The sequence below is a fragment of the Bradyrhizobium sp. LMTR 3 genome (assembly GCF_001693485.1).
GTDB lineage: Bacteria > Pseudomonadota > Alphaproteobacteria > Rhizobiales > Xanthobacteraceae > Bradyrhizobium.
Genome location: NZ_MAXC01000013.1, coordinates 1 through 57,671, shown reverse-complemented (window position 1 = coordinate 57,671; position 57,671 = coordinate 1). Strand labels below are relative to the sequence as shown.

Sequence of the window (57,671 nt, the reverse complement as noted above, 5' to 3'; positions counted from 1 at the left end):
CAGCGCGCGGTCGATACCGCGCGCATCGCCTCGGAGCGCGAGGTGCGGCAGCGCGACATCGAGCGCACGCGAACCGTCGAGGAAGCCGAGATCACGGCACGCGAAGCGATCGAAAAGGCGCGCATCCAGCAGGACCGTGCCGTCACCGACGCGCGGATCGCCAACGAGGAAGAAACCCGAAGGCGCGAGATCGAACGGACCCGCGCGGTGGAGGAAGCCGAAATAGCGGCGCGCGAGGCCACCGAGAAGGCCCGCATTGCCCAAACCACCATCGTCAACGTCGAACGTATCGCCTCCGACGAGCGTACCCGCTCGCTGGAAATCCAGCAGGTCCGCACCATCCAGGAAGCGGAGATCGAGGCGCAGAAGGCCGTGGAAGCCGCGCGGATCGCCCGCGAGCGCACCCTCGCGGCGGAGCGGATCGGCGCCGAGCACACCACGCGCAAGCTCGAAATCGAGCGCAACCAGGCACTGGAGGTCGCCGGGATCGCCGCACGAGAGGCGACCGAAGCTTCACGTATTGCCCAGGAAGAGCGCGTTCGCTCGCTCGAAATTGCGCGCAACCGCGCCATCGAGGAGGCCGATATCGCCTCGCGCGAAGCCATCGAGGCCGCGCGCATTGCCCAGGAGAAGGTGATCGCCGCCCAGCGTATCCGGGCGGAGAAGGAAACCAGGGGGCTCGAGATCGATCGCACCGAATCGATCGAAGCCGCCGAACTCAAGCGGCGTGACGCCATCGAGCGGCGCCGCGTCGAGGTCGAGCTGGCGCTCGAAGCCGAGCGTATCGCCTCGTCGAAGACCCGCGAGGTGCTCAACATCGACCAGAAGAAGGCGGTCGAGATCGCCGACGAGGAGCGCGTGATTGCGCTCGCCGCCAAGCGCTCCGAGCGCATCGACGCCGATCGCCAGGTCAAGCAGGCCGAGATCAACGCGCGCAAGGAAGTCGAGACGACGGACGTCTCGCGTGAACAGGCGCTGGAGGCCGCCCGGCTCGCTCGCCGGCGCGCGATCGAGCAGCTCGAAGTCGGCCGTGTCCAGGCGCTGCAGGAAGCCGAGATCGCTTCCCGCGAGGAAGTCGAGCGGGCGCGCATCGCCTCCGACCGCGGCCTCGACGAAGCCCGTATCGGCCGCGAGCGGGACTTGCGGAAACTCGAGGTCAATCGCGAAAAGGACGTCGAAACGGCGCTGATGGAAAAGGCCATCACCCTGTACCAGAAATCACTGGAGGAGTCCGCCGCCAAGGTGGCCGCCGAGGATGCGCGGGTGCGCGCGACCGAAGCGGCCGAGCGCGTCGTCACCGCCCGCGAAAGCGAGATCGCCAAACGACAAAAGACCGTCGAGGTGCTGCTGGCGGAGAAGCGGGCCGAGGAGACCCGTATCGCTGCCGACGCCGAACGCGTGCGCGCCGCGGTCGAAGCCGAGGCGCAGCGGTTGCTCAACGAAGCGGAGAACGTGCTCACCGACCAGGCGCGCTACTCGCTGTTCCGCCGCAAGCTGCTCGACCGGATCGAGGGCATCGTGCGCGAGAGCGTCAAGCCGATGGAGAAAATCGAGGGCATCCGCATCCTCCAGGTCGACGGCCTCAATGGCAACGGAGGCGGCGGAAATGGCGGCCGCAGCGCGACCGACGAAGTGATCGACTCGGCGCTGCGCTACCGGGTGCAGGCGCCGCTGATCGACTCGATCCTTTCTGACATCGGCGTCGAGGGCGGCAGCCTCGCCAGGATGCCCGGTCTAATCCGCGAGGCGCGCGACATGCAGGGTATCAAGGAAGCAACGCGCAAGGGCGGCCAGGGCAAACCTGACGCGCCTGCTTCGCCCCCCGCCGCGGGCGAGCCTCCCGCCGAACGTGGACCGCGCAAGAAGGGTTGAGAGCACGCCATGGCCCGGGTCTACGTTTCCACTGTCGTCAACGCCCGCAACGACCGCGTCTGGGCGCGCGTGCGCGACTTCAACGGGCTGCCGAACTGGCATCCCGCGATTGCGGAGAGCCGCATCGAGGGCGGCGAGCCCGCGGACAAGATCGGATGCGTGCGCGACTTTCGCCTGCGCAATGGCGATCGTATCCGCGAAAAGCTGCTCGGGCTCTCCGACTACGACATGTTCTGCACCTACTCCATCCTGGAGTCGCCGATGGGGGTGGAGAACTACGTCGCAACGCTGCGGCTGACGCCCGTGACCGACGGCGACCAGACTTTTCTGGAATGGACCGCCGAATTCGACTGCGCGCCCGAGCGTGAAAACGAGCTCGTCAGCAACATCGGCAGCGGCGTATTCCAGGGCGGTTTCGACGCGCTCAAGCGCGCTTTCGGAGGCTAGCTTGCCGCATATCGTCAAAAGCACGATCCTCGACGCGCCGACATCAGCGGTCTGGAACGTGCTGCGCGATTTCAACGGCCACGACCGCTGGCACCCTGAGGTCGCCACCAGCACGATCGAGCGCGCGCAGGCCGCCGACAAGATCGGCTGCGTACGTCGCTTCAAGCTGCAGGACGGCTCGGAGCTGCGCGAACAACTGCTCGCCCTGTCCGACCTCGAACAGACCTTCAGCTATTGCCTGCTCGATACGCCGATCCCGATGTTCAACTATGTCGCCCATGTCCGCCTGCTGCCCGTCACCGACGGTGACCGCACGTTTTGGCATTGGGAATCCAGGTTCACCACGCGGCCTGCCGATGCCGAGCGGCTGACGCAGATGGTTGCGGAACAGATCTATCAAGCCGGCTTCGACGCCATTCGACGGCACCTGAAGGAGGCTGCATGAAAGCAGAGGCGAAGCCATGCCCGTCACGGTGAAAACATTCGCGAATTTTGGCGAGGCGGCGTCGGCATTGTCGTCCGACCGCAGCGCGCGCTATCTCGGCGGCGGCACGCTCGTCATGCGCGCCCTCAACGAGGGCGATGTCTCGATCTCAACCGTCGTGCGCGCGACCGACCTGGCGCTGACCCGCATCGACGTCGCAAGCTCGCGCGTCACGATCGGCGCCGGCGTCACCTTTGCGAGAATTCTGGCCGAGCGCGAACTCGCCTTTCTGCACGCGCCGGCTCGTTCGATCGGCGGGCCGGCCGTGCGCAACATGGGCACGGTGGGCGGCAATCTGTTCGCGCCCAGCCCCTACGGCGACTTCACCGTCGCCCTGCTGGCGCTCGATGCGACAGTTTCCGTCCAGGGCGGTCTTGGCGCCCGCGACATGCCTATCGAAGAATTCCTGCAATCGCGCGAACGGCAGAGCGGCGCGCTCGTGTTGGCCGTCTCGTGCCAGCGGCCGGCAAGCACTGACGCCTTCCGCTATCGCAAGATCGCCCGCATCAAGCCGAAGGGCGGCTCGGTGATCACGCTGGCGGCGCACCTGCCTTCGAGCGGCGGCCGCATTTCAGGTGCGCGCATCGCGCTCGGCTCGATGGCCGCGACGCAAATTCGCGCCAGGGCCGCTGAGCGCGCCCTGGAGGGACGCGCGCTTGACGATGCGGCAATCAACGCTGCTGCGGCGGTAGCCGCCGAAGGCGTGTCACCGACAGATAATGCCCTTGGCAGCGCCTGGTATCGCCGCGAGATCGTCGGCGTTCATCTTCGCCGCCTGTTGTCCGGCCTGGAGTAAGCCTTCATGACCAAGACCGCCTTGCAATTTCGTCACAATGGCCGCGACGTCGCGCTATTCGTCGATGGCGGCGTCAATCTGCTGGTCGCGCTGCGCGAGTTGATCGGCGACATGACGCCAAAGTTCGGCTGCGGCCAGGGCGGCTGCGGCGCCTGCAGCGTGCTGATCGACGGCGAGCTGCATCTTTCCTGCCTGACGCTTGCAGAAACCGTGAACGGTCGCGCCGTCGAAACGCTCGACGGGCTGAAAAACGGTCCCAACCTGCATCCGTTGCAGCGCGCTTTCATGGAGCAGTTCGCGGCCCAGTGCGGCTACTGCACGCCGGGCATGCTGATGGCGGCGAAAGCGCTGCTCGATCGCAATCCGTCGCCGAGCCGCGCCGAGGTCATCGAGGCGATCTCCGGCAATATCTGCCGCTGCACCGGCTACGAGCCGATCATCAACGCCGTGCTCGCCGCCGCATCGGGCGGGCGTGCCCGCGCCTAAAGGACGCCGCTATGCTGGAACTGCGCAAGGACATCTTCGCCGACGAGCGTGACGATAATCTGAAAGAGATCGGGAAAGGCACGCAGCGCCAGGACATGCTCGGCCATGTCACGGGCACTTCGACCTATTTCGACGACCATAAGCTGCAGGGTATGCTCCATCTGAAGGTACTGCGCAGCCCACACGCGCATGCCCGCCTGCGCCGCATCGATACGATGGAAGCGGAACGATCGCCCGGCGTGCGGCGCATCATTCGCGGGGCCGACGTGCCGCGTAATCTCAACACCCTGCTCAGCCTGATCAATTTCGGCAAGGACGACGAGCCGTCGCTCGCGGTCGACAAGGTGCGCTACAAGGGCGAGCCGATCGTCGCCATCGTCGCCGACAGCCCGCGTGAAGCCTTTGAGGCGATGGCGAAACTGCGCGTCGACTACGAGCCGCTGCCGGCGGTGTTCGACGTCGAGGAAGCCCTGAAACCCAGCGCGCCCGTCGTCAACGAGACGTACCCCAAGAACACATTCGTCTACCATGACGTCTACGATCATCAGAAGCTGCGCTTCGGCGACGTCGAGCGCGGCTTTGCCGAGGCCGACCATGTGCTCGAGCAGCGCTATCAGATGTCGCCGATCGAGCATGCGCCGACCGAGACCAACGGCTCGATCGCAGCCCCCGATACCAACGGCCGCTATGTCGTCTATACCTCGACGCAGGCGCTGTTCTTCTCGCTCGATACCTGCGCCAAAATCCTCGACGTACCCTCCAACACCTTCCACTTCATCGGCGGGACCGTCGGCGGCGGATTCGGCGGCAAGGTGGATACGCTGACCGAGCCGCTCGCCATTCTCGGCGCAATGCTGACTGGGCGCCCGGTGCGCTATCAGCTCGGCCGCGAAGAGGAGATGCAGTTCGGCTCGCCGCGCGGCGCCGAGCGCATCTACATCAAGGACGGCGTGATGCGCGACGGTCGTATCGTCGCGCGGAAGATCCGCGCCTATTTCGACAGCGGTGCCTATACAAGGCTTTCAAGCTACGCCGTCGTCAAATGCGTCGCCCACCTGCCCGGCCCTTACACGATCCCGAACGTCCATGGCGACGTGTATTGCGTATTCACCAACCGGACGCCTGCTACCGCCATGCGCGGGTTCGGCGTCACGGCGATGGACTTTGCGCTCGAATGCCAGATGGACAAGCTCGCGCATCTCGTCGGCATCGACCCGATGGAGTTCCGCATCCTCAACGCCTATCGCGACGGCGACATGAAGGCGCACCGGCGCGAGGCCAAGAACACCGCATTGATCGAATGCGTCCAGGTCGCCGCCGAAAAAGCCAAGTGGCCGCTTCGCGAGGAGATGAAGCGGATGTCCTCGCGCAAGGATGGCGGCGGCAGCCGGGCGGCAATATCGCCGACGCCGCTCGAACCTGTGCCGCAACGCGCCGCGGTGTCACAACAGCGGACCACCTATGATCGCGCGCCCGCTGCAATTGTTCAGCCACCGCCTCCCGCGCCGACGCCGCCGCCTTCCCCGAGACCGCAGGCGCCGTCACACGGCGCCACCCGCTTCTCCTCCGTCTTCGGCACCAGGAGACGTTGACCATGGCAAAGCATCGCGGACGCGGCATCGCTTCGATCAACTATCCCATCGGCATGAACCTCGGTGGCGACCCCAGCCAGGCGCTTGTTCATTCCAACCCCAGCGGCAAGTTCACGGTGTCGCTGTCATCGATCGACCTTGGCCAGGGCATGAAATCGGTGACGCGGCAGATCTGCGCCGAGACGCTCGGCGTGCCGGTCGAGGACGTCTATGTCGATACCGCCGATTCCGACACCGGACCCCACTGCATGGGCTCGTTCGCCTCGCGCGGCACGCATCGGGTCGGTAATGCGGTGATGGCGGCGGCGAAAGAGGCGCGCGGCGTCATGATGGAAGCAGCCGCCGAGGAGCTGGAAGTCAACGCCGCCGATCTCGAGACCGACGGGCGCGGCAACATCCACGTCAAGGGCGCGCCGCATCGCTCGATCTCCACCAAGGATGTCGCGATCGCCGCGCAGTTCAAGCAAGGCAAGACGATCTCGGGCCGCGGCATCTTTCTGGTTCCGCTATCCGAGGTGAACCCCGAAACCGGCGAAATGTCGCCTGCGACTTGCTATGCGCATGCCTGCCTGGTCGCCGAGGTCGAGGTCGACGACGAGACCGGCGAGGTCGCGATGGTACGCATGGACAGCGCGTATGAGCTCGGCCGCGCGCTCAATCCGCGGCTGGTGGAGCAGCAGCTCGTGGGCGGCGCATGGATGGGGATCAGCCATGCGCTCTTTGAAACGCCTGAACCCTATTATCCCGACCCGGCGCATGGTCCGCGCGATTTCGTCGAGTATCTGATGCCCGGCCCCGGCGACATCTGCCCGCACGATATCGCGGTGCTGGAACGCCCTGCGGCTGACGGCCCGTTCGGCGCCAAGGGCCCCGGCGAGATGTGCGCAAACCCGGTGCTGCCCGCGGTCGCCAACGCCATCTTCAACGCGGTCGGCGTGCGGATGGATGAATTACCGATCACGCCGGAAAAAGTCTTGCGGGCCATCAAGGCACAGGGCGGCGCACGGCCGCAAGCGAGGCGCTGAGGTCAGGCATGACGGTCCGCGGCAACATCGTCGGCATCGACAGCCCGGAGGCGCTGGAACGTGCCTTGCGCACGGCGTACTACCTCGCCGACGAGGGCCTGGCGACGGCGGCCTATCTTGCGCTTGCGCTCGGCAAGCCGTTGCTGCTCGAGGGCGCGCCGGGTGTCGGCAAGACCGAAGCCGCAAAAGCCATCGCCGCCGTGCTCGGCCGCCGCCTGATCCGGCTACAATGCTACGAGGGCATCGACGCATCAGCCGCGCTCTACGAGTGGAACTACCCGCGCCAGATGCTCGCGATCCGCCAGGCCGGCGAGGAAAGCATCGACATCTATGGCGAGACGTTTCTGATCGAACGGCCGATGCTGGCCGCCTTGCGCGCGCCCCACTCCACCGTGCTGCTGATCGATGAAATCGACCGCGCCGACCAGGAGTTCGAGGCGTTTCTGCTCGAATTCCTCTCCGACTTCCAGATTTCGATTCCCGAGCGCGGCACGGTTCGCGCCACCGAACGCCCCGTCGTCGTGCTGACCTCGAACCGCACCCGCGACCTGCACGAGGCGTTGCGCCGCCGCTGCGTCTATCACTGGATCGATTATCCCACCGCCGAGCGCGAGGCGCGTATCGTCATGATGCGGGCGTCGAGCGTCGCCGAAGCGACCGCGCGCGCGGTCGTCGCCGCCGTCGGCCGGTTGCGACGCGAACCGCTGAGCAAGGCGCCAGGTATTGCCGAAGCTGTGGACTGGGCCGAAGCCGCCACGTTGCTGCACGCGCGCGGCGCCCGCTGGCCGGACGCGTTCAAACGCTCGATCGGGGTTGCATTGAAGGACGAGGAGGATCTCACCTTCATCTCCGGCCGGCTCGACGCCCTCATTGCGGAGGCTGCCGCGTGAGCGACGAACCTCAATTGCCGCGCGCTGCCGGCGTCTTCGTGTCCTTTGTCGCTCTATTGCGCGCCAACGGTTTTGCCGTGGCGCCGGAACAGACCACGGCATTCCTCGCTGCGATCGAGTTGTTAGGTCCACGCAGTCTCGAAGTCATCCGCCAGGCTGGATTGGCAACGCTCGCGCCGCCACCCGAGCGGCGCGCGACCTACGATCGGCTGTTTGACATCCATTTCCTCGGCAGCGAAGCGATCGATCGTGCCGGCGCGGAAGACGAGGAAATGGTTCGCCTGCAGGAGGAAGGCCGCGGCGAGGACGAAACGCTGCTCGCCGACGAAGCTAACGAGTCAGGGCTTGCCGCGGCCCGCGCCGAGGCGCTGGTCGAACGCCGCTTCGCGCCGGGCGCGACCGGCGATGTCTTGCGAAAACTGTCGCGCGAGGCGCCTGCTCGCCTGCCGCGGCGGCGCGGCCACCGGCGCAAGCGCACCCGGCGCGGCCCCTGGGCCGATCTGCGGCGAACCTTGCGCGAGAGCGTGCGCAACGATGGCGAAGTGCTGCGGCTCGGCCGGCTGAAGCGGCGCGCCCGGCCGCGCAAGATTTTGCTGCTGATCGACGTCTCCGGCTCGATGAAGGGGCGTACCGACGACAACATGAAGCTCGCGCACGCCCTGGTGCACGCCATCCCTCACGTCGAGGTATTCACCTTCGGCACCCGCCTCACCCGCGTCACCCGCGCGCTGCGTCTCAAGCGCCGCGAGCAGGCGCTGTTCGCCGCCGCGCATCTGGTCAGCGATTGGGACGGCGGCACCCGCATCGGTGACGCGCTGCAGGCGTTCCTGGCGGTGCCCCGGTTCGGCAGCTATGCGCGCGGCGCCGCCGTCGTCATCCTCTCCGACGGCCTCGAACGTGGCGATCCCTCCGCCCTGCGCGACGCGGTGGCAAAGCTATCGCGGCGCGCCTGGCGCCTGAGCTGGCTGACGCCGCTGGCGTCAAGCCCCGGCTTTCAGCCGCAGACCGAAGCGCTGATCGCAATCCGCCGTTTCGTGGATGATCTGGTCGATGGCGGATCGACCGCCGCGATCGTTTCGCATGTACTCTCGCTTGGACAAAGGAAGGCCGCGTGACCGATATCGTCGATGCCCATCACCACATCTGGCGTCAGGCCGACTTGCCCTGGCTCGTCGGCCCGATGCAGCCGCGCATCTTCGGCCCCTACGAGCCGATCCGGCGCGACTATCCGATCGAGGAATATCTCGCCGACCTCGCAGGTTCCGGCGTAACGCGTTCGGTCTATGTGCAGACCAATTGGGCCAATGATCGTTTCGAGGATGAGACCGCCTGGGTGCAAGAGACCGCCAAGGACCATGGCTGGCCGCACGCCATCGTCTCCTACGCCGATTTCAACGTCGACGATGTCCGCCCGCAACTCGACCGTTTGGCCCGCTATCCCCTTGTGCGGGGCGTGCGCATGCAACTGCACTGGCACGACAACGCGCTCTATCGCTTTGCGGCGCGGCCAGACCTCTGCGCCGATCCAAAGATCCGGCGCAACATCGCGCATCTCGCCCACTATGGCTTCAGCTTCGATCTGCAGGTGTTCGCGCCGCAGATGGCCGATGCCGCGGGCCTCGCCGAAGCGTGCCCCGATGTCACTTTTATCCTGCAGCACGCCGGCATGCTGGAAGACCTCTCGCCAAAGGGCCGATCCGCGTGGCGCGCCGGGATGACCCGGCTCGCGGCCTGCCCGAACGTCGTCTCAAAACTTTCCGGGCTCGGCACCTTCATCCATCGCAACGACCCGTCGCATATCGCCGAAGTCCTCACGGAGACGGTCGCAATCTTCGGTGCCGAGCGCTGCCTGTTCGGCTCCAATTTTCCGATCGAGAAGCTTTGGACCAGTTATCGCGAACTGATCGACGCCTTTCTCGCCGCAACAGCCGCGCTTGCCGCGGATCAGCGCGATGCAATTTTGCGAACCACCGCCACACGCGTCTACCGGCTTGACCGATGACGGCGCACGTGGATCCGCCGATGAAAAGAATGTGGGAGGGAACATATGCCGCTTGAAATCAAAATCCTCGACTATGGGGATATCGAACTGGAGTCGAGCTTTCTGGTGCTCGGCCGCGATTGCGGCCGGACCCGTCGCGTCCTGACGCTCGGCTTCCTGATCGTCGGCGGTCCCTATCCGGTCGTGGTCGATACCGGCTACCGCTCCAACCAGATCATGGAGACGCTGGGCATGCGCGGCCTCCAGTTCCACGAGAACATGATCGAAAACCAGCTCGCGCGCCACGGCGTGCGCATGGGCGACGTCCGCTTCGTCTGCCACACCCATCTGCATATCGATCACGCCGGCAAGGACGATCTGTTCCCGATGAACACCACCGTCGTGCTCAACCGCAAGGAGCTGGAATATTCCGTTTCGGGGCTGATGCATCCGCAATATCCGGCGCCCGACATCAAGCATCTGATCGACCGCCTGCACACCAAGAGCGCGCTGCGCTTCCTCGACCTCGAGGTGACTGGGCCGATCGAACTGATGCCGGGCGTCTATTGCGATGCCGCCAACGCCCACACCGAAGGCTCGATGAACATCCACGTTCATACCGCCGACGGCATCGCCACCATTTGCGGCGACGTGATCTACGACTTCAACGACCAGATCGTCACGCCCTTCCACGAGATTCACGATTGGGAACCGCGCACGACGGGTAATCACGGCACCAGCAAGCGGGCCGAGAAGGCGGCCATCAAAAAGCTCCTGAGCAACTCGCGCTACCTGCTCCCGGTCCACGACCGGCCGGCCAAGATCGAAGGCGGCATGGTGGTTGGCCGGCTGCATGACCAGGTGCCAGGCCCTGTGGTGCAGAGCCTGCCGCAACGCAATTGGTTTCCGGCCTGAGCGCTGAAAGGACGGACCGATGACGCACGTCACGCTGCGCCCGGAATTCGAAACGTTGATCGACCCCTATGCGCCGGTCGGCCAGGTCGGCACCGGCTTCGAATTCACGGAAGGGCCGATCTGGCATCCGGTCCATCAGTATTTGCTGTTTTCGGATATGCCGGCCGACGTGCGCCGGCGGTGGGACGCGAAGCGCGGTGTCGTCGAGGTCAAGCGCCCCTCGAACAAATGCAACGGCATGACGTATGACGCCGAGCTCAATTTGATCGTTTGCGAGCACGCCACCTCGTCATTGATCCGCGAGCGCCCCAACGGAAGGCGCGAGGTGATTGCCTCGCATTTCGAGAATCAGGAGCTCAACAGTCCCAACGACGTCTGCGTGCATTCGAGCGGCGCGATCTATTTCAGCGATCCCTGGTATGGCCGCATGCCGGTCTACGGCGTCGAGCGGCCGCGCCAGCTCGGCTTTCAAGGCGTTTTTCGCGTGCCGCCCGGCGGTGGCCCACCGAAACTCGTGGTCGATCGGCACATGTTCGATCAGCCGAACGGGCTTTGCTTCTCGCCCGACGAGCGCCTGCTCTACGTCAACGACACCACGCAGGCGCTGATCCGCGCCTTCGACGTCGAAGCCGATGGCTCGCTCGCGAACGCGCGCGTCTTCGCCAGCGGCATCCGTTCCGAGCTCGAACCCGGCCTGCCCGACGGCATGAAGTGCGACCAGCGCGGCAACGTCTGGGTCACAGCGCCCGGCGGTGTCTGGGTCTATTCGCCATCAGGCGAGTTGCTCGGCAAGGTGCGCGTTCCCGAACTCGTCGCCAATCTCGCCTGGGGCGGACCCGAGTTTCGCACGCTCTATCTGACCGCCACGCATTCGGTCTATGCGATTCCGGTCAAGGCCGGACCGCGCCACGAGCCTTATATGAGCAGCCGGGCTTCAACCGGTCCCGACAGCGCTTCCGCCGCGCCTGCGTCACCACAACTTACCGGCGGCGACATGCAGCTCGATCCGCGCCGCTGCGCCATGATCGTTCAGGATCTGCAGAACGACGTGATCATGGAAGGCGGCGCGTTCGCCGATTCCGGCTCGCCCGTCCATGCGCGCCAGCAGCGGGTGGTCGACAATGTCCGCCGCCTTGCGGATGTCGCGCGGGCGCGCGGCGTCGTCATCATCCATGTCTGGTTCATCGTCGAACCCGGCGCTCCCGGCGTCACGCTCAACGCTCCCTTGTTCGAAGGGCTGGTCGATAGCGGCGCGATGGTGCGCGGAAGCTGGGGCGCGGCGCCGGTTCCCGGGCTCGAGCCGCGCGCTGGCGATTTCGTGGTCGAGAAGATGCGCATGAGCGCCTGGGAAGGCACGCGGCTGGAGACCATCCTGAAGGCGACCGGCCGCGACATGATCATCAATACCGGCGCCTGGACCAACATGTCGATCGAGCACACCGCCCGTACCGGCGCCGACAAAGGCTACTTCATGATCGTGCCGGAAGACTGCTGCTCGACCATGAACGCCGACTGGCACAACGCCTCCATCAATTTTGCCATGCAGAACGTCGCCGTCGTCACCAACGCGGACGCGGTCATCCGGGGACTGGGATGACCAGGGCCCGGCCATGCCAAAACTCTTTCACCTGAGCTGCTCGCCGCGTGCGGACTCGGAATCTTCCGCCGGCGCGCGCGTCTTTATCGACCGCTTCCGCCAAGCACGTCCCGACTGGGACATCGACGTGATGAACCTGTGGCGGGATCACCTGCCGGAATTCGAGGGCTACGTGCTGGAGGCAAAATATGCCCGCATCAATGGGCGGGCCTTCACCGATTCACAGCGTGACGCCTTTGCGGTCACTGAGCGCATCGCCATCCGCTTTGCACTCGCCGACCGCGTGCTGATCTCGACGCCGATGTGGAATTTTGGCATTCCGTATAAGCTGAAGCAATGGATCGACGTAATCACGCAGCCCGGGCTTACGTTCCGGTTCGATCCCGCGCAGGGATATCTGCCCTTGGTGGCAGACAGACCGACGGTGGTGATCCTGGCAAGCGGCAGCGACTTCGTCACCGGCATGAATCGCGGCCGCATCGACATGGCGACGCCCTATTTGCGTGAGGCGCTGCGGTTCATCGGCGTCAGCGATGTGCGTTTCGTGCCGATCGGACCAACGACGGGGCCGCTCGACCCGATCCGGGCGGCTCGCGAAGGCGCGCATCGGCGGCTGGCCGAGATGGCCGCGCGATTCTGACTCGCAAGGTTGGCGGAACCGGAACATTTGCGGCAATATAGCGCTTGCCGGACCGCGTCGAAGGAGACATCCGTTGAAGTGCTACGAACTACAGGGACCGAGCGGGTTAGATGGACTTGCCCTTGTCGACAAGCCTGTGCCGGAGCCCGGCGACGGCCAGGTGCTGGTTCGGCTCAGGGCCGCAACGCTGAACTATCGCGATCTCATCACCGTCAAGGGCGGTTACGGCTCGCGTCAGAAATTTCCACTCGTGCCGGCTTCGGATGGCGCGGGCGTGGTCGAGCGGGTCGGTCCGGGCGTGCGGGGATTCGCAGCCGGCGACCGCGTCATCGGCAGCTTCTTCGAAAGCTGGATCGGCGGCGAACCGAGCGAAGCAAAAATGCGCTCAGCCCTCGGCGGCGCGGTGGACGGCGTCCTTAGCGAGCATCGGATCTTTCCGAAGCACGCGCTGGTCCGAACGCCGGAGCACCTCAGCGACATCGAGGCCGCCGCGCTTCCCTGCGCCGGGCTCACGGCCTGGAGCGCGATCGTCAAGCTCGGTGGCGTGAAGCCCGGTCAAACCGTTCTGACGCAGGGGACCGGCGGCGTATCCCTGTTCGCAATTCAGTTCGCTAAAATGTGCGGCGCGCGCGTCATCGCGACCTCATCCAGCGCCGCGAAGATCGAACGCCTCAAGCAACTCGGCGCAGACTTTACGCTGAACTACAAGACGACGCCCGATTGGGGGAAGAAAGCCCGCGAGTGGAGCGGTAAGGGCGTCGACCTCGTCGTGGAGGTCGGCGGGGTCGGCACGCTGAACGAATCGATCCGGGCGACCAGGATCGGCGGCACGATCGCGTTTATCGGCGTGCTCGCCGGGCCGCCACCGTCCGACCTGCGGCTCCCCTTGATGGTCATGCAGCAGCAACGGCTGCAGGGCGTCACCGTCGGATCGGTCGAGGATCTCCAGGCGATGGTGGATGCAATCACCACCAACGGCATGAAGCCGATGATCGACAGAACGTTCCGTTTCGATCAGGCCAAGGACGCTTTTGCGCACATGGAGAGCGGCGCGCATTTCGGCAAAGTGGCGATCGAGATCGGATGAGCGCATAAGATCCTGCCAAATCTGCGGCCAATTTCGCTAGAGCGATGAAATTAAGTTTGATTGCGACCACGGAGAAGGTGTGCTCCCTCTCCCGCTTGCGGGGGAGGGCTGGGGTGGGGGTGCCTCCGCGGGCGACAGTGCCTGAATGGAGAGAGCCCCCACCCGGCGCTTCGCCAAAGCCGAGGCTTTGCCTCGGCGTCTCAGAGGACGGCCACCGAAGGTGGCCTACGCCTCCCCCGCAAGCGGGAGAGGTGAAGCGTGTCTGCGGCCAAATCGATCTAACCAAAAAGCATCATGCTTTAGCGTCGCGGCCGGCCGCCCGGATCGCCGTTGTCTGATAAAATCTGAGCTGCGCCGCCGATGCCACGTCGGAAGGCCTCGTCGAACGTCACGCCGCGGATTTGCCAGCGGTGCGTCCGGCCTTGCCAGTCCATTCGCCAACGCGTGCCCCACCCAAGCTCGCGATCATTCCAGATCAGATGTCCGACCAACGCGAGTTCCTCACCCTGCTCGATCGCGAGCGGCGCCAGAGTCGACGCTGGCACAGTCTCGAGCTTCGCACCTTCGAGGCCCGATTTCGCCAACGCAGCCACGCTGGGCAGCGCGATGTTCATACCGCGCCTGTCGGCGGCTGCGAGCAACGCGTCGCGCTGCAAATCGGACTGAGCTCCATCCGCCGTGACGATAAAGTTCCTCGTGCCGTTCTCCATCTCGACAAAGACGGCCAGGCGCGGGCGATATGAAAGCCACGGCTTGAGACCAAGCGCCTTGAGAATGTCGTCGATTTTCTTTTCCTCGAAGTCGACCGTCAGATCGTAGGGCCGATCACGGGTGCCCTGCTCGTCACGAATGGGCTTACCCAAAAACTGGTCGCGATAATTGAATGCCCTGACGAAACTTTTCGCGTTCGATTTGTACGCCGCCAATCGACGGTCGCCTGCGAGTTTCTGTGCGCCGGATACCTTGATCAGGACGTCCTCCAGACAGGAGGCAAAGCCGCTGATGCGGTTGGCCTCGTCCTGTCCCGTGACGACGGTCTGCGCCCGATACAGATCAGCGCCCGCCGCCGCCATCGCGCTCGCGCACCAAACCAAGGCTACAAGGAGTATCCTGACGATGGTGGCTGCGCCTGGCCATATCAAAACAGGCTGGCGTCTCGCCATAGGCAGATCAACCACGATGAGGCTTCCGCGATTCCTCAAGCTCTTGTCCTGGAACATTGGCAAATGCGAGGGCCAGAAATATCGTAAGAATGCCCTTCCCGCTGGCGGGCCCTCAACCCTAGCATTATGTATCTTTGCGCCGAAAAACATACGCGCGGGTCCATGACAGGGTTCCGACTGCAAGATTTTGCCGGGTTTTGAGGTCATTTCAGGATCATAGGCGTCGCGCGGTGCTGATTGCCCGGCAATTGGCGGCGCGACGCATACAACTCTTGCTAGTTCCAAGAATTGCTTCTATCGCCATTAGGCTTTAGATTTCCGCAATTCGCTCGTCGAAAAACGGGCGCCGCCTGGCGCCGCGAGAGCTGAACGTGATCTACAACCGAACCGGGGTCGCCGCCTCACGAAAAAGCTGAGGGCTCGACCGCTGCTATGGCGAGACATGTAGATCGGCTGTAAGAGAGACCGCCCGCGCGAGAACGATGTCGCCCGCGCGGAAGCTGCAGCGAGCAGCCGGATGGAAATGAACGATGCGCGAAGACAAGAGCAAATTGCTGAGATCGCTGACCATCGATCGCAGCGCCAGCAAGATGGAACGACCGAAGAGCCGCTGGCTGCCGATCTCGGCGGCCGTTGCCGCCTGCGTCGTCGTCGCATTTGCCGCCTTTGCCGCCTTCGAATTGCGTAGGCAGGACCAGCCCAAAGAGACCACATCGCAAACCGCACCGCAGCCTGCCTCACAGCCACAAGCGCAACAGCAGCCTCAGCAGCCCGCAACGAACGGCAAGTCGGCCGGCAGCCTGGCGGCCTCCGGCTATGTGGTGGCGCGCCGCAAGGCAACCGTTGCGGCCGAGATCACCGGCAAGGTGGTCGAGGTCTTCACCGACGAAGGCAGGACGGTAACCGAAGGGCAAGTCGTCGCGCGGCTCGACAGCGTGCTGGCTGAAAGGGACTATGAACTGGCGCGCTCGCGTGTCGAGACCGCCGATGCCGCCGTCGCCGCGATCACCGCCGATCTTGAGGATGCGAGCCGGATCATGTCGCGGGTACAGACATTGTCGCAGAAGAACTTTGCCACCGAGGCCGATCTGACCAAGGCGCAAGCGCGCGTCGGCGTGCTCAGCGCGCAATTGCGCCAGGCGCAGTCGCAACTCGAGACCGCCAAGATCGACGCCAAGCGCAGCGGCTCGATGCTCGACAAGCACCAAATCCGCGCACCGTTCGCCGGGGTCGTCATCGACCGCAGCGCGCAACCCGGCGAGATGATTTCGCCGATGTCGGTCGGCGGCTTCACCCGCACCGGCATCTGCACCATCGTCGACATGGATTCGATCGAAATTGAGGTCGACGTCAACGAGGCCTTCATCGGCCGCGTCACCCCCGGCGGTCCCGTGAACGCGGTGCTGGATGCCTATCCGGACTGGACCATTCCCGCCTCCGTCATCGCGATCGTGCCGACGGCAAACCGCGAAAAGGCCACGGTGAAGGTCCGCATTCGCTTCGAAAAGAAGGACCCGCGCATCCTGCCCGACATGGCAGTGAAGGTGAATTTTATGCGCGAGGCCAAGGCAAACGACAAGACCAACGGCGCCGCCGAAGCCGCCGCCAACTAGCGCCAGCAGGATTTCCGACAGGAGACAAACGTGACAGCCGAACACCCGATGGTTCGCCTTACCGGCGTAAGCAAGCGCTTCACCAAGGGCAAGGAGACGATCTCGATTTTCGACCATCTCGATCTTGCGATTCCCCGCGGCGATTTCATCGCCATGATGGGACCATCGGGTTCGGGCAAGACGACGCTGCTCAACCTGCTGGGCGGCATCGATCGCGTCGACGCGGGCGAGATTGCGGTGGCGGACCATCGCATCGACGGCCTCTCCGAGGGCGAGTTGGCGGCCTGGCGGGCCGCCAACATCGGCTTCATTTTCCAGTTCTATAATCTGATGCCGATGCTGACGGCGGCGCAGAACGTGGAATTGCCGCTGTTGCTCACCAAGTTGCGCAGCAAAGAGCGCGCCGAGCGTGTTCACACCGCGCTTTCCGTGGTCGGGCTTGCCGATCGCGTCAAGCACCGTCCGCGCGAAATGTCGGGCGGCCAGCAGCAGCGCGTGGCGATTGCGCGCGCCATCGTCTCGGACCCGAACCTGTTGCTGTGCGACGAACCGACCGGCGATCTCGACCGTCAATCCGCCGACGAAATCCTATCGATCCTCCAACTGCTCAATGGCGAGCTCGGCAAGACCATCGTGATGGTCACCCACGATCCCGCGGCGGCGAACTATGCCAAGCGCGTGCTGCATCTCGACAAGGGCCGCTTCGTCGAACGGGAGCTTGCCGCGTGAACGACTTCGACTTGGTCCGGAAAAACCTGTTTCGCCGCAAATTGCGTGCGAGCCTGATGATCGTGTCGATCCTGATCGCCTTCATGATCTTCGGCGTGCTCGCCGGATTTTACCGTGCTTTCACCGCCGGCGAGGATGCCGCCGCCGCTGATCGGATGATCACGGTCAACAAGATCAACTTCACCCAGCCGATGCCGATCGCCTACTTCAACCGCGTAAAAGCGGTGGAGGGGGTGCGGCAGGTGACCTTCGCCAACTGGTTCGGCGGTTACTATCAGGATCCCAAGAACTTCATCATGGCGCTCGCGATCGAGCCGAACACCTATTTCGACGTCTATCGCAGCGAAATCGAGGTTCCGCCCGAGCAGCTTCAGGCCTTCATACGCGACCGCGGCAGCGCGGTGGTCGGTGAAACGCTGGCGCAGAAGTGGGGCTGGAAGATCGGCGATCGGATTCCTCTCAATAGCAACATCTTCAGCCAGAAGAGCGGTGGTCACACCTGGGATCTCACCATTGTCGGCATCGTCAAGGGCAAGGCCCAGCACGTCGATACCAACTTCCTCCTGTTCCAGTATCCCTATTTCGACGAGACCCGCAGTTTCGGAAAAGACACCATCGGCTGGATGATTCTCCAGACCACCTCCCCCGGAAATAACGATCGCGTGGCCAAGGCCATCGACGCGATGTTCGCCAATTCCACGGCCGAGACCTCGACCGACACTGAAAAGGCCTTCGGCAAGGCCTTTGCGGCGCAGTTCGGCAACATCGCGCTGATCGTGTTGCTGGTGGTCGGCGCCGCCTTCGTCACCATCCTGATGATCGTCGGCAACACGATGGCGCTGTCGATCCGGGAGCGCACCCGCGAGATCGGCGTACTGAAGACGCTCGGATTTTCAGGGCCGCGAATCCTAACGATGGTGCTCGGCGAATCCGTATTGCTGGCGCTGCTCGGCGGAATTCCCGGACTGGCGATCGCGGCGCTGATCGCCATGGCGCTGCGCAACAGCGTAGCCAACGTCGTGCCCGGTTTTGCCGTATCGCCGACCATAGCTCTGCAGGGGCTGGCGCTGATGATCGCGCTGGGGCTGATCACCGGGATCATCCCGGCGCTCAACGCCATGCGGCTCAAAATTGCAACCGCGCTCGGACGGGGATAGGCATGCGTTCGCTTTGGCTTCAAGTGGCGGCAGTCACCGCCATCAATCTCAAGAGCATCTCGCAGCGCCGCTGGCTCTCGCTCTCGACGGTGATCGCGATCGCACTGGTAGTGATCGTGTTGCTTGCATTCCTGGCAATGGCCAACGGCTTCCAGCGCACCATTGCGGGATCCGGCGCCGACGACATTGCCATCGTGCTGCGGGCCGGCTCGCAGGCCGAGATCAACAGCACCGTGAGCCGCGATCAGGTGCGGCTGATCGAGGATGGACCCGGAATTGCGCGCGGCAGCGACGGCAAGCCGCTGATCTCGCCGGAACTCTATCTTGTGGTCGACGGCATCAAACGCACCACCAAGACCAAGGCCAATCTGCCGCTGCGCGGGATCGGCGAACAGGGCTCCGAGTTGCGCAAGGACGTTCGCATCACCGCAGGCCGCATGTTCAATCGCGGCAGCAACGAGGTGGTGGTCGGCAAGGCATTGCTGCGGGAATTCGAAGGGCTGGACCTCGGCTCCACGGTATCGTTCGGCGCCACGCGCTGGACCGTCGTCGGCGTGTTCGAGGCCGGCGGCAGCGTGTTCGAATCCGAGATCTGGGCCGATCTTTCCGTGGTCCAGAGCCTGTTCAACCGCAACAACATAGTCCAGACCGTGCGCGCGCGGCTCACCGGACCGGCCGCACTGAATGAGCTCAAAAGCTACAGCGACAACGATCCGCGGCTGAAGCTCGACGTCAAATCCGAAGCGAGTTACTTTGCCGAACAGGCCTCGCAAACGTCCGACCTGATTCAGAAACTCGGCTGGCCGCTGGCGATCGCGATGGCGCTCGGAGCTGTCGCCGGAGCGCTCAACACCATGTATTCGTCGGTCGCCGCGCGCGCGACGGAAATCGCAACGCTGCGCGCCATCGGCTTCGGCGGCTTCCCGGCCTTTGTCGGAACGTTGGCCGAATCCCTGTTGCTCGCCGTCATCGGCGGACTGTTAGGGGCCGCCGCCACCTATCTGATTTTCGACGGCGTCACGGCCTCGACGCTTGGCGGCAACTTCACGCAGGTGGTGTTCGACTTCAAGCTGAGCCCGTGGCTGATTGCCGAAGGCGTGATGCTCGCGCTGATCGTGGGCCTGATCGGCGGGCTGTTTCCAGCGCTACGCGCCGCGCGATTGCCGATCGTCGAAGGCCTGTACGCGAACTGAGCGGCCTACTCTCCCTTGAGTCCGGCGGCGCGGATCACCTCGCCCCATTTGCGGGTCTCATCGTCGATGAACTTGCCGAATTCGGCGGCCGTGCCGGCGCGAGCTTCCAGCCCCTGGGCCAGCAGCTTCTGCTTCACCTCGGGGTCGGCGAGCGCGCGATTGATCTCTTGCTGCAGGCGGTCGACGATCGGCTGCGGCGTCCCTGCCGGTGCCATGAAGCCGTACCATCCGGAAGCGACCACGTTGGGATAGCCCTGCTCGCGCAAGGTTGGAGCTGCAGGATAGATCGCGCTGCGCTCGGCAGAAGCCACGCCCAGCACGCGAAAATCGCCGCTCCGGATGTGCGGTAACGCCGTGCTGATCGCAGTCAACGTGGCGTCGACACGGCCGGCGAGCAGCTCCGTATACGCCATCGCATCGCCGCGGTACTGCACGTTGAGACCCTTGACGCCGGCGTCTCTCAACAGCAACTCGGCCGCCAGATGCGGTTGAGAACCAGCGCCCGGCAAGGCGAAGGTCAGGCCGTCGGACTGCGACTTGCCGTAGGCGATCAGCTCCTGCAGGTTCTTGAAGGCAGCCTTGGCGTTGACGATCAGGAACAACGGCGCCATGACGGTCATCGCCACCGGCTGCAGATCCTTGCGCTCGTATTTCAGTTTTCCGAACAGCGCTTCGGCAGTCGCATAGGGCGCGGCGGCATAGAGGAAGGTGTATCCGTCCGGTGCGGCGCGCGCTACCAACTCGTTGGCAATGCGCGTGCCCGCGCCCGGCTTGTTCTCGACAATGAACTGCTGGCCCAGGCTGCGCCCGATCTGCTCGGCCAGAATACGCAGTGAGATGTCGTTGGCCCCGCCGGCCCCGTAGGGCGACACCAGCCGCACCAGCCGCGATGGCCAATCGCCCTCGGCGAACGCAGGCAAGCCCGGCCCTGCGGCGAAGGCGGCGGCGATGGTCCCCAGCAGAGTTCGGCGTGTGACTGTCATGAATGCCCCTTGGGCTTAAAAGGGCCGCCTGCAATAGCGGCGCAGCCCGGCGTGTCCGTCCCATTTTGATCGAGCCGCTTTGGCGCGATCGCATTGCTGGATCGCCGGGCCCTTCTTGATCGAGGCCATAACGATAGATACCCGCCTTCTATCGAACAATGTGTATTTTTTGACCGATTGATAAGCTTGGCCTATGAATTCAGGAACGGCGACGCTGGGAGGCGCGACATGGCGATGGATGTGACCTTGCGGCAGTTGCGCGCTTACGTGGCCGTGCTGGAGGCCGCGAGCTTCTCGGAAGCCGCCAAGGCCATGCACTTGTCGCAGGCGGCGCTCTCAGGATTGATCAAGGAGCTCGAGAGCCGCGTCGGCGTCCGCCTCCTGGACCGCACCACCCGCAAGGTGTCTGCGTCCGCGGTCGGCGAGACCTTCGCGCCGATGGCGCGGCGCGTGCTCTCGAACCTGGACGAGGCGCTCGAAAATCTCACGAACCTCAAGGAGCTCCGCCGCGGGCTGGTGCGTGTAGCTGCCCCCGAAACACTATCCTGCACGCTGCTGCCGGAGCTGATCGCCGAATACAACAACAGCCATCCCGGCGTAGACGTCCGCTTCGACGACGTGCCGATCCAGGAGGTGCTGGCCGGCCTGCACAACGGCTCTACCGACATCGGCTTCGGGCCGGCCGGCGTCGTTCCGGATCAATCGGTGGAAGTACACGTGATTTGCGCCGACCCGCTCTGGGTGGCGTTGCGCAGCGATGACCCGCTGACAAAAGGCAAGTCGGTCAGTTGGAAGGATCTCCGCGACCGGCCGCTGCTCAACTACATGCCGAACATTGCCGTCAATGTATTGAGCAATGTGCCGCCGCGGCATCACCCCAGGGAATTGGTACCGGTGCACCGGGTGAATACCGCGCTATCGATGCTGCGGGTGAGGCAGGGCGCCGTGATCTGCCCCTCGATGGCGGCGCCGCTGGTGCGCGGCTTCGGACTGACGTTCCTGCCGCTGCTGCAGCCGGCCGTCAAATGGAAGATCGCGATGTTCGTACGACACAGCGCATCGCTCTCGCCAGCCGTGGAGAGTTTTCGCGACTTCACGCTGGATTTCAGCCCGAGCTGGGCGGCCGTCGGAATCGAGCGCCGCCGCGCGGACGGGCGGCAGAAGACCACCTAGCAAAGGGCGGCGTCCAACAATTCGGCACGCTGGCGCGGCGTCTCGGTTTACGCAAAACGCGACGAGCTTCAGGCCAGGAACTCCACCGCGCCGGTTTCGAGATTGTACATGGCCCCGGCAATGTCGATGCTGTCTTTGGCTTCCAGCTCGGCAAGCACGGGACTGCCTTTCCGAATGTTTGCGACTGTCATCTCGACGTTCGTTCGCGCGACGGCGTTGACGAAGTCGTAGTTCTTCGCGGATCGCTCGCCTCCGTATTTCGTCGCTTCGACTGCCGGCTTGATCTTGCCGAGCAATCCCGTCAGGTTGCCCAGCTCGGCATTGTCGATCGCGCCCTTGATCGCACCGCACGCGGTGTGACCCATGACGAGCACGACCTTCGCGCCGGCCAGTTTGCAGGCAAACTCGAGGCTGCCGAGAATATCTGCGTTTTCGACGTTGCCGGCCACGCGGCAGTTGAAGATGTCGCCGATGCCGAGATCCATGATCACCTCGGCCGGTGCACGGGAGTCGATACAGGTCAGCAAAGCCGCGGCAGGATATTGTCCCGAGGCGCTTGCCTTCTGTTCACGAAGGTAGTTGCGCTCCTTCCTCTCGCCTCTGCGAAAGCGCTGGTTTCCATTCTTCATGGCCTGGATAATTTGATCGGGCGTCATTTTATCCCGCTGCGCCTTGGTCAGCGCGTCGGCATAGGCCGGAGCCACAAAGCCGCCAGCACCGGCTAGACCCAGAGCGCTTGCGCCACCTGCCAACTTGAGAAAATTCCGGCGATCCAAGCAGTTGCAGTCCCGAGGATGTCCGAACTTCCGGCGCATATGCCATCTCCCACGCGCAAACGCTTCGACGCAATAGCCTACCGCAATTCGAGCAATCGGTTGCAGCGATATCCTCCGTTGCGAAACACCGATCAGCTTTGCTCCATTACCCAGTTCAACTGGAGAATCTCCGCCGGCTCGAACGTAAACTTCCTCTCAGCGAGCCACGTGGCAGCGAGGTGGTCGGCGCAAACACCACCCATCGCAGCGGCCCCCATACGAACCAGGGTTGTGGGGGATTAGAGCTGAGCGACTGGCCGTGTTGTCAGCCGAAAACCAGTCGGCTTTACCTAGAACCGCAGCTCCAACCTCCCGTTTGGTGAGCTCTCAGTGTCCGCTCAACACCAGCGTTTTCACCGGAAGCAGCAAGGCCTGTATGCGCAAGAGCATCGCGTGCACAAGTCCCACCGCATCTACGGCGTGCAGTGTGAACCGCTTGAATGCGCCCGTCTCGTTCGAAGCAATCCGGTCATGGTTGCTGGTATAGGCGTTGACGATGCAACTGCTTCCAGGCGTGACGCCGTCGAGCCCGCCTTGATAGATGGGCTCCAGAAACGTTGTGATAGTGCCCGGGGCCCTCACCTGCTGCGCGTCCAACAGTTGCTCGCCGCCCCTGAACTGCCCCGCCGCGATATAATCTTGCACGCCCGTTACCACCATCGGAATAATCGTCCAGGGCTTTGAAATGCACGTGGCCTCGGCGACCATCCCGATCTTCATGACCTGCGCTTCGATTTGTCCAAACCCCGCTTGAAGGCCCCGTTGTCCCGCACCCTCTGGAATGAGAATGCCGGCAGGCCGCATCATCGGATTGACGATGTCTCCCACGCGCAGCGTGAACTGCTCCACGCGCCCCGCGACACCCGCACGGATGTAGGTCTTGTTCAGTTCCACCTGCGCTTCGGCCAGCGCCGCCTCCGCGCTCGCCTTCTGCGCGGGTAGCAGAGCACTCACGTTGGTCATCGCCGATTGTTTCGAAGCCGTTGCGGCATCAACCGCGCTTTGACGGCCCGCGAGCAGCACCTCCAGCTTTTCGATGTCGCGCTGGGGAACAATGCCAGGATTGCGCTTCTGGAGTTCGCGCTTGACGTCCAGTTCATCCGATGCCTGCTGATAGGCGCTCTTCGCCTCCTGGATCTGTGCGTCCGCCTTGAGAATATCCGCCTGAGCCGCCAGCAAAGCGGCATCGACCTCGGCGATCCTCCGCCGCGCCGTCTCCATTGCGGCTTCCTGCCTTGAGCTGTCGAGCTTGAAGATCACTTCACCCTTCTTGACGGGAGCGCTGAATTCAGCGTGAACTTCCGACACCCGGCCGATTGTCTCCGGAACGATCGGGACGGTCCTGAAGAACAGGGTCGCCGTAGAGGTGGACGGGTGAAAGTAGAAAATGACCGTAATCAGCCCCACCGTCAGCAGAAGGCAGGTGACGATTCCCCACCTCAGTTCGAACCACACCGAATAGAATGTGATCTCCTTACCGAGGCGCTTTCCCTGCCTGTAGCGGCGATAAAGATAATCAGGAACGATAGTCACCAAAGAGCAGAGAAGGAGCTCAAGCATGGCTGCGCACCTCGCTCTTGGCAGCACGGGGTTTCGTCGTGTCCGATCCTGCAGCAGCATCCGCGTGAGTGCGGCTTTCGTCGGCGACCTCGGGTGCTTCGCCGCCGGATGGAGCGCCCGCGATTTTCTCGACCGATCCCGCGATGCTGCGCAGCGGCGTGCCGAAATCGGGCAGATCCACCATCGCAAGCAACAGCCCGATCACCCAAAAGAGGTGGTTATGCGTAAAGAGCGCCAGCAAGCCGAGCACAGCCACGATCTCGAACTGCAGCTTTTGCGACTTGTGCGCCATTCGCTCCGGCAACGAATGTAAGCGCAGATAGAAATTGCCGACCATCAGGACAGCGCCGATCAGAATGATGCCGACCACCACCATCAGGATGTCGGTATCACCCGGAGCGGTGATGAAGCCCGGCAGATGATGGGGCGCACTTGGATGAATTGACCCGCTCACGCCATTCTCCCCCTCGGGTTCGACGACAGCGCCAATCTTAATAGTGCAACTCATTATATCGCAACATGTCGAAGTCCAACACAGCGTTTTGACGGTGGCAAGCAGAAACGCGCAGCGCGGCTTCATTCAGCCATCGCCGTCGGAACATCCGATTGCATATGTCCTGATGACAAACTGAACACGCGGCAGTAGCCTCCTCCAAACTATAAAACATACGGGAGGAGTGGCATGCCAGACGCAGCGGTCGCAGCACGTTCTTCTGAAGCGACGAACAGCGGAACGACACAACAGGTCGATGTCGCGGTCGTCGGCGCCGGGTTTGCCGGCCTCTATCTCCTGCATCGCTTGCGCAAGGCCGGCTTCTCGGCGGTCGTGATCGAGGAGGCCGGCGACGTTGGAGGCACCTGGTACTGGAACCGCTATCCCGGCGCGCGCTGCGACATCCAGACCATCGACTACAGCTACACCTTCGATCCCGAGCTGGAGAGCGCGTGGCAATGGTCGGAGAAATACGCAACGCAACCCGAGATCCTGCGCTATCTCGGTTTCGTCGCCGATCGATATGAGTTGCGGCGCGATATCCGCTTCGGCACCAAGGTTACGGCAGCGAATTGGGATGAGGCGGCCGAACGCTGGCGGCTCACGACGGACAATGGCGCAAGCGTATCCTGCCGCTATTACATCATGGCGACCGGCTGCCTCTCTGCGCCCAAGCCGCCGGAGATCGACGGCGTCAAGGATTTTAACGGCGAGGTCTATTTCACCGGCCGCTGGCCGCACGAAGAGGTCAAACTCGCCGGCAAGCGCATCGCCGTCATCGGCACGGGATCATCGGGCATCCAGTCGATCCCGCTGCTCGCCGAGCAGGCCGCGCATCTCACCGTTTTCCAGCGCACACCGAATTTCGCGCTTCCCGCCCACAACGGTCCGGCGCCGGCGGACCGCCTCGCACTGCTGCAGGGCGACCGCGTCGGCTATCGCGAGCAGGCGCGGTGGTCGCTCGCGGGCGTCCCCTATCCGCAACAGATGGCGGTGAGCTGGCAGTTGAGCGATGCCGAGCGCCGCGAGCGCTTCGAACAGGCCTGGGCCGCCGGCGATCTCGTCCACATCCTGACCCAGCTCTGGGCCGACCAGGGCGTCGACGTCGACGGCAATACGCTGCTCGCCGACCTGATCCGCGAGAAAATCCGCGAGATCGTCAAGGCCCCCGAGACGGCCGACGCATTGACCCCGCGCGACCATCCGTTCGGCGCCAAGCGTCCCTGCCTCGATACCAACTACTACGCTACGTTCAACCGCGCCAACGTCACGCTGGTGAATTTGCGGCAGGAGCCGATTACGCAGATCACTGCCTCCGGCATCACGACCGACAAGCGCACGTTCGACGTGGACGTGATCGTGTTCGCCACTGGCTTTGACGCCATGACCGGCGCCATCAGGGCGGTTCATCCGATCACCGGCCGCGATGGCAAGTCGCTGTCCGATGTCTGGGCCAACGGTCCGCAGACCTATCTCGGGCTCACCGTCTCAGGCTTCCCCAATCTGTTCCTGGTCACGGGCCCGGGCAGCCCGTCGGTGCTGTCGAACATGGCGGTCTCGATCGAGCAGCATGTCGACTGGGTGGTCGACCGGCTGGCGGCGCTGCGCGAGGCCGGCTTCACGACCATCGACGCGACCGAGACGGCACAGGCCGGCTGGGCGCAGCACATGGCCGACTGTTCGACGCTGACGCTGCATCGGCTCGCCAACACCTGGTACACGGGCGCCAACGTTCCCGGCAAGGCGCAGGGCGTGATGCCCTATACCGGCGGCGTCGGCCCCTATCGCAGCATCTGCAACGAGGTCGTCGCCCGCGGCATGCTCGGCTTCAGGCTGACCGGCCCGAACGTTTCGGAGCAATGCAATGACGGCCAGGTCGTACGCCTGCAGCCGGACGTGCGGCTGGTGCTGGGCATGCTGGCGGAGATGAACCTGCCGGCGATCGAGTCGCTCGGCGCCCAGGGCGCGCGCGATTTCCTCACCGAGTTCAACAAGGGACGTCCTGCCGGACGGCCGGTCGGCGAGGTCGGCGACGGCGTGCTGCACGGCGCCGACGGCCTGCTGCCCTACCGTCTCTATCGACCGGCCACGCCCGGACCGCATCCGATCGTGGTCTATTTCCACGGCGGCGGCTGGGTGTTGGGCGATGAGCAATCCGACGATCCGTTCTGCCGCGACATCTGCCGCCGCAGCGGGATGATCGTCGTCAGCGTCGGCTATCGCCATGCGCCCGAGCATCGCTTTCCCGCCGCGGTCGAGGATGGCTATGCGGCAACGCGCTGGATCGCCGAGCATGCAGTCGAACTCGGCGGCAGAGCGGGACCGGTGCTGGTCGCGGGCTGGAGCGCCGGCGCCAATATCGCCGCCGTCACCTGCCAGCTCGCACGCGACCGCGGCGGACCGGAGATCGCAGGCCAGCTCCTGGTGTGCCCGGCCACCGATTGCAGGTTCGACCGTCCATCCTATACCGAGAATGCGATCGGCTATTTCCTGACGCGCGCGCTGATGTTCTGGTTCTGGGATATCTATTGTTCGCCGGCCGACCGCATCGACCCGCGCGCCTCGCCGCTGCGCGGCAATCTGGCCAACCTGCCGCCGGCGTTCGTGGCGACCTGCGAGTTCGATCCGCTGCGTGACGAGGGTATCGAATATGCCGAGGCGATGGCCGCCGCAGGCGTGCCGGTCGAGCAACTGCGGGCGCGTGGCCACATCCACTCGTCCCTGATGATGGTGGATGTGGTGATCACCGGCGTCAGCGGACGTGCCAGGATGGCCGAAGCGTTGCGCGGTTTTGCGGGGTTGCCGCGAAAGCTGGAAGAGAGCGGCGAAAGCGCTTCGCCAATCGCGGTCAACGCGGCCGCGGGGTAGGCGCGCAGGGCAGCGGCCGCTCGGCTTCATCCGAGCGGCCAAAACTTGAGCCGCTTACGACAGGCATTTGCGCGGCCCTGACGCTTTGCGCCGCTTTGGCACTCCGCGGCCATTTCCTGCAATCGCCCTGACGTTCCCCGCAAGGTTCATGCATCAGATTTTCTAAGTCAATCGTTCAGTTTATCTCGGTTGCGCTCGCCTCGCCGGCAGCAATATCTCGCTGGAGGTCGGGAAACGAAAGGACCCTGCGATGAACGTGCTCGACGATTACATGGTCGATCCCCGCCTGTCGCTGTTGGACAAAACGCGGATCCAGGCGCAGGTGCTGGTGCCGATGCTGCGGGCGCTACGCGCGGAACTGGGGCAGGAAAAGGCTGACGCGATTGCGAAACGAGCCTTGCGCGACTGGTCGAAGGCGCTGTTCGCCGCCATCGGCGAGAGTGTCGAGGGCAGCGCGCGGCGCAAATGGGCGACCATGCATACCGCGCTTGCCGAAGTTACCGAGCGGGAAGTAACGGTCGAGATGCGCCGCCATGACGAGGCGGCGCTGGAATTCGACGTCACGCATTGCCGGTTCGCGGAATTCTTCCGCGCGCTCGGCGAGCCGGAGCTCGGCGCGCTACTGGTCTGCGCCACCGATTTCGATATCGTTGCCGCCGGCGGCAGCGAGGTCAGCCTCAAGCGCGAGCAGACCCTGATGCAGGGCGCGCCGAGCTGCACGTTCCGCTACGCATTCGCACCGCGATCATAGTCTTCGCTGCGTTCGTCCCAGACTTACTCCGCGGCGGCCGATGCCCTCGTCGCAGCCTGCCCCTTCGCATCGAATACGATCCCCTCATACCCCTTTTCGGCAACTTCGGTGATCGCAGCGACGTATTTCGGCGTGCCGCCGTTATAAACGAGATACCGCGTCTTGCCGTGCTCATGGCCGGGGATGTTGGAATTGTAGCCGGTGAACCATGACTTGGCTTTGCGCATCAGCATGATGGCGTACATCTTGGTCACGTGCGCGGTCCAGCGCGCCTGCGCTTCGGCCGTTGGTTCGGCCCGCGTGTAGCCGCGATCCCAGATGTAGCCGAGCAGGCTCATGCACCAGCCGACGCCGTTCTCGATGCCGCGCGGAAAATTCGTCGAGGCTGAGCCGCTTTGCGGGCCGGTCGGCATCAGCAAGTTCGGAAAGCCATGCGCCATCATGCCGAGAAAGGTCGAGGGTCCGTCGCGCCATTGGTCGGCAAGCTTCACCCCGCCGACGCCAGTGATGTCGATCGCATCGAATGCGCCGGTGATGGCATCGAAACCGGTGGAGTACACGATGATATCGAGTTCGTAATCGCGCGCGCTGGTGCGCAGGCCCGTTTCGGTGACCCGCAGAATCGGCGTCTCGCTGATGTCGACGAGATGCACGTTGCCGCGATTGTAAGCCTCGAGATAATTGGTCTCCAGCGGCACCCGCTGCACGCCAAAACCGTGATCTTTCGGAATCAGCTTTTCCGCGGTCACCGGGTCCTTCACGCGCCTTCGGATGCGATCGGCGATGTAGGCGGAAAACTCGGCATTGGCGGCCTCGTCGGTAAAAATCTCGCGAAAATTGCTGAGCCAGATCCCGAAGCCGGGCTCGTCATAGAGCTTGTCCCACAGCGCGATCCGCTCCTCGCGGGTGGCTTCATAGAAACCGCGCCGGTCAGGCTCGTGCTCGAAGCCGCCGGGCGTGCGCTTGCAGGCAGCAAAGATTTCATCGTAGCGCGAACGGATGTCGGCCATTTCCTCGTCCGAGATCGGGCCGTTGTTGAGCGGCGCGCTCCAGTTCGGACGCCGCTGAAACACCGTGAGTTCACCGACCTTGTCGACGATCTCGCCGATCACCTGGATCGCGGTGGCGCCGGTACCGATGATGCCGACCTTCTTGCCGGAGAGTTCAACCGGCTCGTGCGGCCAATAGAAGGTATGGAACGAACGCCCCTTGAACGTCTCCATGCCTTCAAGCCGCGGCAGCGTCGGCACCGAGAGTAACCCGACCGCAAGAATGAGGAATCGGCAGCTCAGTTCACGCCCATCGTCGAGCCGGAGCCGCCACAGATGACAGCGCTCGTCGAACGCCGCCGCTTCCACCTTGCGGTTGAACCGCATGTATTTGCGCAGATCGAACTTGTCGGCGACATAGTTGAGGTAGCGAAGATTCTCCGGCTGGCTCGAAAACCGCTCCTGCCAGTGCCACTCGTCGAGCAGCTCTTTCGAGAAGGAATAACCGTAGGTGTAGCTCTCGGAATCGAAGCGCGCGCCGGGATAGCGGTTCCAGTACCAGGTTCCGCCGAGATCGGGGGCGGCATCGAGGACGAGGGCATCCACGTCGAGATCGGCCAGCCGCTTGATCTGGTAAATGCCCGACACGCCCGCGCCGACGACAACGACCTCGTAGTGCGACTTGATCTCCCCAGTCATGCCCGCCCTCTCCATTAATTATTTCTGCGTCGATCGTCTCCGCGCGGCGGCTCTTATGATGCCAACCATCCGCGTCCTGCACTTGCGTCAGGATGCCGGATTGTGCGGCAAAATCAGCCTGAAACATTGTTTGAAAATAGACGCGGCAGGCCGCCGCCGCGAGGTGATCGCCTCAAGCGCCGGGAGCGCCGCCGATCTGCGCATGCAACTGCGCGACATACGGATCCTCGATCTCCAACGCCTGCAACTGCGTCGCCAGTTGCGCGAGGTATTCGCGGTTGGTGCCGAGAACGCCCTTCCCGCTCGCGATCATCGCGGCGGTCTCGGCGAGCGACAGTTCGCCGACATAACTCGGGTGCAAGCGGTTGGAGGTGAAGGCGAGTGCGGTGATTGGTCCCTGCGGCGTCGTCATCGGCACCATCGCCGGCGCATAGCCGCCGCGCAGCATTTCGCGGCGCCACAGGATCGCGGTCTCGGCATGGACGGAATCGGCCGCAATGCGGAACGCCAGCCCGCGGCAACATCCCAATTGCGGCTCAAGCGAGAGCATCAGCGCCGGATGGTCGTGCGATCCCCGGCCGAGATTGATCTTCAGCGTGAAGCGGCGCTGATAATTTTCGACGTCGGCGAGCCGGACTTCGGCGAAGTGAAAACCGGGGTCCCACATCAGCGAACCGTAGGAGTAGATCCAGAGGTCGTCGCCGTCAGGGTGATCGCCGAGCACCGCAAGCCGCGACGCCTCGATCGCTTCGTCCGACAGCCGCCAGCCTGCCGGCCATCCCGCGGCCCGCGCCCGCCGCTCCCAGATCGAAAACATCTCCGGCGTCAGGCGCAGCAGCGATTTTTCCGGGTGCGTTACCCGGGCCCGCAGCTCCGGCAGATGAATGAATGCATCGGCGGTCAAGCCAGTATGCTCCTTTGTGGATACGGTCATCGTTCGCAATGTGCCATTGTCGGACGCAAGACGCCAACACGAAGGCGGGCGAAGCGAACTTCCAGCATGTTATTCTGTCATGGCTGGCCTGAGATTTTTAGGGTGTAATGACGTCAACGAGGTCTTCCGCCCGCCGGCAATCACACACGTACAAGTATCAAAGGCAATCCGATGCGCGACCAGTTCTCCAATACCCAGGCGATACGCAAGCCGGCCGTCACTTCCAGAGGCGGCATCGTCGCCGCGCAATCAAGCAGGGCGGCGCAAGTGGGGGCCGAGGTGCTGGCTGCGGGCGGCGACTGCGTCGATGCCGTGATCGCGACGACGTTTGCGCTTGGCGTTCTGGAGCCCTGGATGAGCGGGGTCGGCGGCGGCGGGGCGATGGTGCTCTACCGGGCGCGCGAACACCGCTATGAGGTGATCGACTACGGCATGCGGGCGCCGCTGAGCCTGCGGGTGGAAGATTATCCGCTGACCGGCGGTGGCGCGGCTTCCGACATCTTTCCCTGGCCGCGGGTAAAGGACGACCGCAACATTCACGGCCCCGGCTCGATCGCCGTGCCCGGCGTGGTCGCCGGCATGGAGGAGGCACACCGCCGCCACGCCAAACTGTCGTGGAAGGAGTTGCTGGCGCCCAGCATCTCGCTCGCCGGCGAAGGGCTTGCGGTCGACTGGTGGACCACGGTGATGATTTCGAGCGCGGCAGCAGACTTGCGGCGTTACCCCGCGAGCGCCGCCGCCTATCTGCAGGACGGCCTGCCGCCCAACCCGCAATGGGGCATCAGGTCCAAGGTCCGCATGCCGCAGGACCGCCTCAAGGCCACGATGGCGCAACTCGCCGACGCCGGCCCGCGCGACTTCTACGAGGGCGATCTGGCACAGAGCCTCGCCGCCGACATTCGGGCCGCCGGCGGCGCGCTGTCGGTCGAGGACCTCAAGCCATTTCGCAGCGTTGTGCGCGAACCGCTGGCGATCCCCTATCGCGGCGGCAAGGTGTTCGCGACGCCCGAACTCACCGCCGGGCCGACGTTGGCGCGCACGCTTCGTCTGCTGCAGGAAGATCTCGCGCCTGCGCGCGGCGGACCGGACGCTGCGGCCTACATCGCCTATGCATCGGCGCTGCAAAAGGCGTATCGCGAAAGGTTGAAGGACATGGGGGATGAAGACGGCAGGCGCGCGCTCGGCGCCGAAGCGCTGGCGCCGGCCTGCACCACGCATTTCTCCGCCGTTGACCGCGATGGCAACATGGCCGCGGTAACGCAAACCTTGCTGTCCACCTTCGGCTCCAAATTCGTGACGAACCAGACCGGCATCACCATGAACAACGGCATCATGTGGTTCGACCCGACCCCGGGCACGCCGAATTCGCTGGCGCCGGGCAAGCGGTGCCTCACCAACTACACGCCCGTGCTGGCGCAGGCGGCGGACGGAAGGCGCGTCGCGGTCGGCGCTTCGGGCGGCCGGCGCATTCTGCCGGCGGTAAGCCAGCTTCTGTCCTTCGTGATGGATTACGGCATGGATCTCGATACCGCAATCCATCAGCCGCGCATCGACGCCAGCGAAGGCGCGATCGTGATCGGCGACGTCCGCCTGCCGCAGGCCGCGCGCGAAGCGCTGGGCTTACGTTTCGATTACGAGGAGGCGCGCCTCCAGAACCTGCCGATGAAGTTCGCCTGCCCCAGCGCGGTGCTGCGCGACGGCGAAACCAACAGCGGCGCCACCGAGCCGTTCCACGCCTGGAGCGAGGCGGTGGCGGAGGGGTGAGGCGGCCCCCTCACCAAGGAGCGATGCTGCAAAAGTGAGTTGCCGCCAAAAGAGAAAGTGCGGCAATCAGATGCCGCACCTTCCGTTACCCGTATCGACATCCTGATGTGGCGGCCTCTTGCGAGGCCGGACCCACGCGCCTACCGCGTCTGCGGCTCGATCGTCACTGTGCAATCGCCGCCTTGCATGGCGACAACGATCTGTCCATCGGATGCACCCAACGCAATCGGGTTCGTCGACCCTGCGCCGCCCGGCGCACGAACGGTGACGCTGATCGAATCTTGCGGTGCGGTCGAACCAACTGTTGTGGGCGACACTTCGGTAACATTGCCCGCGGTATCCCGGCGCATGATACGGCAAGGCGCGCCGCCGGCCTGTGCCATCGCGTCGGCGCCACGTCCACTACCGGCGGCCTCACCGGCCGCTGCGCGAATGCGCGACGCGTCGCGCGGGATCTGGCTTACGATCCGTTGCGTGCCGGGTTCAACGATTACAATTTCCTCTTCGGTGGTGAAGTAATCATAGCCGCGATACGCCGGCTCGATCGAGACAATCGCCGCAGGTAGCCGCTGTACCCGCACGTGCCGAGGAATGCGCTCGCCCACCCGGATCGAAACGTTGAGATTGCGCTGTGGCGGCGCCAGGCGCTCGCGGGTCAGCCTCTCGGAGATGCGCACTTGCTTGTCGGTCGAGAGTTGCTGGCGATCTTGCATCTGACCGGTCTGGGTCTGTGTCCGCGTGGTGTCAGTCGCGGTCGCCGGCCGGCCCGTCTCCTTGTCCTGCTCAGCCGCATCCTTCGAGGTTCTGTCCCGTTGATCGCGGCTCGGCTCCTTCTGCGTGGTGGTTGCGCCCTCGCGCTCCTTCTGGGATGTCGTTGTTCCGCTCTTGGTCCTCTCGGACTCGGCGGTGCCCTTGGTTCTGTCTTTGGCACTGTCCTTAGCAGTATCCTTGGCGCTCTCCTTGGCATCGCGACCGCGGTCGGCCTCCCGATCGCCCGGACGGGCGCCCTTGGTTTGCTCCGTGGCCCTCTTCGCGTCATCGCCGCGGCCACGTTTGCTGTCTTCGCTCGCAGCCGTTGGACGCTCGGACGGTGCTGCCTTGCCTCTTTCCTCGGTTTGCCGGGAACCGGCTCCCCTTTCCTCACGTCCCGCAGCGCCTTGCGTTCTTTGTTCCGCGCCCCTCCCGCGTTCCTGCGCCCGTTCGCCGCGTTCTTGCGATGCAGCACCCTTGCCGGAGTCGCTTGGCCGCATCTGTTTCTGCTCTTCGCCGCCGCCTCTTGCTCCAGGCCCCTGGCCGTAGGAAACCGCCGGTGCCAGCATCAGGCAGATTATTCCAGTCGACAACAATAGCTGCTTGCGCATCTTGACCTCCTCGAAACGGGCCCTGCGCAAGCGAACGTTCGCCGGCCATGGAAGGTTCCGTCCAGGGCGAGCCGATGTCTCGGTTTGGCGGTATGAGGGCTGCGCGACCGCGGCGTCACATTCCCAGCCGGTCCCTGACCCGGCCGGCCAGCACCGCAGCCGTGACGCCGAGCGGCCAGAACGCGTGCATCGCCATCGGCTTGATGCCTGAGATCGGCATATCGATCACGGTATCTCTGCCGCCGGCGAGACAGCGCGCGAGCTGTGCGCCCATCGCGGTCGAGAGCGCGACGCCGCGGCCGTTGCAGCCGAGCGAGATCAGAAGATTCTCCGCCGGCTCATGCACATGCGGATAATGATCGGGCGTGATCGCGAGCCGACTATTCCAGCCGTGCGTCCAGGTCACGCCCTTCAGCCGCGGCCACAGCCGCTCGGCATAGCGAATGAGATAGGCGACATCGCTAGCCTTGCTGATCCAGCGCATCGGCCCGCGTCCGCCCATCAGCAAACGATTATGCGCATCGATCCGGTAATACACCGTGATGTGGCCGCTCTCGTACAACACCGATCGCGTCGGCATGATCTCGCGTGCGACCTCCTCGGATAGAGGCGCCGTGGCCGCAATCGATGAAAACACCGGCACGATGGTGCGGCGGAGGCCCGGCCACAGATCGTCCGTGAATCCGTTGGTTGCCAGCAGGACTTTTTCGGCGCGCACGATCCCGCGCGGCGTCTCAACGCGCCAATGCGCGCCTTCACGCGACAAGGAGAGTGCCGGCGTCTCGCCATGGATGGCTGCGCCGGCCGCGATCGCGGCGCGCGCCAACCCGCGCGCATAGCTCAGGGGATGCAGGTCGCCACCGCGATCGTCCAGCATGGCGCAGAGATAGCGGTCGGTGCCGGTGATCTCCCGCAACTGCTCGCGATTCAGCAGCGTCACCGGCATGCCGCGCCGGATGCATTGCCTTGCCGTGTTTTCGATTCCCCTGGCGCTCGCCTCGTTATAGGCCGCGCGCAGCGTGCCGTTCTGCCTTGCTTCGCAGGGAATCTGGTAACGGCGGATCAGGTCGAACGTATAGTTGGTGGTGCCGTAGGAAAACGCGATCATGCGGCCGCCGAGCTCGGCGCCAAAATCGACCTCGATCTGATCGGGGTCGTGCTTGAGACCCGGATTGACCTGGCCGCCATTGTTGCCCGAAGCGCCCCAGCCCGGCTGTTGCGCTTCCAGCACGATCGCATTCACGCCCTGCTCGGCCAGATGCAGTGCGGTGGACAGCCCGGTGAAACCGCCGCCGATGATCGCGACCGCAACGTCCTTGTCTCCATCAAGCGGCGGCGTCGGTGCCGGCGCGACCGCTGTATCGGCGTAGAGACTTGGCGGCAGCGGTCGTCGGATGGGCGCATTCATGCTTGATAACTCAGAGCGGATGCAGCACGCGCCGCAAAAAATCCTGCGTGCGGGCATGCTGCGGTTGATTGAGCACGGACTTCGCCGGCCCCTGCTCGACGATCACGCCGCCGTCGATGAACAGTACGCGGTCGGCGACATCTCCGGCAAATCCCATCTCGTGGGTGACGACGACCATGGTCATGCCGTCGTCGGCGAGCTTGCGCATCACCGACAGCACGTCACCGACCAGTTCCGGATCGAGCGCCGAAGTCGGCTCGTCGAACAGGATCGCCTTCGGCTGCATCGCAAGTGCGCGGGCAATCGCGACGCGCTGCTGCTGACCGCCGGAGAGTTGCGGCGGATAGCTGTCGGCCTTCTCGGCGAGCCCTACCTGCGCCAGCAGCGCGCGGCCGCGCTCCAGCGCCTCGGCGCGCGGCTCCTTCTTCACATAGAGCGGCCCTTCGATGACGTTTTCCAGCGCGGTACGGTGCGGAAACAGGTTAAAGCGCTGGAACACCATCGAGACTTGCGTCCGGATCGCTACGATCGAGGGCGCGGTGCGATCGACCCGCGCGCCTTCGACGAAGATGTCGCCGCTTTCATAGCTCTCCAGCCCGTTGATGCAGCGCAGGATGGTGGATTTGCCGGAGCCTGAGGGACCGACGATGCAAACCACCTCGCCCTTCTCGACGGACGCCGTGATGCCCTTGAGCACCTCGACCTTGCCAAAACTCTTGTGAACGTTGGTGAGTTCGATCATTTGTGGCCCGCGCGCTTCTCGAAGTGACGGACCAACAGAATGAGCGGAATGCTCATGGTGAGATACATCAGCGCCACAAGCGTGAACACGCTGGTGTTCTTGAACGTCGAGGACGCGATCAGCTTACCCTGCAGCGCGAGTTCGGCGACCGTGATGGTGGAAGCTTGCGAAGAATCCTTCAGCATCATGATCATGATGTTACCGTAGGGCGGCAACACGATCTTGATCGCTTGCGGCAACACCACGCGGCGCATGGTCTGCCACCAGCCCATGCCGATCGCCTGCGCCGCCTCGATCTGCCCCTTGTCGATCGCCTCGATGCCGGCGCGGAAATTCTCCGCCTGGTAGGCCGAATAGGCGATGCCTAGCCCTAAGATCGCCGCCTGCAGCGCCGTCAGCGTGAGGCCGAGTTCGGGCATCACGAAATAGAGATAGAACAGCAGCACGATGATCGGGATGCCTCGGATCACGTTGATCAGCCCGGCGCTAAACCCCGTGAAGATGCCGATGCCGGATACCCGCATCAAGGCCCAGACCAAGCCGAGCGCGGTCGACAGCAAAAGCGAGCCGATGGTGACGATGACCGTCAACGCCACGCCGCTCATCAGGATCGGCAGGAACTCGGTCGCGTCGCGCCAGAACGCCTGCATCAGGCACCCTGCGCCTTGAGGCCCCATTTATCGAGGATCTTTTCGACCGTGCCGTTCGCCTTCAGCTTCGCCAGCGAGGCGTTGATCTTGGCGAGCAGCTCGGTATCGCCCTTGCGCACGCCGATGCCCACGGCGCCGACGGTCGCGGGCTTGTAGCTCTCGACGATGCGCGCCTCGGGGAAGCCGCCTTGCTTGAGATTATAGGCGAGGATCGGATAATCGGCGAAGCCGGCCTTGAGACGGCCTGCGTTCACGTCGCGCAGAATATCCGGAATGGTGTCGTAGGCCTTCACTTCGCTGAACAATCCCGACTTCTTCAGCGCGTCGACGAACGCCGTGCCGACCTGCGCGCCGACCACCTCGCCTTTCAGATCGTCGTGCTTGGTGTAGGTCTTCGTATCGCTCTTCGGCACCAGGAGGCCTTCGCCATAGCTGTAAAACGGCTCGGAGAAGTCGATCACTTCCTTGCGCGCGGGCGTAACGAACATCGCCGCCGAGATGATGTCGATCTTGTTCGAGGTAAGCGAAGCAATCAGGGTCGAGAACTGCATCGGCTCGATCTGAACCTGGAAGCCGGCGTCCTTGCCGATCTCGGTGATGAGATCGACCATGATGCCCTGAATGCTGTTGGTCTTGGTGTCGAGGAAGGTGAAGGGCACGCCGGTCGGCGTCGAGCCCACCTTCAGCACCTTTTGCGCGGATGCCGGCATCGCGGCTGTGAGAACCAAGGCCGCCACCGCGGCCTGAACGAGACGCTTCAGAGCCATCGCACCACCTCCTGAAACTGCACGCCGCCCGGGCCCGCCCGCCTTAGACCAAAGAGTTGCGGGCAATGCCGTTCAGGCCTATTTTCACCAATATGAAATTGTGGTCACACTTCTCCGGGGTTTGCAAGCGATTTTCATGCACATGAAGGAAGCGGTCTGACGTGAGCGGCGGCAAGCGAATAAAGAAACCGGCATTCAAGGCCAAAGCAAGGGCCAAGAAAAAGGCCGCCGGAAAGGCAACGGTCCGGCCGAAGGCGAAGACCGCCGTCAGGCCGGCCGAGCCGGCGATGGACCTTGCGGTCGGCCGCCGCATCCGCGACCTGCGCCGCGAGCACAAGCTCTCGCTGGAGACGATTGCGGCGAAGACCGATCTGTCGATCGGCTTTCTCAGCCAGATCGAGCGCGGCCTGTCGTCGCCTTCGCTCCGCGTGCTGGCGACGCTCGCCGACGTGCTTGGCGTCGGCATCGCCGCGCTGTTCGGCTCGCAGCCGAACGACGAGGCGGCATCCGGCGGCGTGGTGACGCGCGAAATGCAGCGCGCCGAACTGAAACTGTGGCGGACCGGCATTTCAAAGCAATTGCTGAGTCCGGCGGGTGCGGAAAACCGCCTCAATCTTTTTCTCGTGCACATGGAGCCCGGCGGCAACACCGGCGACGAGCTTTACACGCATGACGGCGAGGAGGCGGGACTGGTGCTGGAAGGCGAGATGACGCTGACCGTCGACGCCGAGACCTGGTCGCTCAAGCGAGGGGACAGTTTTCGCTTTGCCAGCCGCAGGCCGCACCGCTTCTCAAATCCCGCGAAAGATGCGAAAGCGGTCGTGCTGTGGGTGAATTGCGTGACGCAGGCGTCATGAACAGTCTGGAACAACGGATGGATCAAGCCCGAGAGGATTGGAGCCCACACAGCGCGCATTGGGGCGCCTTCGCGGCGCGGTGGAACGGCGCAACGCTGGATATCAAGCCGTACGAGCACGACCCGGCGCCGTCCCCGATGTTGCAGAATTTCACCACGGCGATGCGCCACAAGGCCCGCATCCTGCGGCCGATGGTGCGCAAGGCGTGGCTGGAGCGAAGCGCACCCGCTCCGCGCACCTTCGACCAGAAATTCGTCGCATGCCCCTGGGACGAAGTGCTCGACCTGCTCGCAGGCGAATTGGCGCGGATCCGAACCGAATCTGGCGCCGCCGCGGTCTATGGCGGCTCCTATGGCTGGGCCAGCGCCGGACGTTTCCACCACGCGCAGAGCCAGGTTCATCGCTTCCTGAACGCCGCGTTCGGCGGCTATGTGCGTTCGGTGAACAGCTATAGCGCCGGTGCCTCGGCCGTGATCCTGCCGCATGTCCTCGGCGGCTTCGAAGGCATCTCGCGCCACAACGTGACGTGGGATCAGATCGCCGAGCACACCGATACGGTGCTGGCCTTCGGCGGCATGGCGCTGAAAAACTCGGACGTCGCAAGCGGCGGCATCAGCCGGCACATCGAGCGCGACGCGATGCAAAGGGCCGCGCGCCGCGGCGCCGTATTCTACAACATTGCGCCGCTGCGCGACGACATGCCGGAACAGGCCGGCGGGCGGTGGCTGCCGATCCGGGTCGGCACCGACGTCGCGCTGATGCTGGCGCTCGCGCACACGCTCCTCGTCGATAATTTGTGGGACAGCGGCTTTGTCGCGCGCTATTGCACCGGCTTCGACCTGTTCGAACGCTATCTCCTCGGCCGCGACGACCATACGCCAAAGGACGCGGCATGGGCGGCCGACATTACCGGCATTCCGGCTAGCACCATCGTCGACATCGCCCGCCGGCTGCCGCGCGGACGCACCTTGATCACGGTCTCGCATTCCCTGCAGCGGGCACAATATGGCGAGCAGCCGGTATGGATGGGTGCGGTGCTCGCGGCCATGCTGGGCCAGATCGGCCTGCCCGGCGGCGGATATAATTACGCGCTCGGTGCGCTCGGCCACACCGGCCGCCGTCTCAACGCGGTTCCGATCCCGACGCTGTCGCAAGGCAAGAACGGCATCGCCGACTTCATCCCGGTCGCGCGTGTCGCCGACATGCTGCTGCATCCGGGCGAACGATTCGACTACAACGGCCGCGCGATGCACTATCCCGACATCAAGCTGGTCTATTGGGCGGGCGGCAACCCGTTCCATCATCACCAGGACATCAATCGGCTGCGGCGAGCCTTCAATGTCCCGCAAACCATTGTCGTGCACGAGAGCGCCTGGACGCCGATGGCGAAGTTTGCCGACATTGTGCTGCCGGCGACCATGACGCTGGAGCGCGACGATATCGGCGCCGCCGGCACCGATCCAAGGCTGGTCGCGATGCGCAAGGCCGTGGACCCGATCGGCGAAGCCCGCGACGATTTCGATATTTTTGCCGCGCTGTCGCGGCGATTGGGCGTCGAGCAGGCTTTCACGGAAGGACGCGATACCAGGCAATGGCTGGCCCATCTTTACGAGCCCACGCGGCGCGCGCTTGCCGACGCCGGTTGGGATGCGCCTGACTTCGACGAGTTCTGGCGGCGCGGCGAACTCGCGCTGCCATCTGCGCCCGATGACGGCGGCTTTCTGCGCGCCTTCCGCAACGATCCCGTCAAGAACAAGCTGCCCACGCCAAGCGGCAAGATCGAGATCTATTCGAAAACCATCGCAGGCTTCGATTACGACGATTGCCCGCCCCACCCGGCATGGCTGCCGTCAACCGAACTGCCGGATTCGCGCCACCCGTTGACGCTGATCGCCAACCAGCCGGCGACCCGGCTGCACAGCCAGCTCGACTTCGGTGCCTACAGCCAGTCCAAAAAAGTTGCCGGCCGGGAAGCCGTCCGTCTCAACCCCGTTGATGCGGCGCGCCGCGGCATCGCTGATGGCGACATCGTCCGCCTGTTCAATGATCGGGGCGCGTGCCTGGCCGCTGCCGCCGTTTCAGACGACGTCATGCCCGGCGTGGTGCAATTGTCCACCGGCGCCTGGTACGATCCGCAAGCCGGCGCGGCAGAACATCCGCTCTGCGTCCATGGCAACCCGAACGTGCTCACCCGCGACATCGGCACCTCGCGGCTCGCGCAAGGTTGCTGCGGTCAGGTGACGGTGGTCGAGTGCGAGAAGTATTCGGGCACGCTGCCTCCGATTCGGACCTTCGATCCTCCCGAGCAGCAGTGATGCGCGTGCCGCCGTCATTGCGAGGAGCGAAGCGACGAAGCAATCCATCTATCCCCGCTGTGAGATGGATTGCTTCGCTTCGCTCGCAATGACGGTGTTGGCTGTTGCGCCTGTCTCTCACCCGAACCGCTGATCGTACCGGCTCACGCTGAGCTCGCTCACGTCGATATCCGGCTTCCGCCCCGAGATCAGGTCCGCCATCACCCGCCCCGAGCCGCACGCCATGGTCCAGCCGAGCGTGCCGTGGCCGGTGTTGAGATGCAGGTTGCCGTAACGCGTGGCGCCGATCACCGGCGGTCCGTCCGGCGTCATCGGGCGCAGGCCGCACCAGAATCTCGCTTTGCTCAAATCGCCGCCGCGCGGAAACATGTCGGTCAGTGAGTGATCGAGCGTCGCCCGCCGCGCCGCATCGAGCGTATTCGAATAGCCGGAAATTTCCGCGGTGCCGCCGACGCGGATACGTGTCCCCAGCCGCGTGATCGCAACCTTGTAGCTCTCGTCCATCACGGTCGAGATCGGTGCGCCGTCGGGATCGACGATCGGCACCGTGATCGAATAGCCCTTCACCGGATAGACCGGAACGGAAATGCCGATGCGCTTCAGCAAGCGCGGTGACCAGCTCCCGAGCGCTGCAACATAGGCATCGGCCTGCATCAAGCCTGCGCTGGTGACGACGCCTGATATCTTGCCGCCATCGGCGACCAGGCGCTCGATCGTCGTATTGAAGTGGAACTGCACGTCGAGCTTTGCCGCCTGCTCGGCCAGCGCCTGCGTAAACATGTGGCAGTCGCCGGTCTCGTCCTGCGGCAGCCGCAGTCCCCCGACGAATTTATCCTTCACGCCGGCAAGCGCAGGCTCAGCGCCGATGCAGCCGTTGCGATCCAGTACCTCATAAGGCACGCCATACTGCTTGAGCACCGCGATGTCGTCGCCGGTGCCGTCGAGCTGCTTCTGCTTGCGGAAGAGCTGCAGCGTGCCTTGGCTGCGCTCATCATACTTGATGCCGATCTCGGCACGCAGCGCACGCAGGCAATCGCGGCTGTATTCGGCGATCGGGATCATCCGGCTCTTGTTGACGGCGTAGCGCTCTGTCGTGCAGTTGCGCAGCATCTTCAGGCCCCAGATCCACATCACCGGATCGAGCTTCGGCCAGATCACCAGCGGTCCATGCCGCATCAACAGCCACTTGATCGCCTTCACCGGCACGCCAGGGCCGGCCCAAGGCGAGGAATAGCCGGGCGAGACCTCGCCGGCATTGGCAAAACTGGTTTCCTGTGCAGGCTCAGCCTGGCGGTCGACGACGACAACTTCGTGGCCGGAACGCGCCAGATAATAGGCTGTCGTGACGCCGATCACGCCACTGCCGAGAACGATGACTTTCACGATTCCTCACGCATCCGCCGCGGCGTCGCACGCCGCGGCCGCTCTATCTTCTTCAGAGCAAGATCAGGCCACCCGCTTGATCGCGTCGCCGAGGATCGAAACGATATCGTCGATATGGCTCTTCTCGACGATCAAGGGCGGCGACAACGCAAAACTGTCGCCGCTCATGCGCAGGTAAAGCCCGCGATTGAAGCAGTCGACCATCACGTCATAGCCCCGCGCGCCAACGCCATCCTTGCGCGGCGCGACTTCGACCGCGCCCATCAGGCCGCAATTGCGGATGTCGATCACGTTCGGCAGGCCTTTCAGCGAATGCAGCGCATCGCGCCAGTATTCGGCTAGCGACGCGCCGCGCGTCAACAGCCCCTCGTCCTTGTAGATGTCGAGCGTCGCCAAGCCCGCGGCGCAGGCGGTCGGATGCGCCGAATAGGTGTAGCCGTGGAACAGCTCGATCGTGCCCTCGGGGCCGGTCATCAACCCGTCATGGATCTTGCGGTTGGCAAACACCGCGCCGCAGGGGACGGTGCCGTTGGTGATGCCCTTGGCGGTCGTCATCATGTCGGGCGTGACGTCGAAATAATCAGCCGCAAACGGCGCGCCGAGACGGCCGAAGCCGGTGATGACCTCATCGAAGATCAGCAGGATGCCGTGCTTGTCGGCAATCTCGCGCAGGCGCTTCAAATAGCCTTTCGGCGGCGGCAGCACGGCGGTCGAGCCCGGCACCGGCTCGACGATGACGGCGGCGATGGTGTCGGCGCCATGCAGCGCCACCATCCGCTCGAGATCGTCGGCGAGCTCGGCGCCATGCTCCGGCTGATCCTTCGCGAAGGCGTTGCGGGCGAGATCGTGGGTATGACGGATGTGATCGACGCCTGGCAGATGGGTGGCGAACGCGCGGCGGTTGGCCACCATGCCGCCGACCGACATGCCGCCGAAGCCGACGCCGTGATAGCCGCGCTCGCGGCCGATCAGGCGCGTCCGCGTCCCCTGCCCGATGGCGCGCTGATAGGCCAGCGCGATCTTCAGCGCGGTATCGACCGACTCGGACCCCGAATTGGTGAAGAAGACGCGATCAAGCCCCTTCGGCGCGATCTCGGTGAGCCGCTCGGCAAAGTCGAACGCCAACGGATGGCCCATGTTGAACGAGGGGGCGAAGTCGAGATTCATCAATTGCCGTTCGACGGCGGCGGCGATCTGGCGGCGGCCATGGCCGGCATTGACGCACCACAGGCCGGCGGAGCCATCGATCACCTTGCGGCCGTCGACGGTGGTGTAGTGCATGCCCTCGGCGGAGGCGAACAGGCGCGGCGCTTTCTTGAACTGCCGGTTGGCCGTGAAAGGCATCCAGAACGAGTCGGTCTGCAGGGTGTTCGGCTTTTGATGGACAGTCACGGGCTTAGCTCCTTTGCTGGCAGCTCAAGGGACCACCGGGCCACGCTCGGGAAGCCATAACAAGTCCTTTTCTGCGCTCCTGCAACCCATTGATTTTACTAGCATGAATGGAGCATATTTGTTCGATCCGAAACACCTGCAACAGGGATTTTCGATGAGCGTCGATATCGGTGGGCGACTCCGCTTCGTCCGGGCCCGCCACAAGCTGTCGCAGCGCGAGCTGGCCAAGCGCTCCGGGGTAACCAATTCGACGATCTCGCTGATCGAATCGAACCAGATGAACCCCTCGGTCGGCGCGCTGAAGCGCATCCTCGACGGCCTGCCGATGGGGCTTGCCGAATTCTTCGCGATCGAGCCGGAGCGGCCGCGCAAGGCGTTCTATCGCTCCGACGAGCTGACCGAGATCGGCAAGCAGCCGATCTCCTACCGCCAGGTCGGCGACACCATGTTCGGCCGCGCGCTGCAAATCCTGAAAGAACGCTACGAGCCGGGCAGCGACACCGGGCGGGTGCCGCTAACCCATGACGGCGAGGAAGGTGGCATCGTGGTGAGCGGCCGGCTGGAGGTGACGGTCGACGACGAACGCCGCATCCTCGACCCTGGCGACGCCTATTATTTCGAAAGCCGCCGCCCGCACCGCTTTCGCTGCGTCGGCGGAAAGCCGTGCGAAGTGATAAGCGCCTGCACGCCGCCGACGTTTTGAGCGGCAAGGGCGTACACTCATGAATACGCTATAGCGCTGCAACCGGCGCGATTTTCGTTTTTGGCTCGGAAGCGGACCTCGGAACCGCCACCGGCATGTCCGGGTTGGGGCCAATTGCGGTCATGGGGGGCCCTGGGAAAGTGAAGCAGGTCACAGAACGTCTGATCGAGGTGCGCTACGTTGCCGTACTGTGCAGAGCGGCTCCGTCAGGGCTCAGAACACTGTCCATGCGAGGGTTGCGGCGCAAAAAGGAACGACGCTTTGAGCGCGAACAAACGGGTGATGTACAGCGCAATATTGTGCCAAGACGGGCCCAATGTTACTTTTACAACCATTGCTGCGTAGGAGAGTTCAATGAAACATATTCGCGCATTTGCTTTTGGAATTGGGTTGTTGGCCTTGGCCGGTTTGGCGGCGGGTGCCAGCTTGGTCGCAAACCCAACAGTTGCCGTCGCCGGCTGCAGCGGAAGGTGTTAAACCCAAGCTACGAACCTGCCGAATCTCTGTTGATAGTCGTCAATTCGCCTCTTGGTTCAGGAGGGTAGCCAGCTTTGCCTTGAATTCATCCTTATCCATTATGTAGTGACGTAGAAGATAGAGTTCGTGGCTAGGCACGTAATTGCGATCTCGAAGTGAAAATTCCAGGTGAGTTAGTGCTTTTTGATCGAGCTCTTTCTTCTCGTCGCCATTCTTTTCCAACGCGAGCGCGTGCAACGCGACGGCATATCTGAATATCAAGTCACCGCGTAGAGTCTCGAGGATTCCGGGCTGCTCCAACAATTTCACGGCCCTTGCCGGTTGGCGTTCCTGCAGGAAAGTGTATGCGATCGTATCTGTAAAATTCGCGCGATTGTCGTCGATCCAAGCTTTCCGATTTTCCGGGATTGTCTTGAGCTCATCTAAGGCCTTTTGCGCGTATTCCCTGGCCATTTCCCGATCAGCACCGTATATGGTGTACGTCCACGCAACGTCGTTCAACGCCTGCACGCGCCATACCGGGACGCTTGCTTTGTCGACTTCTGCCATTCTTGATTTGATGTCTTCCTTGAAGATTTCGGCTTCTTTCATATTTGGATCGCCATATCGAGCAGCCAATTTTTCGAACTGAGGAAGGGTCCAGCCAAAGGCAAGCCACCACGCCGTGCCGGTGAAAGTAAGTTCACCATTTATCCCGACGTTGCGAAACGACGTGGACCGAAGGTCGGTGTTTGAGAAATTGACGTCGTCAAATTGTGCATTGTCGAAAATGGCACGATACAACGTTGCGCCGGAGAAATCCGTTTGGGTGATGACCGCTTGGTCAAATCGCGCCGCAGTCAAATTTGCTCCCCGGAATTTCACATCACGAATGTAATTTTGAGAAAACGAAGCATACGGAAGGGTCGCGCTTGTGAAATTTACTCGGAAAATTGCCGACTTGAAAAACTCCGCAATCGCGGGTGGCTTAGAGCCAGCATATATTCTATTTAGATCAAGATTTTTTAGATTATGCGATTGGAACCTGAGTGGCTTGCCGTATAAAGCCAACGTCCGGATGGCTTCTTCCCTGCGCGGGTCATCCTCCGAAACTGCAACCCGTGCCAACGCCTCGCTATCAGCTTCCCGCTTCAGATATAAGAGATGGTCCAAGACGTACCCTAACATTCCGATTGCAACGGCGCAGACAATCGCCAAGGCAATGATCTTGCGGCGGCTATGCGACGAACTGGCTGCGATGAAATCACGTTCCAGCGCGCTCAGGTCGGCGTAGTCAGCCAGTGCCTGATCGGCTAGGCTGACGGGTATCAGCGCGCCTTTGGCGCGTGCCCGTTGGGCCCAGACCATCACTGCATCGCGAAAAGCAACGCGCCTACCGATGAGCGCCCGCAACGCATCCCACTCACGTATCATCGCTCCATACCGCAGCGAGATTAAATCCCCCGACTCCTTGGGTTCGACGCGCAGAACGCCCGACGTGATAAGGGTATCAAGCACCTCCTTCGCCCGCTCACCCAGCAAGAGAAGGTCATTGCGCTTGACTGCCACTGGCTTGCATGTGCGATCACCCTCTGACATACGAACTGTGCGTAGCAGCATCCGTTTTGCGAGGTCATAGTAGCCGGCGACATGATCGTTAAGCGAAGGAGCTACACGCAATAGAATTTGGCGCAGGAAGCTCTTACTTTCATCGTCATCTTTCCGGCTGAGCGAAGCCAGCACCTTCTTGCCCTCAGCGACCGTGACCGTCACCGCTGCGAGATCAAAGGGCCTCAGCAAGGTGTTGGCTCGTATCGACGACCGTTGCTTGGTGCGAGATTCGCGGGGGATTGCGTAGCTTTTCGCCAGCCAAAAGTCGACGAGTGCCTGCGCGGCCTTTCGATCGTCCGGTGCGTCCAGCACAGTACCGGTCATCGTAGCTCGATCGATGAAATGCGCTATCCGCTCGGCAATCGCTTCGCAGTCCGAATCGGAAACTGAAAGCTCATCTTCGGGAAGGTCTGCGATCAACGCATCGCTTGCGTCCTCAAGGACCTTCAGCGAGGCGTAAGGCTGAGTTTCATTCGCTGTCATGGTCATTGCGGTCAGATCCGGCTATTCGTTCAGGAGAGAGTAAAGCGGTGTCTCAAACGACGCGACCTTCTTGCAAAGCTCGTTCAGCTCATGGTCGACTTCTATAAAGCGCTCGACGCACTGTTTGTAGAAAGCGTCGAAGTCCTCGTTGAGTTTCCAGATATTGGTCGGTAGTTGCGGCTCGGGCGGCGGATCGTCGGCCATCCACGGCTTCATCATTGCCTTCAATTCGATCGACCACTCTTCCTGGGGAAACGCTTCGCACAACCCGATGAGTTTGGCTCTGAACTGCGGCCAGGACGAAAACCTGGCTTGGGGCTGAATCTTCTTTTGGCTCTTGGTGTATTCGAGATCGGTATTGAGTGATTGCCATTCGTCGTGCTCGGAAACCAGGCCCGCAAGGCGTGACCGCAGCCTGCCGACTGAAAGCGTACCCTCGCGCAGCCGATTCAAGGAATTCTCCGCCATGGTTGCGCCAAGTTGCTGCTCGACCAGGCGCATTGTTTCGGCAAAATTATTGAGGCCGACATTCTTTGCTCTGTCGACCAACTCCCTGTTGATGTGCGAAGCTTTGGGCAAAAGGTGCGTGAGGCGGTCGGGAACGAGCAGAACATTTTCGTCGATGACGGACACTGCCAAGCTCGCGGCCTTCATGTCTTCGGCGCAGGCACCAAGCTCAGCGATCCAGTCCTGCTCGTCTTCCGCGGCCGGAAGGTTCACGGTTTGGTTGCGAGCTGTTCTGGCCAAGTTTCGCAGGAAATTTGCATCTTCCCTCAGGTACGGCCGAACATTGTCACCCGATTTGAGGCGTGTGACGTTGTTGGCTATCTGATTGAGCCGCTTTTGGAGCTCGTGCAGGCAGTTATGCAGCTCCTTGTACTTGGCCAGGACGACGATCTGCTGGCGTGTCTTTTCAAAATCGGGGCGGTAGCTTGCCATGATGTGATGGAGGTCCCGCGTCTGCCTTATGCGGTTCAGGTCTATCAGCGCGCGTTCAATCTTGGTTTCCAACTCGCGATCATGCTTTTCCTGAACGTCCCGATCATCATTCAGTGGCTGCAGCGCGTAAGGCGAAACCTGCTTCGCGAAAGCGCACAGATCCTGGTCCGCCGGATGCGCCGCAATGGAGCCGCGCAACAGTACGCTGATCATGCCCGGGCCTTGTTGAGCCAGCGTCGGCAGCAGCGTGGACACGAATTCGTCGACGTCTTTGGCTCGCGTCACACTGCGCTCAGCCTCAACGCCGAGCGAAAACCTCACGGTGCGGCGCAGACCATTGAGGTTGCTCGCAAAGGCGGTGATCAGGAATCTCGCCAATCGCGCCATCTGCTCCGGTGTCAGAAGGACGGTTGGCGCAAGCGGCAGGCGCAAGCTGAGCTTTTCGGGATCGAGCGCAACGATGTCCCTGGCGCTGCAGCCATAGAGTGTGGCGGCGACTGCACGACCGTCCTGCATCAGAGCGAAGCGCATCAATCCGATGGCCGCGCTGCCGACAATGATCGGAGCGCCGGAGAGGCCCTTCGGAGGGGCACCGGTGCCGGCACCAGCCTCCTCGCAGAAGAGTTGCAGGACCGGCTCGTATGCAGATCGCCGCATCGCGTAGAAATTGGTTAATCGCGCCGCGTGATCCCTGACCTTGCCAGCCCAGGTCATACCATCGATCGGCTGTGCGTCGGGATAGCCGCGCGTTTTGAACAAATCGTCGGAATGATTCAGTTCGCGCAATGGTATCGCTGGATAGGCGGCCAACGGCCCCGGATCAAAGCATCGAAGCAGAACGCAGTCCGCGTCCAGATTCCATTTATTGGGTATCACCTCGGCGGCAGTCTTGTGGCCGCGGAATTCGAGATGGATCGTGCCCGGAAAAAAAGTCGGTGGTTCGGTGCCGCGATCGGCGACCACGTGCAGCGCAGTTGCCACCAAATCGGGCGCTACAAGGAAACCCGTGCCGCGCACGTTCGTGCCTTCGATGGTAATCTTGGCGATCGCGTCGCGAAATTCATCCATGGGGACTGTCCGACAAGCGCGGGGGGCCGGTGTTCCAGAACGCGTTGGGAACGCACGGGCTCATGACGTTGCGGCCTCCGAAAACGTCAGCAGTTCGGCCTTCGAAACCTTGCCGTCGTCACCGACTTCGAGATGAACGTAGGTCGGGCGAAACAACGTCCAGGCGGAAAAGTCGCCGGCTTTCATTTGCGCAACGAATGTCCGCAAGGCAGGCAACGCGTCGGCCTCCGACTTCAAAATCTCATTGGGGAACCGCAGCACATCAGCCCATGTGCCGGCATTGAAATAGAAACGGCCGTCCCCCAGGGATACGCGCTTGGCTTGATGGGTGTGGCCGAACACGACATAGCGGAAGCCACCGCGATCGGAGAGCATTTGCGCAGCGTTCAGGTACTCCTTCGCGCTTTCCGTGCCGAGGTCGAACGTGTCGGTATCCTGCAGGCCGCGCATGGCCCTGAGCAAGGCGGGCAGTCGCTTCTCAAAAGGTTGAGATGTGCGTCCGAACAAAAGAGCCGCGAAACCGTAGATCCGGCTGACGGTATCGGACGCCGAGACTTCGCCCCCGAGTTGACCAAGCGGATCGGCTTCGGCGACTTCCGCGTCGAGGTCACGGAGAAACTGTTCGGCTTCGCTGCCCAACGAAGCCTGGAGCGTTTCCTTCAGCGCGGCGTCCTTTTCGGATCGTCCGATATGCAGCGCTGAGTTTCCGTCCGCCGAGATCTCCTCACCGAATCCGTCCTCATCCGCGCCAGTGCGGCTTCCGATATCTTCGCCAGGGATGACGCCTATGACTTGCTCGGATCGAATGTCGCCGCCGAATTTAGGGGTTACCGCATTTGCGAGCCCATGACTGCGCGTTCGCTTGTAGAGAAGGGCGATCGTGGCAAGGCGCGAGCGAAAACCCGGCTCGAGGGCGAGCAGCATCGGCACCACGGCAGCGGTCTCGGGTTTCAGCAGATCCACGAACGGATAATCGAGCTTGATCGTATTGATGACCTCGGTGACCATCTCGCTGCCGGCGGGTGGGATGAAAATATGCTCATCGGGCGCATCCAGCAGGCGCGACTGGATCGAGCGAACATGACGAAGGGCGTCATAATCGATCTGATTCCAGTCGTCGTAGCGATTGCCATGCTCGATCAGCGCGTCGCCAACAATGTAAGCCTCGCCGTCATAGAGAAATTCGAAATCATGGCCTGCCTTGACGCCAAGTGCACGACGGAACGCGGCGCGCACCGCAGGCAAGCTCAATTCGATATCGTGATTTCCGAGCAGCACCACGAGACGGCCTCCCTTGTCGAGAAACCGCCCGATGGCATCGAATACGGGTTGATCCCGCTGGACAATCGATTCGAGTTTCTTAACTGCCCGACTGGGATCTCTTGTGAAAGGAGACCACGTATTCGGCCTTTCCTCGTGCTCGGCCAGAAAGTCGACCGAATCGCCGTTTAGGATCAGTTCGCTTGGTCCTTGCTGCGCGAACTTATGCGTAAGGCTATCGACGAACTGCGCAACTGCATCGGCGCGGGTGCACAGCCGGAAGCCGCGCTTGCCCGATCCGCGCGGGTGCGGGTAATCCCCGCCGAGATGCAAATCAGAAATGATAAAAATACTACGCACTTGGCCCTCATATAAACAGCGACCAAGAAGCTAAATAACGATCAAGAAGCGCATCTATCTTGCGCCATTAAGAGGTCGGACGTCAACGCCTAGTTGTGCGCCCTGCGAGACGAAGGACGCGACAAAGAAAGCCGTAGCTCAGAGCTAAGTCTGAAGTGCGCTGGATAGCTTGCACGCGTGCTCGAAATGGCAGAGTGCAGAAAAGCAAGTTCGATTGATCATCGGTGCTCCCCGGCCATGAACACTCCAACGGAAATGGAACAGGCGAGGCTCCGTTACGCGGAGCGCTTGTCAACGCTGCACATTCGCGCCTTCTATCCTTGTACGGGAAGCGAACCTCGACAAGTGAACTATTTCACACACACGTCTGGCGTGTCATTTTGTCACGGCTTTTCGATCGCCAGCGCACTCGATCGCACCAATTCCAGCCCTGCCTGACGTCATCAAGCGGCTGGGCGCTGCGCGCGGCGCGGCACATCACGACCGCGGCTAACGGATTGGTGCGGAGAACCAGAGTTTGAACTTGAGACCCGGCAAATTATCAAGCATTTCGATCCGCGCGTCGTGAAGACGGGCGACGGCCGCGACCAGGCTGAGCCCCAGACCGTTTCCTGGCGTATAGCGGCAGTGTTCGCGCCGGTAGAAGCGCTTGAAAACCTGCTCGTGTTCGCCGGCGGGAATTCCGGGCCCGTCATCGGCGACCGAGATCACCGGCCTGCCATCGATATTTTCGTTCGCGACGACGACCTTGCCTCCGGCGCGGCCATGCTTGATCGCATTGTCCACGAGATTGGCGATGGCATCGAAGATCAGATCGCGATCGCCGGTCACCAGCACCTGGCGATCGCCGACGACGGTGAGACGGGTGCCCTCCTGTTCGGCCGCGGCATCGTACAGCTCGACAACCTCGCTGGCGATTTCCACCAGATTCACGGTGCGGAACGCGCCCTTTCGGGCCTGGGTCTCGATTTGCGCAATCCGCGTGAGCGACGAGAATATCCGCAGAACCGCATCGAGGTCGGCGATCGTGTCGCCGATCAGGATCTGGTCGTCCTCGCCGATACGCTGGGCGTGATAAGCCTTCTCCAGCCGTCCGCGCATTCGCGTCAGCGGCGTCCGCAGGTCGTGCGCCACGTTGTCGCTCACTTGCCTGACCTCCCCCATCAATGTTTCGATGCGGTCCAGCATCAGGTTGAGGTTCTCCGCAACGCGATCCCATTCGTCATGGCTGCCGCGGAGAGGAATTCGCTTGTCGAGGCCGCTCCGCATGATGGCCCGGCTGGTCGCGTTGATCGATTCGATTCGCCCCACCGTCCGGCGCGTCACCAGGACGCTGGCTACCCCCGCGACCACAAACAGCAATGCGGCGACCGAGATCATGGCCGTTTTGATCTGGTCGGCGAAGCGGTCGAGATCGCTGATATCCTTTCCCACCAGCAGACGGTCGCCGCCCGGAAATGTCTGGAGCATCGCTCGCACCAGCGGCCGGTTTGTCGCGTGGGGCAACGGTTCGCCCGCACGAAACTCCGTCCATCCCCGGGCGGCCGTGACCGTCGATGGCCATGCCGTGAGATTGCCGCCCAGCGCGGCCAGGGAAGGATCAACCACGATATAGACGTTGTCCGCAAAACTCTTCTCGGCGATCCGCTGCTTGATCAGGGCAATCAGGCCATCGCGCCCCGAACGTTCGTACGCGCTTTCAAGGCTCGAATACTCCGTCATGATGCCGCGGTCCGACCGGCTGCGCACATAGGAGGAGGTGGACAGGTAGACATAGGTGAAAAGCGCCGACACGATCATGCCGAATGTCCCGATCGCGATCAGCGCCTGCTTGAAAGTCGACGATCTGAGGGTCTTAACCAGGAGCACGGAGACAATACCCGATGCCGCGAACCGTGTGGATCAGCGGATAGGCTTGCTGGTCGTCGACCTTGCGGCGTACGCGCCCGACATAGACGTCGATAATATTGGTCGAGGGATCGAAATGAAGATCCCAGACGTGCTGCAGCAGCATGGCGCGGGACACGACGCGGCCTTCGTTGCGAACCAGATACTCAAGAAGCTGGAATTCCCGGGGAAAAAGCCCAATATCCTTGCCCCGCCGGCTGGCGGTCCGCGATACCAGGTCGATTGCGAGATCACCGACGCGCAAGATGGTTTCTTTGACAATGGTCTCGCTGCGCCGGCCAAGCGCCTCGACGCGCGCCAGCAGTTCGACGAACGAAAAAGGCTTGACCAGATAGTCGTCGCCCCCGGCGCGCAGGCCGCGAACCCGATCGTCGACTTCTCCGAGCGCACTGACGATCAGCACCGGTGCGGCGATGCCGCCGTCGCGCAATTGACGCATGACCGCGATCCCGTCGATGTCCGGCAGCATGCGGTCGATCGTGATGACGGCATAGTCGCCACCGGCGCCGCGGCTCAGCGCCTCGTTACCGCTGGTTGCCAGATCGACATGGTAGCCGCTGGTCGTGAGCGATTCCACGAGCTGACCGGCGGTTTCCGGATCGTCCTCAACGACCAGAATGCGGCGATGGCCTCCCGTCATGGTCCGTCTCCGAATGACTGGCCAAATGATTGGCCAAGAGCGGAATTCGCTCCAACTGGAACTGGAAACCGCAAGGGGACTTCCATTTGCAACAGCTTGCGCAATCTAACGGTGGCATGAATAGGTGATGATCGTCACCAGCCGGACCTGAACTGTCGTTCAGCCCGAATGTTCCAGTGACGACCATCACTATGTCTGGATCCTAGCTCACGACACGGAAGCGATGGGACGCGGTACAGTCCGCCAACGCGTCAGATGTTGCTCCAGCAACCCGCCAGATCAAGATAGCAGCGGTATTCCATCAACCGCTCGCGCTTCAGTAGTAGCCGTACGCGCGGCAGACATTGACCCGTCGCCATCCGTATGGCGTCCACGTCCTGCGCCAGCAACTGTCGTAGGCTGCGTAGGCGAAGGGCGCACCAACGAACGCAAAGCGATGGTGGTGGTGGTGGTGCCGGTGATGGAATCGGCCGTGATGGGAAAACCCTGGATGCCTAAAATGCCCGCCCGCGAAGCGGTTGCCCGAGCTGCCTGCGAAGCGGCTGCCCGCGAAACTCGTGCCGCCGGCTCGCGTGCCGCCGCCGGTGCCGACATGCATGCCGCCACCTGTTCCTCCCGCTCGTATGCCGCCGCCCGTGCCGCCGACCTGCATGCCGCCACCCGTTCCACCGGCAGACATGCCACCGCCGCCGCGACCACCGCCGCCCGCCCCTCCGGCAGACATGCCACCGCCGCCGCCCATCCCGCCGGCCGACATGCCGCCGCCGCCCGCCCCCCCGGCCGACACGCCGCCGCCGCCGCCACCGCCACCGCGTTGCGCGAGCACGGGTGAGGCAACAGCAAGCGTCGTAGCCATCGCACCGGCGATGAGACAATGAAGAAGCTTGTTGTTCATCACAATCCTCCGTGTTGATTGCAGCGACCATAACGTCGCAACAAAGAGGAAGACGACCAGGAGCCCAAAATGATCCAGTGGTCTCGAATGAACAATGCGACAGTTTCTGACACGGAAGTTAGTTTCGCCGCTCTGCTGCAGAGATCGGCTTCACCTTGACAGTGCGCTCGACAACACCAGTTCCAGTTCCTGCCTGACGTCATCAAGCGGCTGGGCGCTGCGCGCGGCGCGGCACATCGCGACCGTTCCCTCCGTCGATGCGATGACGAGCGCCGCCAGCCGCCGCGCGCGCGCGGGCGCTACGCCCTCGCGGCGCAACGCCGCAAACATGATGCGCTGCCAATCGGCAAACACGCCATCGGCAAGATCGAGCAGATGCCGTTGCGCGGCTTCGTCCGGCGCGCCGTCCTTCTCCGTCGCATCGTTGACATATTGCTCGACCGCGACCGCGAGCACTGGGCAACCGGCCTGGAACTTGGACTTCTCCAGCGTCTGACGCCACAGCGCGATGAAGGCGCGCAGACCTGCAATCGCGCCACGCGATTGGACCAGATGCTCCAGCGGCCCGCTCACCTGCTTACCCGCAAATGCCAGCGCGTCCTCGATCAACTGCTGCTTGCCACGCGGAAAGTGATGGCCGATCGATCCCCGCGGCGTGCCGGTGTGGCGGACCACCTCGCGCATGCTGGTAGCATTGACGCCGCGGCGGCTCATCAGGTCGGCGGCGCCTGCCACCATCTTTGCGCGGGTATCTGACATCGGAGATCCTTTTCGGTCGGATGGCTCATCCTAGAATATGACACTTGACATAGCCAGCCCAATGTGGAGCTATGACAGTCGTCATAGTCGGGAGAATGCCGCAACCGGGAGGCGCGTAATGACCTTTATCCATGTGATGACGCCGCAAGGGCGGCTGAATGCCGATCAGCGCCGTGTATTGGCGAAGACGCTGACGGACGCGGTGCTGGTGCCGGAAGTCGGCAAGCTCACGCCGGAAGCGCGTCTTGGCTATCAGGTGCATTTCGTCGAGCGCCCGCTCGACATGATCGCGCATGGCGGCGAATTGCTTTCAGACAGACCGAGCGACGTCATGCTGATCGACGTCGTGGTGATGGACTGCTGCTGGACACGCGAGGATCGCGCTACCGTCATTCGCAACATCCACGCCGCGCTGGCAGAGGCCTGCGGGATGAAGACGCCCTCGCCGGCCTGGTGGATCAATTTCCGTATCATCGAGGAAGGAAGCTGGGGATCGCGCGGCGGCGTGCTGTCGTTCCTCGACCTGCTCGACCATGGCGCATCGCATTTTTCGCCGGAACGCGCCGCGGCAATCCGCACCGCACTCGCCGTCAAATACGAGCGATAGACGCGCACGCCTCCCACTGCATTCGAGACAATCAGGAACGGAGAAGATCATGAGCCCCGAAGGAACAATCCGCACCGAAATCCATGATCGCATCTTCAAGATCATCATCGACAACCCCGCCAAAAAGAACGCGTTCTCGCCTGCGATGATGGAGCAGTTGTCGGACGCGCTGACGGAACTCCACAACAACGACAACTATTGGGTCGGCGTCATCTGCGCCGAGGGCAAGGATTTCACCGCCGGCCTCGACATGCCGAAATTCTTCGGCCCCAACGCCGAGAAGCGGAATTTCAGGGAGGGCAATGTCGACGTCTTCGGTCTGCAGAAGCGTTGCAAAAAGCCGATCGTGTCAGCGGTGCAGGGCATCGTCTTCACCATCGGCATCGAGTTGATGCTGGCCGGCGACATCGTCGTCGCCGCCGACGACGCCCGCTTCTGCCAGATGGAATCCAGGCGCGGCATCGCCCCGCTTGGAGGTGCGCATTTCCGCTTCCTGTCGCGCACCGGCTGGGGCAACGCGATGTATCATCTGTTCCTGTGCGATGAATTCTCCGCAGCACGTGCCCGCGAGATCGGCTTGGTCCAGGAAGTCGTGCCAGCCGGCCAGCAAATCGAGCGGGCGATGGCGCTCGCCAGGATCATTGCCGGCAACGCGCCGCTCGGCATTCAGGTCACCAAGGAAGCGGCCCTTCAATATGTCGAGCACGGCGAGGCGGCCGCCATCGCCTACATTCCAAAAGTCCGCGAGCGCGTGCTCAACAGCGCCGATGCGCGCGAGGGCATTCAATCCTTCATCGAGCGGCGCGCTGCGGTATTTCAGGGCAGATAGGCGCGGGGCGGCCCGGCCCTCATCCTGTCAGGATCGATTTCAATGAGTCGCGCTCTTCCGCGATGAAGTCGAAGAACGCCGCGATACGCGGGACGCGCCGGATATCCGGGTGGGCCAGGAGCCGCCAGCTTCGGGTCAATTCGGGGATGGGCCCGAGAACGCGGACGAGATCCGGCTCCGCATCGCCGAGCGCCGTCGGCAGCGGGCCGAGGCCGACACCGGATTTCACCGCCGAGACCAGCCCGAGCACGCTGTTGTTGCGCACCGGCATATTGGCGCCGGGCGCGACTTCCTTCAGCCACTTGGCAGCGCGGTGGTTGGCGAGCGTCTCATCGAAACCGACGAGCGGGTGGCGCGACAGATCCTCGATGCGTTCCGGCTTGCCGTGACGCTCGATGTAGCCATGGCTGGCATATACCGCCCAGATCGAGTCGGCGATCTTGCGGCCCACCAGTTCGTCATCGGTATCGCCTGAGCGAAACGCAACATCCACCTCGCCCTTCGACAAATCAAGATAGCGGTCGCTGGTGATGAACTCGACGCGAAGTTTTGGATAGAGGGCATGGAAGCGGTCGATCAGCGTCGACTGCGTCATCCGGAACACGATCGGCTCGGGGCAGGTGACGCGGATCACGCCCTTTAGCTCCTGCTCGACGTCGGTTGCCCGCCTTTGGAAATCATCGACCGCTGCCTCGATGCGCTCGGCATATTTCAAGAGCGTGTTGCCATACTCGGTCAGGCGATAGCCAGTGTTCTGCCGCGTCACCAGGGCCCGCCCGAGCCTGCGTTCGAGTTCTTCGAGGCGGCGGTGCACCGTCGACTGGCTGGTGCCGAGCGCCTTGCCGGCCGCGATGGTGCTGCCGTGACGCGCCACCGCAAGGAAGTATTTCAGGTCGTTCCAGTCGAACATCCGCCCATTATGCACTTTTGGAGCGGGCCCTAGCAATCTTGCGGCTCCCGCGGCGTGGCCGTGCTGCCTAGGCTGCTGCGTCGAAAACAGCGTAGTGATTGACGAAAGGAGCGATACATGCGTTGCCATCTTGTGCCGGGCATCACCCTGCTCGCCGGCCTCGGCCTGAGCCATCCCGCATCGGCGCAGCAGCACGGGGCGCCCGCGCCTGACATCGCCAAGCCGAACATGGTGCTGCAGCAGGTCGTCGAGGGATTGCCAAGGGACGACAAGCAAACAGTCTGGGTGATGACCGCAACGTTCAAGCCGGGCGACAAGACCGTGTATCACACCCATCGCTTTCCGGTGACGGTCTACGTCCTCGAAGGCACCTTCACGCTCGAACTCGACGGCCGCCCACCGCTTAACGTCAAGGCCGGCGAAGCGATGGTCGAACCGCCCAAGGTGGCCATGACCGGCTATAACCGCAGCGCCACCGAGCCGACCAAGGTCGTGATCTTCTATGTCAGCGCCAATGACACGCCGTTCCTGGACTTGCATTCGCACTAGCACTACTTTGGCAGATTTACTCACGCCGCCGCTCGTTGCAAATCCATTTTCGGCAATGCGGGCATCGCTGCGGCGGTAGTCGAGCGATGAGTTCGAGGATGGCGTGGCGCACGGCTGGCAACG

At 63.2% G+C, this 57,671-nt stretch carries 49 protein-coding genes and 1 pseudogene (1 of these 50 running past the window's edge); 28 read left to right on the top strand and 22 right to left on the bottom strand.

The window, feature by feature from the left end:
- The 14 genes from LMTR3_RS14295 to LMTR3_RS14230 all read left to right on the top strand — a co-directional run.
- Window positions 1-1,872 carry the 3' portion of a flotillin family protein gene (locus tag LMTR3_RS14295; RefSeq protein ID WP_065745725.1) on the top strand. The gene continues 1,026 nt to the left of window position 1, outside the view, so only the last 1,872 of its 2,898 coding nucleotides appear in the window; its start codon lies beyond the left edge, outside the window; its stop codon occupies window positions 1,870-1,872.
- Window positions 1,873-1,881: 9 nt separating this feature from the next.
- Window positions 1,882-2,319 carry an SRPBCC family protein gene (locus tag LMTR3_RS14290; RefSeq protein ID WP_065745724.1) on the top strand — a complete coding sequence of 146 codons (438 nt, stop codon included), beginning with the start codon at window positions 1,882-1,884 and terminating at the stop codon, window positions 2,317-2,319.
- A 1-nt stretch (window position 2,320) separates the two neighbouring features.
- Entirely contained in the window at window positions 2,321-2,764 is a 444-nt protein-coding gene (locus LMTR3_RS14285) for an SRPBCC family protein (RefSeq protein ID WP_065745723.1), read from the top strand.
- A 16-nt stretch (window positions 2,765-2,780) separates the two neighbouring features.
- Entirely contained in the window at window positions 2,781-3,599 is an 819-nt protein-coding gene (locus LMTR3_RS14280) for an FAD binding domain-containing protein (RefSeq protein WP_065745722.1), read from the top strand.
- A gap of 6 nt (window positions 3,600-3,605) precedes the next feature.
- Window positions 3,606-4,085: a (2Fe-2S)-binding protein gene (locus LMTR3_RS14275; RefSeq protein WP_065745721.1), complete on the top strand. Its 480-nt coding sequence runs from the start codon at window positions 3,606-3,608 to the stop codon at window positions 4,083-4,085.
- A gap of 11 nt (window positions 4,086-4,096) precedes the next feature.
- Window positions 4,097-5,677, top strand: coding sequence for a xanthine dehydrogenase family protein molybdopterin-binding subunit (locus LMTR3_RS14270; RefSeq protein WP_065745720.1), 1,581 nt, complete (start codon window positions 4,097-4,099; stop codon window positions 5,675-5,677).
- A gap of 2 nt (window positions 5,678-5,679) precedes the next feature.
- Entirely contained in the window at window positions 5,680-6,702 is a 1,023-nt protein-coding gene (locus LMTR3_RS14265) for a xanthine dehydrogenase family protein molybdopterin-binding subunit (RefSeq protein ID WP_065745719.1), read from the top strand.
- Window positions 6,703-6,710: 8 nt separating this feature from the next.
- Window positions 6,711-7,592 carry an AAA family ATPase gene (locus LMTR3_RS14260; RefSeq protein WP_065745718.1) on the top strand — a complete coding sequence of 294 codons (882 nt, stop codon included), beginning with the start codon at window positions 6,711-6,713 and terminating at the stop codon, window positions 7,590-7,592.
- A complete protein-coding gene (locus LMTR3_RS14255; RefSeq protein ID WP_065745717.1) occupies window positions 7,589-8,707 on the top strand; it encodes a vWA domain-containing protein in 1,119 nt (372 codons plus the stop codon). The genes LMTR3_RS14260 and LMTR3_RS14255 overlap by 4 nt, the downstream gene beginning before the upstream one ends.
- Window positions 8,704-9,594, top strand: coding sequence for an amidohydrolase family protein (locus LMTR3_RS14250; RefSeq protein WP_065745716.1), 891 nt, complete (start codon window positions 8,704-8,706; stop codon window positions 9,592-9,594). The genes LMTR3_RS14255 and LMTR3_RS14250 overlap by 4 nt, the downstream gene beginning before the upstream one ends.
- A 45-nt stretch (window positions 9,595-9,639) precedes the next feature.
- Entirely contained in the window at window positions 9,640-10,488 is an 849-nt protein-coding gene (locus tag LMTR3_RS14245; protein ID WP_065745715.1) for an MBL fold metallo-hydrolase, read from the top strand.
- A 19-nt stretch (window positions 10,489-10,507) separates the two neighbouring features.
- Window positions 10,508-12,085 (top strand): isochorismatase family protein, encoded by a 1,578-nt coding sequence (locus LMTR3_RS14240; protein WP_065745714.1) that lies wholly within the window; start codon window positions 10,508-10,510, stop codon window positions 12,083-12,085.
- A 13-nt stretch (window positions 12,086-12,098) separates the two neighbouring features.
- Complete coding sequence (locus LMTR3_RS14235) at window positions 12,099-12,725, top strand: FMN-dependent NADH-azoreductase (protein ID WP_065745713.1); 627 nt, start codon at window positions 12,099-12,101, stop codon at window positions 12,723-12,725.
- Between the two features lie 73 nt (window positions 12,726-12,798).
- Window positions 12,799-13,812, top strand: a complete 1,014-nt coding sequence (locus tag LMTR3_RS14230) for a zinc-dependent alcohol dehydrogenase family protein (RefSeq protein ID WP_065745712.1) — start codon at window positions 12,799-12,801, stop codon at window positions 13,810-13,812.
- A 299-nt stretch (window positions 13,813-14,111) separates the two neighbouring features.
- Here LMTR3_RS14230 and LMTR3_RS14225 read toward each other — a convergent pair whose 3' ends face one another.
- The gene (locus tag LMTR3_RS14225) at window positions 14,112-15,032 is read right to left on the bottom strand and encodes a DUF2066 domain-containing protein (RefSeq protein WP_245319882.1); all 921 of its coding nucleotides are present in this window, start codon (window positions 15,030-15,032) and stop codon (window positions 14,112-14,114) included.
- Between the two features lie 473 nt (window positions 15,033-15,505).
- Between LMTR3_RS14225 and LMTR3_RS14220 the strand changes: the two genes are divergently transcribed.
- From LMTR3_RS14220 to LMTR3_RS14205, 4 genes are read left to right on the top strand one after another with little or no spacing between them, the layout of a single operon-like run.
- A complete protein-coding gene (locus LMTR3_RS14220) occupies window positions 15,506-16,588 on the top strand; it encodes an efflux RND transporter periplasmic adaptor subunit (RefSeq protein ID WP_065745711.1) in 1,083 nt (360 codons plus the stop codon).
- Window positions 16,589-16,636: 48 nt separating this feature from the next.
- On the top strand, window positions 16,637-17,317 hold the full coding sequence (locus LMTR3_RS14215) for an ABC transporter ATP-binding protein (RefSeq protein WP_065745710.1): 681 nt from the start codon (window positions 16,637-16,639) through the stop codon (window positions 17,315-17,317).
- Window positions 17,314-18,474, top strand: coding sequence for an ABC transporter permease (locus LMTR3_RS14210; RefSeq protein WP_065745709.1), 1,161 nt, complete (start codon window positions 17,314-17,316; stop codon window positions 18,472-18,474). The genes LMTR3_RS14215 and LMTR3_RS14210 overlap by 4 nt, the downstream gene beginning before the upstream one ends.
- Before the next feature lie 2 nt (window positions 18,475-18,476).
- Window positions 18,477-19,667: an ABC transporter permease gene (locus LMTR3_RS14205; protein WP_065745708.1), complete on the top strand. Its 1,191-nt coding sequence runs from the start codon at window positions 18,477-18,479 to the stop codon at window positions 19,665-19,667.
- 5 nt (window positions 19,668-19,672) lie between these two features.
- On the opposite strand, the gene LMTR3_RS14200 is transcribed toward LMTR3_RS14205, so the two are convergent.
- Complete coding sequence (locus LMTR3_RS14200) at window positions 19,673-20,650, bottom strand: Bug family tripartite tricarboxylate transporter substrate binding protein (protein WP_065745707.1); 978 nt, start codon at window positions 20,648-20,650, stop codon at window positions 19,673-19,675.
- A 228-nt stretch (window positions 20,651-20,878) separates the two neighbouring features.
- Here LMTR3_RS14200 and LMTR3_RS14195 point away from each other — a divergent pair, with 228 nt between their 5' ends.
- Entirely contained in the window at window positions 20,879-21,823 is a 945-nt protein-coding gene (locus LMTR3_RS14195) for a LysR family transcriptional regulator (protein WP_065745706.1), read from the top strand.
- Window positions 21,824-21,891: 68 nt separating this feature from the next.
- On the opposite strand, the gene LMTR3_RS14190 is transcribed toward LMTR3_RS14195, so the two are convergent.
- The 3 genes from LMTR3_RS14190 to LMTR3_RS14180 form a co-directional block, all read right to left on the bottom strand.
- Window positions 21,892-22,638, bottom strand: coding sequence for a carbonic anhydrase family protein (locus LMTR3_RS14190; protein WP_065745705.1), 747 nt, complete (start codon window positions 22,636-22,638; stop codon window positions 21,892-21,894).
- A 327-nt stretch (window positions 22,639-22,965) separates the two neighbouring features.
- Window positions 22,966-24,198, bottom strand: coding sequence for an HlyD family secretion protein (locus LMTR3_RS14185; protein WP_065745704.1), 1,233 nt, complete (start codon window positions 24,196-24,198; stop codon window positions 22,966-22,968).
- Window positions 24,191-24,652, bottom strand: a complete 462-nt coding sequence (locus LMTR3_RS14180; RefSeq protein WP_065745703.1) for a hypothetical protein — start codon at window positions 24,650-24,652, stop codon at window positions 24,191-24,193. The genes LMTR3_RS14185 and LMTR3_RS14180 overlap by 8 nt, the downstream gene beginning before the upstream one ends.
- Before the next feature lie 228 nt (window positions 24,653-24,880).
- Between LMTR3_RS14180 and LMTR3_RS14175 the strand changes: the two genes are divergently transcribed.
- Together LMTR3_RS14175 and LMTR3_RS14170 are read left to right on the top strand one after the other, a co-directional pair.
- Window positions 24,881-27,559 (top strand): flavin-containing monooxygenase, encoded by a 2,679-nt coding sequence (locus LMTR3_RS14175; protein ID WP_065745702.1) that lies wholly within the window; start codon window positions 24,881-24,883, stop codon window positions 27,557-27,559.
- Window positions 27,560-27,809: 250 nt separating this feature from the next.
- Window positions 27,810-28,310, top strand: a complete 501-nt coding sequence (locus LMTR3_RS14170) for an L-2-amino-thiazoline-4-carboxylic acid hydrolase (RefSeq protein WP_084029624.1) — start codon at window positions 27,810-27,812, stop codon at window positions 28,308-28,310.
- 23 nt (window positions 28,311-28,333) lie between these two features.
- On the opposite strand, the gene LMTR3_RS14165 is transcribed toward LMTR3_RS14170, so the two are convergent.
- Window positions 28,334-29,998: a flavin-containing monooxygenase gene (locus tag LMTR3_RS14165; RefSeq protein WP_065745701.1), complete on the bottom strand. Its 1,665-nt coding sequence runs from the start codon at window positions 29,996-29,998 to the stop codon at window positions 28,334-28,336.
- Between the two features lie 172 nt (window positions 29,999-30,170).
- Window positions 30,171-30,902 (bottom strand): gamma-glutamylcyclotransferase, encoded by a 732-nt coding sequence (locus tag LMTR3_RS14160; protein ID WP_065745765.1) that lies wholly within the window; start codon window positions 30,900-30,902, stop codon window positions 30,171-30,173.
- Between the two features lie 201 nt (window positions 30,903-31,103).
- On the opposite strand from LMTR3_RS14160, the gene LMTR3_RS14155 reads away from it, so the two are divergent.
- The gene (locus LMTR3_RS14155; RefSeq protein WP_065745700.1) at window positions 31,104-32,696 is read left to right on the top strand and encodes a gamma-glutamyltransferase family protein; all 1,593 of its coding nucleotides are present in this window, start codon (window positions 31,104-31,106) and stop codon (window positions 32,694-32,696) included.
- Between the two features lie 140 nt (window positions 32,697-32,836).
- Here LMTR3_RS14155 and LMTR3_RS14150 read toward each other — a convergent pair whose 3' ends face one another.
- From LMTR3_RS14150 to LMTR3_RS14130, 5 genes are all read right to left on the bottom strand, one after another.
- The gene (locus tag LMTR3_RS14150; protein ID WP_065745764.1) at window positions 32,837-34,057 is read right to left on the bottom strand and encodes a DUF1236 domain-containing protein; all 1,221 of its coding nucleotides are present in this window, start codon (window positions 34,055-34,057) and stop codon (window positions 32,837-32,839) included.
- Between the two features lie 115 nt (window positions 34,058-34,172).
- Window positions 34,173-35,465, bottom strand: a complete 1,293-nt coding sequence (locus LMTR3_RS14145) for an NAD(P)/FAD-dependent oxidoreductase (RefSeq protein ID WP_065745699.1) — start codon at window positions 35,463-35,465, stop codon at window positions 34,173-34,175.
- Between the two features lie 10 nt (window positions 35,466-35,475).
- A complete protein-coding gene (locus LMTR3_RS14140; RefSeq protein WP_065745698.1) occupies window positions 35,476-36,207 on the bottom strand; it encodes an amino acid ABC transporter ATP-binding protein in 732 nt (243 codons plus the stop codon).
- Complete coding sequence (locus LMTR3_RS14135; RefSeq protein ID WP_065745697.1) at window positions 36,204-36,857, bottom strand: amino acid ABC transporter permease; 654 nt, start codon at window positions 36,855-36,857, stop codon at window positions 36,204-36,206. The genes LMTR3_RS14140 and LMTR3_RS14135 overlap by 4 nt, the downstream gene beginning before the upstream one ends.
- Window positions 36,857-37,624: an ABC transporter substrate-binding protein gene (locus LMTR3_RS14130; protein ID WP_084029623.1), complete on the bottom strand. Its 768-nt coding sequence runs from the start codon at window positions 37,622-37,624 to the stop codon at window positions 36,857-36,859. Before LMTR3_RS14130 ends, LMTR3_RS14135 begins: the two co-directional genes overlap by 1 nt.
- 161 nt (window positions 37,625-37,785) lie before the next feature.
- Here LMTR3_RS14130 and LMTR3_RS14125 point away from each other — a divergent pair, with 161 nt between their 5' ends.
- Both LMTR3_RS14125 and LMTR3_RS14120 read left to right on the top strand, forming a co-directional pair.
- Window positions 37,786-38,481 carry a cupin domain-containing protein gene (locus LMTR3_RS14125; RefSeq protein WP_065745696.1) on the top strand — a complete coding sequence of 232 codons (696 nt, stop codon included), beginning with the start codon at window positions 37,786-37,788 and terminating at the stop codon, window positions 38,479-38,481.
- A 17-nt stretch (window positions 38,482-38,498) separates the two neighbouring features.
- Entirely contained in the window at window positions 38,499-40,796 is a 2,298-nt protein-coding gene (locus LMTR3_RS14120; RefSeq protein WP_141686616.1) for a molybdopterin-dependent oxidoreductase, read from the top strand.
- Window positions 40,797-40,913: 117 nt separating this feature from the next.
- On the opposite strand, the gene LMTR3_RS14115 is transcribed toward LMTR3_RS14120, so the two are convergent.
- Both LMTR3_RS14115 and aptA read right to left on the bottom strand, forming a co-directional pair.
- A complete protein-coding gene (locus tag LMTR3_RS14115) occupies window positions 40,914-42,179 on the bottom strand; it encodes a D-amino acid dehydrogenase (RefSeq protein WP_065745694.1) in 1,266 nt (421 codons plus the stop codon).
- Between the two features lie 63 nt (window positions 42,180-42,242).
- Window positions 42,243-43,571, bottom strand: coding sequence for an omega-aminotransferase AptA (gene aptA / locus LMTR3_RS14110; protein WP_065745693.1), 1,329 nt, complete (start codon window positions 43,569-43,571; stop codon window positions 42,243-42,245).
- Window positions 43,572-43,725: 154 nt separating this feature from the next.
- On the opposite strand from aptA, the gene LMTR3_RS14105 reads away from it, so the two are divergent.
- Complete coding sequence (locus LMTR3_RS14105) at window positions 43,726-44,274, top strand: cupin domain-containing protein (protein ID WP_065745762.1); 549 nt, start codon at window positions 43,726-43,728, stop codon at window positions 44,272-44,274.
- Window positions 44,275-44,790: 516 nt separating this feature from the next.
- Here LMTR3_RS14105 and LMTR3_RS14100 read toward each other — a convergent pair.
- From LMTR3_RS14100 to LMTR3_RS14070, 7 genes and pseudogenes are all read right to left on the bottom strand, one after another.
- Window positions 44,791-46,830 carry a pentapeptide repeat-containing protein gene (locus tag LMTR3_RS14100; protein WP_065745692.1) on the bottom strand — a complete coding sequence of 680 codons (2,040 nt, stop codon included), beginning with the start codon at window positions 46,828-46,830 and terminating at the stop codon, window positions 44,791-44,793.
- 15 nt (window positions 46,831-46,845) lie between these two features.
- Entirely contained in the window at window positions 46,846-48,831 is a 1,986-nt protein-coding gene (locus LMTR3_RS14095; protein WP_065745691.1) for a trypsin-like serine peptidase, read from the bottom strand.
- A gap of 60 nt (window positions 48,832-48,891) precedes the next feature.
- Complete coding sequence (locus LMTR3_RS14090; protein WP_084029622.1) at window positions 48,892-50,451, bottom strand: metallophosphoesterase; 1,560 nt, start codon at window positions 50,449-50,451, stop codon at window positions 48,892-48,894.
- Between the two features lie 489 nt (window positions 50,452-50,940).
- Window positions 50,941-51,876: pseudogene (locus LMTR3_RS14085) on the bottom strand (sensor histidine kinase); the annotation flags it as partial.
- 430 nt (window positions 51,877-52,306) lie between these two features.
- On the bottom strand, window positions 52,307-52,999 hold the full coding sequence (locus tag LMTR3_RS14080) for a response regulator transcription factor (protein ID WP_065745688.1): 693 nt from the start codon (window positions 52,997-52,999) through the stop codon (window positions 52,307-52,309).
- A gap of 316 nt (window positions 53,000-53,315) precedes the next feature.
- Entirely contained in the window at window positions 53,316-53,894 is a 579-nt protein-coding gene (locus tag LMTR3_RS14075) for a hypothetical protein (RefSeq protein ID WP_065745687.1), read from the bottom strand.
- A gap of 150 nt (window positions 53,895-54,044) precedes the next feature.
- Complete coding sequence (locus LMTR3_RS14070) at window positions 54,045-54,653, bottom strand: TetR/AcrR family transcriptional regulator (RefSeq protein ID WP_210184698.1); 609 nt, start codon at window positions 54,651-54,653, stop codon at window positions 54,045-54,047.
- A gap of 118 nt (window positions 54,654-54,771) precedes the next feature.
- Here LMTR3_RS14070 and LMTR3_RS14065 point away from each other — a divergent pair, with 118 nt between their 5' ends.
- Complete coding sequence (locus tag LMTR3_RS14065; protein ID WP_065745686.1) at window positions 54,772-55,260, top strand: tautomerase family protein; 489 nt, start codon at window positions 54,772-54,774, stop codon at window positions 55,258-55,260.
- 49 nt (window positions 55,261-55,309) lie between these two features.
- Complete coding sequence (locus tag LMTR3_RS14060; protein WP_065745685.1) at window positions 55,310-56,089, top strand: crotonase/enoyl-CoA hydratase family protein; 780 nt, start codon at window positions 55,310-55,312, stop codon at window positions 56,087-56,089.
- Between the two features lie 19 nt (window positions 56,090-56,108).
- On the opposite strand, the gene LMTR3_RS14055 is transcribed toward LMTR3_RS14060, so the two are convergent.
- Window positions 56,109-56,999, bottom strand: coding sequence for a LysR family transcriptional regulator (locus LMTR3_RS14055; protein WP_065745684.1), 891 nt, complete (start codon window positions 56,997-56,999; stop codon window positions 56,109-56,111).
- Between the two features lie 117 nt (window positions 57,000-57,116).
- Between LMTR3_RS14055 and LMTR3_RS14050 the strand changes: the two genes are divergently transcribed.
- A complete protein-coding gene (locus LMTR3_RS14050; protein ID WP_065745683.1) occupies window positions 57,117-57,548 on the top strand; it encodes a cupin domain-containing protein in 432 nt (143 codons plus the stop codon).
- The last annotated feature ends 123 nt before the right edge of the window (window positions 57,549-57,671 follow it).

Bases quoted from the DNA above. Each gene is read 5' to 3' on its own strand.
- LMTR3_RS14290 (WP_065745724.1), top strand. From the start codon at position 1,882: ATGGCCCGGGTCTACGTTTCCACTGTCGTCAACGCCCGCAACGACCGC.
- LMTR3_RS14280 (WP_065745722.1), top strand. From the start codon at position 2,781: ATGCCCGTCACGGTGAAAACATTCGCGAATTTTGGCGAGGCGGCGTCG.
- LMTR3_RS14275 (WP_065745721.1), top strand. From the start codon at position 3,606: ATGACCAAGACCGCCTTGCAATTTCGTCACAATGGCCGCGACGTCGCG.
- LMTR3_RS14270 (WP_065745720.1), top strand. From the start codon at position 4,097: ATGCTGGAACTGCGCAAGGACATCTTCGCCGACGAGCGTGACGATAAT.
- LMTR3_RS14265 (WP_065745719.1), top strand. From the start codon at position 5,680: ATGGCAAAGCATCGCGGACGCGGCATCGCTTCGATCAACTATCCCATC.
- LMTR3_RS14260 (WP_065745718.1), top strand. From the start codon at position 6,711: ATGACGGTCCGCGGCAACATCGTCGGCATCGACAGCCCGGAGGCGCTG.
- LMTR3_RS14245 (WP_065745715.1), top strand. From the start codon at position 9,640: ATGCCGCTTGAAATCAAAATCCTCGACTATGGGGATATCGAACTGGAG.
- LMTR3_RS14240 (WP_065745714.1), top strand. From the start codon at position 10,508: ATGACGCACGTCACGCTGCGCCCGGAATTCGAAACGTTGATCGACCCC.
- LMTR3_RS14235 (WP_065745713.1), top strand. From the start codon at position 12,099: ATGCCAAAACTCTTTCACCTGAGCTGCTCGCCGCGTGCGGACTCGGAA.
- LMTR3_RS14225 (WP_245319882.1), bottom strand. From the start codon at position 15,032: ATGTTCCAGGACAAGAGCTTGAGGAATCGCGGAAGCCTCATCGTGGTT.
- LMTR3_RS14220 (WP_065745711.1), top strand. From the start codon at position 15,506: ATGCGCGAAGACAAGAGCAAATTGCTGAGATCGCTGACCATCGATCGC.
- LMTR3_RS14215 (WP_065745710.1), top strand. From the start codon at position 16,637: ATGGTTCGCCTTACCGGCGTAAGCAAGCGCTTCACCAAGGGCAAGGAG.
- LMTR3_RS14205 (WP_065745708.1), top strand. From the start codon at position 18,477: ATGCGTTCGCTTTGGCTTCAAGTGGCGGCAGTCACCGCCATCAATCTC.
- LMTR3_RS14200 (WP_065745707.1), bottom strand. From the start codon at position 20,650: ATGACAGTCACACGCCGAACTCTGCTGGGGACCATCGCCGCCGCCTTC.
- LMTR3_RS14195 (WP_065745706.1), top strand. From the start codon at position 20,879: ATGGCGATGGATGTGACCTTGCGGCAGTTGCGCGCTTACGTGGCCGTG.
- LMTR3_RS14190 (WP_065745705.1), bottom strand. From the start codon at position 22,638: ATGCGCCGGAAGTTCGGACATCCTCGGGACTGCAACTGCTTGGATCGC.
- LMTR3_RS14185 (WP_065745704.1), bottom strand. From the start codon at position 24,198: ATGCTTGAGCTCCTTCTCTGCTCTTTGGTGACTATCGTTCCTGATTAT.
- LMTR3_RS14175 (WP_065745702.1), top strand. From the start codon at position 24,881: ATGCCAGACGCAGCGGTCGCAGCACGTTCTTCTGAAGCGACGAACAGC.
- LMTR3_RS14170 (WP_084029624.1), top strand. From the start codon at position 27,810: ATGAACGTGCTCGACGATTACATGGTCGATCCCCGCCTGTCGCTGTTG.
- LMTR3_RS14165 (WP_065745701.1), bottom strand. From the start codon at position 29,998: ATGACTGGGGAGATCAAGTCGCACTACGAGGTCGTTGTCGTCGGCGCG.
- LMTR3_RS14155 (WP_065745700.1), top strand. From the start codon at position 31,104: ATGCGCGACCAGTTCTCCAATACCCAGGCGATACGCAAGCCGGCCGTC.
- LMTR3_RS14150 (WP_065745764.1), bottom strand. From the start codon at position 34,057: ATGCGCAAGCAGCTATTGTTGTCGACTGGAATAATCTGCCTGATGCTG.
- LMTR3_RS14145 (WP_065745699.1), bottom strand. From the start codon at position 35,465: ATGAATGCGCCCATCCGACGACCGCTGCCGCCAAGTCTCTACGCCGAT.
- LMTR3_RS14140 (WP_065745698.1), bottom strand. From the start codon at position 36,207: ATGATCGAACTCACCAACGTTCACAAGAGTTTTGGCAAGGTCGAGGTG.
- LMTR3_RS14135 (WP_065745697.1), bottom strand. From the start codon at position 36,857: ATGCAGGCGTTCTGGCGCGACGCGACCGAGTTCCTGCCGATCCTGATG.
- LMTR3_RS14130 (WP_084029623.1), bottom strand. From the start codon at position 37,624: ATGGCTCTGAAGCGTCTCGTTCAGGCCGCGGTGGCGGCCTTGGTTCTC.
- LMTR3_RS14120 (WP_141686616.1), top strand. From the start codon at position 38,499: ATGGATCAAGCCCGAGAGGATTGGAGCCCACACAGCGCGCATTGGGGC.
- LMTR3_RS14105 (WP_065745762.1), top strand. From the start codon at position 43,726: ATGAGCGTCGATATCGGTGGGCGACTCCGCTTCGTCCGGGCCCGCCAC.
- LMTR3_RS14100 (WP_065745692.1), bottom strand. From the start codon at position 46,830: ATGACCATGACAGCGAATGAAACTCAGCCTTACGCCTCGCTGAAGGTC.
- LMTR3_RS14095 (WP_065745691.1), bottom strand. From the start codon at position 48,831: ATGGATGAATTTCGCGACGCGATCGCCAAGATTACCATCGAAGGCACG.
- LMTR3_RS14080 (WP_065745688.1), bottom strand. From the start codon at position 52,999: ATGACGGGAGGCCATCGCCGCATTCTGGTCGTTGAGGACGATCCGGAA.
- LMTR3_RS14075 (WP_065745687.1), bottom strand. From the start codon at position 53,894: ATGAACAACAAGCTTCTTCATTGTCTCATCGCCGGTGCGATGGCTACG.
- LMTR3_RS14070 (WP_210184698.1), bottom strand. From the start codon at position 54,653: ATGTCAGATACCCGCGCAAAGATGGTGGCAGGCGCCGCCGACCTGATG.
- LMTR3_RS14065 (WP_065745686.1), top strand. From the start codon at position 54,772: ATGACCTTTATCCATGTGATGACGCCGCAAGGGCGGCTGAATGCCGAT.
- LMTR3_RS14060 (WP_065745685.1), top strand. From the start codon at position 55,310: ATGAGCCCCGAAGGAACAATCCGCACCGAAATCCATGATCGCATCTTC.
- LMTR3_RS14055 (WP_065745684.1), bottom strand. From the start codon at position 56,999: ATGTTCGACTGGAACGACCTGAAATACTTCCTTGCGGTGGCGCGTCAC.
- LMTR3_RS14050 (WP_065745683.1), top strand. From the start codon at position 57,117: ATGCGTTGCCATCTTGTGCCGGGCATCACCCTGCTCGCCGGCCTCGGC.